We start from the raw sequence: 57,671 nt of genomic DNA on the forward strand, positions 1-57,671 counted from the left end.
AGATTATTTTATTATGGTGTGTGTTTTTAATTGTTTTTAGTAGTTAGTGAAGGTTGTTTTAGAATGAGATTTTAATTGCTTTTTAGTTTTTAATTTAAAGTATTGTTTATGTTGTTTAGAGTGGTTGGGGGGGGGTTATAGTATTTATACATAATATTAATAGAATAATTAGAAATTGCGATTTTGTATTAAAAGCTAGTTTTAAAACAATCATTGATATGATTAACAAAATATACCTAAGGAATGTTTTGATGAAAAGCTATTTTCAAGATTTAAGACTAGAATTTACCGAATATAACAAGATGAAATTATTACAAGATTTAATGGCTGGTGCTACGGTTGCTGCTGTTGCTCTGCCTTTAGCGCTTGCATTTGGTGTTAGTAGTGGGGCAAGTGCAGCTTCAGGACTCATTACTGCTATTTTAGCTGGGTTTGTAATATCGTTATTTGGTGGAGCTTATTATCAAATATCAGGTCCAACCGGTGCAATGGCTGCTATTTTAATTGCCATAACTACTCAATATGGACTAACAGGTGTTTTTGTGGCTACTTTGATGGCTGGATTATTATTAATTTTTGCAGGATTATTTCATTTTGGTAGAGTGATTGCATTTATTCCTATGCCTGTAATTACAGGTTTTACTTCAGGAATTGCTGTTATTATTGCTTTAGGTCAAATTGATAATTTATTAGGTGTTAAAGCTAGTGGAATTACAACTTTAGAAAAAACAATAAATTATTTTAAAATGGATTTAGATATTAATTATATTTCAGTTTTTATATGTATTTTCGTAGTAGTTTTTATGTTGGCTTATCCTAAAAAATACCAAAAATACGCTCCTGCTTCATTAATTGCATTGATAGTCGCTACATTAATAAGTATAATTTTTTCATTAGATATTCAAAGAATAGGGGTAATTCCTACTAACATAATCTTAGATGATAGGTTTGCTTTTAGTGATTTTGATATTTTGCACTTAAAAGAATTGATAACTCCTGCAATAAGTATTGCTTTATTGGGTATGATAGAGAGCTTGTTATGTGGTGCAAGTGGTGGTAGAATGGTTGGTGTTAGACTTAAATGCGATAGAGAATTAATAGCTCAAGGCTTAGGCAATATTTTAGTTCCTTTTTGCGGTGGAGTTCCTGCGACTGCTGCTATTGCTAGAACTAGCGTGGCTATTAAGTCTGGTGCTGTTACTAGGCTTACTGGTATATTTCATTCTATAATTTTATTAGTATCTATGCTTGTTTTAGCACCGATTATGAGTTTAATTCCACTTAGTGCGTTAGCTGGAATTTTATTTGTAACTGCATTTAGAATGAATGAGTGGCATACTATTAAATATTTTTTTAAAAATAGATTTAAAGGTGCTTTAGTTCAGTTTTTTGCAACTATGTTAGCAACTATTATTTTTGATTTAACAATTGCAATTTTAATAGGCGTGATTTTATCTTTAATGCTTTTAATGGTTCAGATTTCAAACTTAAAAATTAAATTTGATTATTTTGATAGTGAGAAATTTACTGATTTAAATTCTCCTTTACCACAACATATAAAACAAGCTGAAGTAATTTATATAATGGGAGCTATTATATTTTCTAATACGGATAAAATTTTAGAATTAACTAGCAGAATAAATTATAAAACAGCGATTATATTTTCTATGCGTGGGACAACTTATATGGATATTTCAGGAGCAAGTGCCTTTCTTGAAGTAATAGAAGCCATTAAAAAGCGAAAAATTCCCGTATTTATTGCAGGAGTTTCACCTGATATTAAAGAAATTATGAAAAGAAGCGGTATTGTTGAAGCTATTGGAGTAGATAATTTTTATTGGAGCGTTGAAATGACTATTAAATAGCTATTAAAACTATTTAAAAGTATTTTTCAAAATTATATTTGGCGATATTATTTTTTTGATTTTATGAAGATTTTTGGTGCTTATATTTTGTATTGTGCTTAAAAAGAATTTAAATTATCTTCTACTCATTCTAGCAATTACGCCTAAGACTTCAGCCGTTGCCTTATATAATTCTACAGGGATTTCATCTCCTACTTCACAAATCTTATAAAGAGATCTTGCTAATTCTCTTTGCTCATATATTGGAATATCGTGTTTTTGTGCTATTTCACGGATTTTAAAAGCGATATTATCAACTCCTTTTGCTAATACCACAGGGGCTTTATGCTTTGTCTTATCATAAGCGATTGCGATTGAGTAATGAGTTGGGTTGGTAATTACCACATCAGCATTAGGGACATCTTGCATCATACGATTTCTTGCTGCTTGCATTTGAATTTGCCTGATTTTTGCCTTTACTTGCGGATCTCCTTCCATTTGCTTGTATTCATCTTTAATCTCTTGCTTACTCATTCTAAGCCCTTTAAAATACTGAAAACGAACTATAAAAATATCAAGTATTCCAAATACTAAAAATGAGCAAATAACGGCTGCAAAAAGGATTATGATTTTATCTCTTAACCACTCCATTTGCTTAATCAGTGGCAAAATTGCTAAATGACTAAGTCCTGGCAAAAAGCTATATATAAAATATCCAACAATGCCAAAAATAACGCTAACTTTTAGAATGATTTTTACTAATTCTATTAGCTTTTTCATTGAAATTATATTTTTAATGCCCTTGATTGGATTGATTTTGCCAAAATTAGGCATTATGGGTTTGAGTGTGAAATTAAAGCCTATTTGCATAACATTTGCAATAATTCCAGCAATAGCAATTGCAATAGCAAGTGGTAAGATCATTAAAGCAAGTTCAAGTAGAGTTTTGATACCTATTTTATAAAGCAATTTATTATCAATTTCACTACCTATTAAACTCTGATAATAAATGTATAAAGCCGTAATTCTTTCGTGCAAAAAATAAACCCAAAATAAAGCAAAGCCAAAACCAACGCAAAGAGTTATAAGTGCTGCTACGTCTTGACTTTTAGCGACATTTCCTTCTTTTCTGGCGTCTTCTATCTTTTTATCTGTGGGTTCTTCTGTCTTTTCTGCATCATCAGCCATAATTACTCACCAAGTCTTATAGAAAAATCAACCCAAGTAGCCTTATAAATATTTGAGCCTGAACTTACTACATCAACTCCGCTTTTAGCATATTCAACTATGGTGTTTTCGTTAATATCCCCACTAGCTTCTAAGATAACTTTAATGCCTAAACTATCTCTTAATTTTACTATATTAGCACACTCACTAGGGCTCATATTATCAAGTAAAATTGCATTTACATTAGCTTCTAAAGCAGCCTTTACTTGCTCAATTGTATCGCATTCAATTTCAATTGGAGTGTAATATGGGATTTTGCTTTTTAGCTCTTTTATAAAAGATTTTAAATCCTTTACTCCAAGCAAATGAGTATCTTTTAGCATAATACAATCATCTAAACCTAAACGATGATTTTGCCCACCACCACAACGAATTGCGTATTTTTCAAACACTCTTAATCCAGGTCTTGTCTTTCTAGTATCAAGCAAAGCTACATTATAATCTTTTATTAAAGCTTTCATTGAAGCAACTTTTGTAGCAATCCCTGATGCGTGTTGAATAAAATTAAGTATGGTTCGCTCACTCATTAATAAAGTAGTTTTTAAGGTTTTAAATTTTGCTAAAATATCGCCTTTTTTAAAGCTCTGTCCATCTTTTATAAATAATTCATATTCAATATTTTGCATTTTACAAATCTCTTTAAAATAAGGCTCGCCAGCAAAAACCCCATCACTTTTAGCCTTAAGATTTGCTTTTATTATTTCATTATTTTCAAGTTGTGAGAATAAATCTCCCCTACCTACATCATCATTTAATTCTTTTTTAATAAGTTCAATTTCGCTATTAATTAACATTATTTGCCTCCATTAAGTTTAAAAACTCTAAAAATGTATTGCTTAAAGCTACAACTTCACTAAAAGGTACACTTTCATTTGCTGCGTGGATTTTATCATTTACCACGCCTAATTCACAGACTAAAACGCCGTATTTTGCAAATAATCTAGCATCACTAGTGCCGCCTTTTGCGTTTAAGCTAGTATTGAAAATACCTTGATTTTCTAAGGCTTTTTTAAGAGTTTTTACAAGTATTGAATTAGCGTCTGTATAAAATGGCTCTGAACTTTGTTTGATTTCTAATTCATAATCTAAATTCTTTAAATTTTCTCTTAAAAAATCTTCTAAATCTTGCTTACTTGTAAGTGGAGAATTTCTAACATTTAGCATAATTTTAAACTCACTAGGAGTTACATTTGATGCACCAATTCCTGCACTTAAATTAGTAATTACTATTTTACTTGGTTCAAAAAACTCATTGCCTTTATCTAAATCAAATCCTGAAATTTTAGCTAAAAATGAAGCCCCTAAATGAACGGGATTTTTGCATTTTGATGGATAGGCTGCATGACCTTGAGTTCCTAATATTCTTATGTTTGCGTGAATGCTACCCCTACGACCAACTTTTATGCTATCACCGAAGTTTTTTTCGCAAGTTGGCTCGGCAACTATGCACATATTAGGCAAATCATTTCTTTTGTCTAATTCTTCTAAAACCTTGATAACTCCATCTTTACCATCGCCTTCTTCATCGCTTGTTAAAACAATGCTGATTTTTCTTATATTTTTAATATTGTTTTTGCTAAATTCTTTAATTGCATATAAAAATGCTGCAACGCCACTTTTCATATCTTGAGTGCCACGCGCTATTATTAAATCATCTTTTATAGTTGGTAAAAATGGCTCACTTTCCCAGCCATTTCCGCTAGGGACTACATCAATATGTCCGCAAAAACAAATATGCAAACCAACTTTGTTAAATTCTTTGCTTAGAATTTGATTTGTAGTATTATTTATAGCTAGGATTTCATTATCAAAATTAGATAAAAACTCACTTGTAATTTTATAACAATTCTTAGCATCAGGAGTAACACTAGCTTCTTTTAAAAGGTCTATAAATAATTTTTTAAGCATTTTTTTCCTTTAAATGATAAAAGTCTAAATCAATTTCTTCTTGTGTAAAAGTTGGACTTGGTTTTCCTAAATAAAATCCTTGAAATTCATCAACACCAATTTCAATACATTTTTTAAATATCTCTTCTGTGCTTACAAATTCTGCAACGGTTTTAATGCCTAGAGATTTTGAGAATAAAACTATAGTTTTGACTATTTTTTCACTTTTTTCATCTTTTGTAATTTTTTCTATAATACTTCCATCTATTTTAATATAATCAGGCATTAATTCTAATAAATACGAAAAATTACTAAATCCACTACCAAAATCATCTAATGCGATTTTGCAGCCTAATTCTTTCACTCTTTTTAAGAAGTCTTTTATTTTTTCATTTTGTGAAATATTCTCATCTTCTAATACTTCAATAATTAAGCGATTAGCAACCCCTGTTCTTCTTAAAAGATTTATGAATTTATTATTTTTAGCACTATCAATCATATCTCTTCCGCCAAGATTTACACATAAAACAATATCTTGATTTTCAACTAGAGTTTGAACAACTTTTTCTATCACAAAATTTTCAATAATTTCGTATTGTTTCATTTTAATTGAAACTGCTAAAAAAGCACCTGGAGTTATTACATCAGTTCCTTCAGGAGTTTTTTTGACAATTCTTACTAAAGATTCAAATTTAGTAATATTTTTATCTTTATCAAAAATAGGTTGGAAAAAAGGTAAGATTTCATCTTTTGCTATTGCGCTTTGAATTGATTTTGCTGTGCTTAGTTGATGGAAATATTCTTTTTCTTCATCTATAAATTTAGAATAACAAACGAAATTCTTATTATCTCTTTTTGCTCTTTTTAGTGCAATAAATGCTTTTTTAAGGGTGTTTTCATTTTCTAAACAAAGTCCCATTGTAAGCGTTAAAACTATGCTAGCTATTTGGTGATTATACTCTATTGTTAAATCTTTATTTTTAAGCTCTTGCATAAGCTCTGTTACTAATTCTTCATATCGTTGCTCATCTTCAATACTATCTTCTAAAAGTGCAAATAAATCCCCATCAAGCTTATAGACTTCTAAGTGGTTTTCATCAGCAAAATCGCTCATAATTAAGGCAATATGTTTTAATAAATCATCAGCCGTATTAGCGTCAAAATAATCATTAATTTTTTTAAACTCATCAATATCAACTAATAATAATTTTGGATTTTTCATAAGAACGATTGATTTTTCCAAGCTTCTTTTATTTTTTAGTTGAGTTAGTGGGTCTATACTTGCTTCAATTTCAAGTTTTTCTATTCTTTTAGTGTATGTGCTAATACTTCTTTGATATTGTGCTGAGATATGATTTTTTTGTTTATATAAGTTATAAATTAAAATAAAAAAACAAATATTTAAAAGCACAGGTATGTAAAATTGGTAAAATCTAGAATTTGTAAGATAAAATTGGTTATTAAAGCCATAATAAGCCCCATTAATTAATTCATAATATCTTATGTCAAATTGATTTTTATCTACTTTTATAGCTTCGTAAAAACTATTATTTTTTACTAATTCTTTAATTTCTAATTCACTTAATTTAGGACTATTATCATTTTTTGAGATAATTTTATTGTCTTGAACGATAAATTCGCTTAACATTTGAGAAGATTTTAATTCTTCTTTATTTATTAATGAATGAAAATAGCTTTCTGTAAATAATCTAACATAATTTCTAGAATCCATAAAAAGATAAAAATTAAGTAGAACAAAAACACCAATTAATAAATATAAAATATTTTTTATTTTTTTAAAATCCTTGTTTTCCATTTTTCAACCTACAATCTTATAATTTTAGCCCCAAATCCACCAGCATTTGCAGGTGCATCACAAAAGCTTTTTATACTCCTATTAGTTTTTAAATATTCTTTTACAGCATAAGCTAAGCGACCTGTTCCAATGCCGTGATATACGATAATCTCATCAAATCCAATTATTAGTGCGTCTGAAATAAATTTATCTAATAATTCAATAGCTTCTTCGCTTCTTAATCCATGCAAATCTAATTTAGTGCTAGCATTGCTTACACTTTTTTCATAAGTTACTTTGCTAGAATTTGATTTAGGAGTTTCGCCACTTCTTTTTAACATTGAAATATCAAGTTTTAATTGTAGCATATCAGTTTGCACGGTTGCTATATTTTTATTTAAAGCTATGATTTTGCCTTTAATTTTTTCGTATTTTACAAAATCTCCTATTTTAAATTCTTCTCTTTTAACGCTTTCTGGTTTTATTTGCTGCTTTAATACATTTGCTGCATTAATTTGTCTTTGTTTATCTTTTAAATCAGAAAAATCAAGAGTTTTTTTAGCCGCATTTATTGCTTTAAAATATTCATTTTCTAGTTCATTTTTGCGTTTTTTGTATTCTTCAATTAATTTATTTTCTTTATCTTTTAGGCTTTCTAAGAGATTGTTTAATTTATTTTCTTTTTTTTCGTTGTTTGCAATTAGCATTTTAAGTTTTGCATCAAGTTCTAGGTTTTTATTTAGCATTTCATTTATATTTTGCTCAGCTTCGCTAGAGCTTTTTCTAGCAAGTTCAACCAAACTAGCACTTATTCCATATCTTAAAGCTGTTTCGTATGCGTATGATTTGCCTACAATTCCCGCTAAAAACTCATATTTAGGACGCTCATTTTTAATATCATATAAAGCTGCTAATAATTCTACTTTATCTTCTTTAGCAAGTAACATTGCTAAGCGTTTGTGATGGGTTGTGATTATTAGTTTTCCGTGTTTTTTCAGCTCACAAATTAGGGTAAAAAATAATGAACTCGCTTCTTCAAAATCAGTTCCTAGCTCAATCTCATCAACCCCTAATAAGAAATTTTTCTTACCATTCATTTTAGCAAATGCTAACATTCTTCCTGCAAAAGTAGAAATATCATTTTTAGCCATTTGCGGGTCTTCAATAATGCTTATATATTCTTTGAAAGTACTTATGTGAGATTTGTTTGCATTAATTCTCATAGGAACTAGATATTTTGTCATAAAACTAGCAGCTAAAATGCTTTTAAGTAGCATTGATTTTCCACCCGCATTTACACCTGTTATTAATAAAACTTGCTCTTTAAACTCTACGCTAATAGGTTTTGGATTATTTAAAGCGGGGTGGCAAAACTCACTTAAGATAATTTTATCATCATTACTTGGAGTTATGAAGTTTAAATCCTTCTTTTTGGCAAAATTAACCCTTGCAATATAGCTATCTATTAAATCAAATTCTTTATTTATAAACTTTAAAAATAATAAATGCTTAGATAAAATTTCACTAAATTGTTTTGCGTATTCAAATCTTTTAGCATCGGCTTCATTTTCTAATCTTTTTATGCCTTGTTTGTAGTTTAAAATACTGCTAGGTTCTACATAAAATCCACCACCACTACTTCTTGCAACAATACTAGCATCAAGCACTTTAGCAAATCCGCCCCTAACCAATAAGCATTCAGTATTTGATATAAAATGTATTTGAGTATCTATTAAATAGCTTTCAAGTGATTTTGAGTTTAATAGGCTTCTTAGATTTTGATTTATGCTTTGGTTTAATTCTTTGATTTTGATTTTTATACTTTGTAAAAGCTCATCTTTTTCTTCATCAAATACATCGTCTTTAAAATATTTTAATATATTTTCAATTTCATTAGGAATTATGATTTTTTCAAGGTATTTTTTAAAAGAATTTGAAAACGGAATTTGAAATAAGTATTTAAAATAATTTAAAATCTTTACAAATTCTTCTATCTCATCAAGGTGTAAAATGCCTTTTTTGCTAAGATGATTTAGTGCTTTGCTTAAATCTTTTACGCTTTTTAATTCTTTTAATTCATATTCGCATAATTCATTAATTCTTGCTAGGTGTAAATTAGTATCCCCTTCAATAAATAAAGGTTTATTTCTAGCAAATAAAGCAAATAATTCATCTAAATATTCAACTAAATCAAGGTTTTTAATAATTTGTAGCATCAAAAAACTCTTTTATCGTATTTAGCATAATTTTAGGTTCATTAATTTTATTTACTTCATTTCTAAATTCACTCGCATTTGCTAAGCCTTTTGAATATTCGTGCAAGTGTTTTCTAAACAATGAACAAGCATAATCTTTGTATAAATCACACATAAATTCAAAATGCGTAAGTATGATTTCGCTTTTATTAATTTCATTAAATTTACCCTTAATTTGAGAAAAAATCCAAGGATTTCCAACAGCATTTCTTCCTATCATAAGCCCATCAGCATTGGTTTGTTCTAATACCATTTGATGATTTTCATAAGATATATCGCCGTTTGCAATTATTTTGGTTTTTGCTAAAGATTTTGCTAGTTTTATAGCGTTATAATCTACCTTAGCACTATACATTCCTGCTCTAGTTCTTCCGTGAATACTTATAAAATCTAGCTCTAATTCGTTTAAAGCATTTATTATTTTTTCTATTTCGCACTCATTAAAACCAAGTCTTATTTTAACACTTGTTGTGCCTACTTTATTATTGGTTTTTATAATATCTAGGAGTGATTTTAGATTATCTAAATCTTTAAGTAGTGCTGAACCTGCATTTTGCTTAATAACTTTATTTACAGGACAGCCACAATTAAAATCAATCCCGTGAATGTTTTCTTCTTTATTTATAATCTCAACTGCTTTTTTTATAATTTCTTTATTTGAGCCTGCAATTTGAGCTATGAAAGGTCTTTCGCTTTTATCTTTTTCTAGCATAGTTAAAGATTTTTCACTCTCATAAACAAGAGCGTTTGAACTAATCATTTCGCTAATTGTTACATCACAATCAAATCTTTTAACAAGTCTTCTAAAGGCAAGATCGCTAAGACCTGCCATTGGTGCTAGAAATAAGGGCTTAGAATTAGCAAATAAGTTTATCAACATCGTAAGTTTTACCTTGTTCTTTTAAAAATACAATTAATTTAAAATCTTCTAAATCAGCTTCGCTACCATAAATTTCTTCTATTAATTCATCAAATAATGCAAGTTTTGCAAGTATATATAAATACGCTCTAAATGCGTTATCTTTTTCATTTTTTAGTTTTAAAAAGATTGCTTTTAGGCTATTTGGCTCAATTTTTGCAAATAATTCTTTTGCAAAATCTAAATATTCTCCTTCTTCAAAATTATCATTAAAAATTAAAACTTCTAATTCAGCATTGCTAAGACTTAAATCATCATTAGCAAATCTATTTAAAAGGATTTTAATATCTTCTTTGCTTTTTTGAATTTTTAGTGTTTTAATATTTGCATAAATGCCGTTTAAAATTAGATTATTGTAAGCACTTAGGCTGATTTCATCTTGAATTTCTTCTTGATTTTTTAGTAAGTTATAAGCGTAATTTAAATCATTTTTAGCTTTATTTGCTTCGTTTTTTAAATAAATTGTATTGTCTTTAGATAGTTTAAATGGTTTTAAATCACAGATTTCTCCATTTTCAACCATTGCTTTTATAGCTATTGCATTATTTAATTTATCAGCACTTGTTCCTGCTTGATTGTAATAAAGTGATTTTACTAATTCACTAGCGTCTTGAATTTCTTTTGTTTTAAACTTGTAAATATTTTTTCTATCTAAAACTAAATCTTCTAAAAACATTTCAAATTTTTTACCATCTTTAATAAGTCTTTTTGTTGAAAAATGAAAAGAAATAAATGAAAAATAAAAATAAAGTAATGCAAATATAACATATATAACAAGTGGCATACAAACCCAAGTAAAGTTATCAAATTCAAATGTTTTTTGAAAATTGAAAATTCCTAAATTAATTACTCTTGTAGAGTTAAATAAATCATTAAAAAATACAACAATAATAAGTCCAATTAACATTAAATATAAAATAGAATAAATTAAAAAATTTCTAATTTTCATAACAATCCTTTACTTATGATAAGGGTGATTTGAATTTATACAAAAACCCCTATAAATTTGTTCTAACAATACAATCCTTGCAATTTCGTGTGAAAATGTAAGTTTTGAAAAACTCAATACATAATCACATTCATTTAAAAACTCATCATTAAATCCAAAAGCTCCACCTACAAAAAAATTAATCTCATTTTTATCTTGCAATAACTTAGCAAACTCAATACTATCAATGCTCTTGCCCCTTTCACTTAAAGCTATACTAAAAGTTTTTTTATAAGGCATATAAGCTTTTGCATATTCTATTCTAGCTTCATTTGAGCCTAAATCTTGTGCTTTTGCGATTTGTTTTGAAAATACATTATTTAGATTAAGTTTTGAAAATTGATTTATTAATTTTATAAATCTATTTTCAAATTCGCTTAATTTTTCTAATTTTTTTTGAATAAAATAAATATTTATATTCATTTAAAATATCGTAAAAAATCACTTAAAAATTCACGCTGATTAGCTCTTGGAACAATAGAATCAATAAGTCCATGCTCTAATAAAAACTCAGCACTTTGAAATCCTTCAGGTAAGTCAGCTCCTATAGTTTGCTTAATAACTCTAGCACCAGCAAAGCCAATTTGTGCCATAGGTTCAGCAATTACAATATCTCCAAGCCAAGCAAAAGACGCTGATACTCCACCAAAAGTAGGGTTAGTTAGAATTGATATATAAGGAAGTCTTTCTCTAGCAAGTAATTTTAATGCAGCTGATGTTTTAGCCATTTGCATAAGTGAATATGTGCTCTCTTGCATTCTAGCACCACCACTTGCACTAATTATTATAAGTCCTTCTTTTTTTTGCATAGCGCGTTGAACTGCACGAACGATTTTTTCGCCTTCAACACTTCCTAGCGAACCACCCATAAAAGAAAAGTCAAACACACATAATTGAACGCCAATTCCACCGATTTTGCATTCTCCTGAAATTACCGCACTCGTTCTGCCTGTTTTTTCTTCGCTTTCGTTTAAGCGTTTTTTATAGCTTTTTGAATCTACGAATTTTAATGGGTCATTAGCTCTTAAAGTTTTATCATATTCAATAAAACTTCCTTCATCAACTAGCATTTCTATTCTTTCATTAGGGCTTATTTTCATATGTAAGCCACACTTAGGGCATACATTAAAGCAACTTGCAACTTCTTTATAATACATTAAAGCATGACAATTATCACATTTTACCCAGTGATTTGGTGCTTCATTTGGCTTTGATTGTGTTCTTCTAATTTTAAAAATATCTGCAAAACTCATTCTTATCTCCTAAAATTGACTTCCTATGCTAAATTCAAATGTATTTGTTTTATCCCCTGATTTTTTATCAATAGGTTTTGAGAATACAAACACTAATGGTCCCATTGGTGTGCTCCAATCAAGACTAATTCCTGCACTTTGTCTTTTAATCTCATTTAATTTTTTTTCGCCTATCATACCATAATCATAAAAAATTGAACCACGAAGTTTTAATTTATTAATTAATGGGAAATTGATTTCTACACTAGAATTAAGTGAAATCGCTCCACCTTTATCGTAAGGATAAGCAATAACTCCGTTTCCTAATTTATCTACTTTAGTATGAGTATTTGTATCATAATATCCAATACCCCTTGGAGTTATGCTATCACTTTCATATCCTCTAACACTTCTTAAACCACCAAGATATAATCTTGAGTTAATTGGTGTATCTTTATAATTAAATAATTTATTAAATGATGTTCTAAATCTAAAAATTAAATCGGTGTCAAAATCTTCTTTTAAACCTTTATAATATTTAAAATCAAAGGCAAATTTTTTATATTTTTGGTCTCCCCCAAGCCCTGCATAAGTAAATGCTGCTCTACTATAAATACCACTTCTTGGTAGGTAAAAATCATCAGTATTATCAAAATATAAATATGGAGTTATAGCTGATTTTCTTGATTTGCCTAATTTTTCACCACTTGCAATCATTTCAATAGTTGCTTTTCTTAAATCACTTTGCTCGTAATTATAAATAGCTCCAATTCCCCAAAATCTAGCTAATTCTCTACCAATGCTAAGTTCTAAACCATTATTGTATTCTTCATAAGTATCCCAATCTCTTTTGTAGCTATATATATCAAAGCCTGTTGAGTATTTAGAATCAAATATCCTAGGATTGTTTAAAAAGATTTTGCCAGTTACATCTTTATCTGATTTTTCTAAATTAATCCCACCATACATTCCGCTACCTAAGATATTCCTATCGCTAACAGATGCGTTAATTAAGAATCCATCAGATGTGCTATAACCAATACCACCAGTAATTGAGCCTGTTGATTTTTCTTTTACATCTACTAATAAATCAATATCTCCCGTAAAGCTTGGTTTTGGAGTGATATTTACTTCTTCAAAATAACCGGTTTTTCTAAGTGCTATAATGCTATCATTTAAATCTGTTTTGTTAAATTGCATTCCTTCGGTTAAGAATAATTCTCTTCTTACTACTTTATCTAAAGATTTATCATTGCCTTTAATTATTACTTTACCAATATTGTATTTATTTCCTAGATTAACTCTAAAATAAATTTTTACAACTCCATCAGCATCATTTTTAGCAATATCAGGATAAACCTCTGCTAAAGCATATCCTTTATCTTGGAATTTGGTTTTAATTAATTCTATATCAGAACGAATTTTTTCTGAATTAATATATTTTCCTTTTTTACTTCTTAAATCACTTAAGTTAAATTTCACTTCATTTTCTAGTGGGTTTTCTATTGTAATTTCTTCTATTTTATAGCGTTTGCCTTCGCTTATATAATAGGTTAATTCTGCTTTGTAAGTTTGCATATTAGCTTCTAAATAAGGATTTGATACATTAGCATCAAGATAGCCTTTTTTCATATATTCATCTTTAATTCTAGCAGGGTCGTTTGGTAGTTCGGTTGAGTATAATTTACCATCATTAAATCCCCAAAACCAACCTAATAGTTCTTTTTCTTTATTTGCTATTACAGGGTCAAAATCACTATAGTCTAATTTTTTAGCACCTATTAAATTAACTTTTTTAATTGTTATGATTTCGCCTCTATTTATATTGAAATTTAATACAACAGCATTATTTTCAAGCTCTTGAGTATCAACTTCAACTACGCTATCATAAAATCCACGAGATTGGTAGTATAGAATTATTTTTTCTTTTGCTTCTTCTATTTTTCTATCATTATAAGCTTCGCCTTTTTTAATACTTAAAAACGATTCTATTTGCTTTTTATCATTACTTGAAGTTCCTTTGATATTTACTTTTGCAATGAATTGTTTTTCTACAACATTAAATATTAGCTTTCCATTATTTTCATCAACATAAATATCATCAAAATATCCATAAGAAAAAAGGTTTTTAACCGCATCATTTATCTTATATATATTAACTTCATCATTAATTTTTAAATCCACAGCCTTTAAGGCTTGTTCTTTTGACAAGTGATATAAGCCTTTAAATTCAATATCACTTATTGTATTTGCATAAATCAAAGAACTAATAGCACTTACATATATAATTTTTTTCATATTTAACCTGATTTTTTGATTTTGAAGAAAGAATAATAATAAAAGAAAGTTAATATTAAGTTTGTAAAAAAAGCCCTAAAAATAGGGCTTTTCGGCTTAAATATAGCCTTGGTCTATCATAGCATCTGCAACTTTTTTAAAGCCTGCAATATTTGCTCCTGCTAATAAATTGTGTTCAAATCCAAATTCTTTAGCAGTATTTGCAGTTCTAGCGTAAATATCTTTCATAATCTTATGTAATTTTTCATCAACTTCGTTAAATGTCCAAGAAGTCATATTTGCATTTTGTTGCATTTCAAGCGCACTTGTAGCTACACCACCAGCATTTGCTGCTTTTGCCGGTGCATAATATATTTTGTTTTCTAAAATAAATTTTTGTGCATCAAGTGTGCAAGGCATATTAGCACCTTCAGCGATTAATTTACAGCCATTTTTATATAAGTTTTTCGCATCTATTAAGCTAAGTTCGTTTTGTGTTGCACAAGGGAAAGCATAATCACAAGGAATACTCCAAATTCCGTTTGTTCCTTTTTCATAATTTACTTTAGATACAAAAACTGCACCTTTTTTGCGGTTAGCATAATCGCTTACACGAAGTCTTAAGTTTTCTTTAATTTCTTTTAAAAGGTCTAAGTCAATTCCATCTTTATCATAAACATAGCCATCGCTATCGCTTACTGCAACAACTTTTGCTCCGTATTCATAAAGTTTTTCAATAGTATAAATAGCCACATTTCCACTACCTGAAACTACGCAAGTTTTTCCTTCAAAGCCTTCGCCTTTTTCTTTTAGTAATTCTTTTGAGAAATAAACCGTTCCATATCCTGTAGCTTCTTTTCTAACTAATGAACCACCCCAGCTAATTTTTTTACCTGTTAAAGTTCCATCAAATTTAGAAGTAATTTTTTTATAAGCTCCAAACATATATCCAAGCTCTCTAGCACCAACGCCAATATCTCCAGCAGGAACATCGGTTGAATAGCCTATGTGTTTGCTAAGTTCGCTCATAAATGCTTGGCAAAATCTCATTATTTCAGCATCGCTTTTGCCTTTAGGGTCAAAATTAGCCCCACCTTTACCGCCGCCTATATAAAGTCCTGTTAAAGAGTTTTTAAAGATTTGCTCAAATGCTAAGAATTTTAAAATGTCAAGATTTACCGTAGGGTGAAATCTTAAACCACCTTTATAAGGTCCAAGAGCACTAGAAAATTGAACTCTGTAGCCAAAATGTGTTTGAGCTTTACCGCTATCATCAATATATACAACTCTAAAAATAATTGTTCTTTCTGGCATTACTAGTCTTTGTAATACTGCGTGTTGTTCGTATTGCTTGTTGCTTTCTAGTAATGGTGTAACTGATTTTAAAACTTCAGTTGCACATTGTAAGAATATAGGTTGTCTAGATGAATAAGTTTTGATTAATTCAAGTGTTTCATTTACATAAGATTTTGCACTCATTTTTTCTCCTTTAAAAAATAAAAAAATATTATACAAAAAAAATTAAATTTATGATAAAAATTTTTGAAGAAAAATGTATGAAAAAAATTAATAAAAATTTGTGATTAATTTTTAGGAATTTAAAATGATTTAAATTCCTAGAAGTTTTAAACTATTGGTATGAATAATTGATAATTATCGTCTAGTATTTCGTAAAGTTTTGAAAAATCATTAGATAAATATTTTAAAGTATTCGTTTTGATTATATGCTTTTCAAATCCTAAACAATGTATTATATATGGATTAAATTTTAGCTCTAATAATGGGTTTTTGCTTTTGTATTCTACTAATTCTAAATTCTTATTAAAAAATTGTGATTGCATATTTATATGCTCTATTAAATCATCACTTACAGGATTTGCATTATCAAAATACATCATTTTTGCATTTAAATTAAGTATTAAAGAAATATCTAATAAAGTAGATGTCAAATTCTCCACTCTAAGAGAGCCTGAACCTATGCAAGCTATAGTATTTAGCTTTGCAAAATCTATTGTTCCTATTTTTAAAACAGGCATAGAACTATCATAAAAAGTTGCTATATTTTTTTTAAAAATTTCTTTACTTGTAATAAATAGTCCAGAATACATATTACAAAACTCTAAAACTACATTATTTACCGATATATCTTCATATTTAATATGGACTATTATTGTCTTTCTTTTAAGTTTCTTTAATTTTTCTAGGTCTTTATTTATTGTAGGATTTACTACATAAAAAATTAGTCTTGAACTATTAGATTTAGCGTGTAATAAAAGTGCTGTATTTATTAAATTATCTATATTTTCATCAATTTTCATATCAATTACAACGCAAATACTATCTCCATAAGGGCTAGGAAATTGTCCTACCTGACCTTTAATCCTTGAAAACATTAGATTTAAAATATTTGGATCACCTACTAAAACTAGCTCATCATTTGCTAGAATTTGAGTATCGGGTTTTGGTAAAATTATTTCATTATCTCTATAAATTAATGCGATTTTATAAAATTCTTGCGCAATTGCATTTATATGTTTGTTTGCATAAATTGAGCCAACAGGAACAAATACTTGCATAATCTCGCCAATTCCAAGCCCAATATCTCTTGCTATCATTGGCATATTTGGCAAAATATCTATCAAATGATTTGTAGTCATTTCTTCTTGATTAATAAGAGTGCAAAAGCTATCATTTTCGTATTCTTTATTGTTTGATAATACTACAATTCTTACTCTTTTATCAATAAATCTTATAGCATCATAAGCAAGCCTTGTATCTAAATCATTATCAAATAATAAATATACAAGTTCAAGATTATTATTTACATAATTTTTAAGTCTTGCAGCATTTGTAGGGTCAATTTTAATATGAGTAAAACTATGCTTAAAATTAATATCATCTTGGCAAACGATTATATATTCTTTTGTGCTATCCTTAAACTTTGCAAGTTCTTTTAAGAAGTGATTTGCAACACAAACCTTAGCTAAAACTAATATTTTTTTCATAACAACTCCATTTTATAAAGGAAAATTATAATGAAATTTGATTTATATTCAACAGATAATAATGCTAGGCTTGGTAAAGTAAGCACAGCTCACGGGGAATTTAATACTCCTTGTTTTATGCCAGTAGGAACTCAAGGCTGCGTAAAAGCTCTAGATGCAACCGATATGCAAAGTCTAGGAGCAAAAATAATCCTAGCAAATACTTATCATACTTATTTAAGACCAGGTGCTGATTTGATAGCTAGACACGGCGGGCTACATAATTTTACTAAATTTAATGGAAGCTTTCTAACTGATAGTGGTGGATTTCAAGCTTTTTCACTAAGTAAAAATACAAAACATAGTGATGATGGAATTACCTTTAAAAGCCACATTGATGGGAGCTTACATCATTTTACACCTGCAAGTGTTTTAAAAACGGAGTATTTATTAAATAGTGATATTTGTATGGTTTTAGATGATTTATGTGCTTTACCTGCTAGTGAAGAAAGAATTAAAGCAAGTCTTAAACGCACTATTTATTGGGCTAAACTCTCGCTTGAGATGAAAAAAGAATTTCAAAATACAGATGAAATTACCTTGCTTCAAAAATATTCAAAAGAGCTTTATAAAAGCGAGTTTAAAAAGCTTTATACAAATGAATTAAAAAGAGAGCAAAATATCTTTGCTATCGTTCAAGGTGGGACTAATCATACGCTAAGAAGTGAGTGTTTAAAAGGTATTTTAGATGCTGAAAATGAATACTATTTTGATGGACTTGCAATTGGTGGGCTAAGCGTTGGAGAGCCAAATGAATTAATGTATGAAACGGTAGAAAAACTAGCCCCACAAATGCCACAAAATCGCCCAAGATATTTAATGGGAGTTGGAACTCCGCTTGATTTGGTAGAAAATGTCGCTCGTGGGGTTGATATGTTTGATTGCGTTATGCCTACTAGAAATGCTAGAAATGGCACATTATTTACAAGTTTTGGCAAAATAAATATAAAGGCTAGTTTTATGAAAGATGATAATGAGCCAATTGATAAAAACTGCTCTTGTTATACTTGCAGAAACTACAGCCGTGCTTATGTTCATCATTTGTTTAAAGCTGGAGAGATTACATTTTTTCGCTTAGCAAGTCTTCATAATTTGCATTATTATTTAAATTTAATGAGTGAGATTAGAGAAAATATAGCTAATAAAACTTTTGCTAATTTTTATAAGAATTTTAAAGAGATTTATAAATAATATTAGTTTAAATACTAATATTATTTAAGCTAAACTTAGAAAGTCTTTATTGAGCTTTCTAATTTTTCCTTGAAAATTTACGCTAATTAAATTGCCTTCAATGGCAAGTATTTTTCCACTACCAAATAATTTATGATTTACTACATTTCCTACTTTAAATTCATTAGTAGAATTATTTATAGTAGTATTGCTAGTATTTTTATACATAATTTCATTTACAAAAATACTTGGATTTGTATAATCATATTGTAAATAGAATTTATGTTTTGCCCTTGTCATCGCTACATAAGCTAATCTTCGCTCTTCTTCAATATCAAAAATACCCATAAAAGTGCAAGGCATTTTGCCACCATCACAATCAATTAAAAATACATATTCAAATTCTAATCCTTTACTAGCGTGAATAGTCATAAGATTAATTGCGTTATTATTTTCTTTTATTATTTGTTCTTGTAAGATGATTTTATTTAAAAAATTAGTAAGCTTAGCAATATCGGCATTAAAGCCGCATTCTCTTTTGATAATATCAAAAAATACCGAGCAGTTTTCAGCTCTTGATTTTGGATTATCAAATAAATTATGAACTTCAAGAGAAGCTAATTTATTTAAAAATAAAGCGAATTTATCTTGAGTTGTAGTATAAAGCTCTATAAATTCTTTAATTTCAATATTTTTAAAACTATCTAAATTATCTTTTAAACTTTCAAATAAAGATGGTTTTTTAGATAAATTCTCTAATTTTTCTAAGGCTTTTTCACCAAATTTTCTTTTAGGCATATTGATGATTTTTTTAAAGGCCAAGTTATCGTTAAAATCCACATAAAGTCTTAGATAATTTATGAGTAATTTAATTTCCGCTCTTTCAAAAAACGGAACAGAACCAATAACTTTATAAGGTATATTCTCACTAATTAATCTAGGCTCAATGAAATTTCCGCTCATATTCATTCTATATAAAACACAGATTTCATTGTGTTTTACGCCTTTTTCTATAAGACTTTTAATCTCGTAAATTACTTCATAATAATTTTCTAATTTAGTAATATCTATATCAAATTCATTATTTGTAAATAGCTCTTTTCCATATCTTGTTTTATTGTTTGCTATTAAGCTATTTGCGTGATTTAATATGGTTTTTGTGCTTCTATAATTTTCTTCTAATTTAATGATTTTTGCGTCTTGAAAATCATCAGAAAATCCTAATATATTTTGTATTCTTGCGTGGCGAAATGAATAAATACTTTGATCATCATCTCCAACTACAACGATATTTTGATGAGCTTTACATAATAATTTTAATAATTTTAATTGAGCTAAATTAGTATCTTGATACTCATCTACCATTATGTATGAATATTGATTGCTAATTTTTGTAGCTGTTGTTGGATTGTTTTTTAAAATATCGTGTGGAAGAATTATTAAATCATCAAAATCTATTAAATTATTGTATTCTAAAGTTTTTTCATAATCTAAATATATTTCGTGATTTTCATTTTCTAATTCAAATTCTAAGGTATTTTTAACCCTATCTATATAAGCCATAGCTTCGTTGGTTTTATTTCTTAAAAACTCTTTTTCATCTTTTAAGATTTCTTTATCTTTTTTATCTTTACTTAAAAAATTTATATCAGTTTTTCTAATTTTTTCTAAAACAAATTCTTTAATCATAGCCTTTTTATCATCAGTATCAATTAGTCTATAATTTTTCCTTCTTCTTCCATCTAATAATTCTATATATTCGCTTAAAAACTCCATTCCAAAGCTATGAAATGTGCTTAAAATTGGTAAATTATTACTATAGCCTATTTCATTTAGCATTTTTATAGCTCTTTCTTTCATTGAAGCTGCGGCTTTATTTGTAAATGTAAGACTTAAAATTGATTCAGGGCTAATTCCAACTTCACTTATTAAATAGACTAATCTGCTAATCATTGTTTGGGTTTTGCCAGTTCCAGCACCAGCTAAGATTAACAAACTTCCATCTACAAATGTAGCGGCTTGTTTTTGAGCAGGATTTAGTCTATCTAAATAATTCATTCGCAAAATTCCTTAACCATTTTAGCAATTTCATTAATTCCTAATTGCCAAAACTCATCACTATTTAAATCAAGTCCAAAAAGTCCTACCAATTCAGCCGGAGAGCGACTTCCACCACTTGCTAAAAATTCTGTATAAAGCTCTACGAAATTAGCACATTTTCCACTCTTATAAAGTCCAAATAATGCTAAAACTAATAATTGTGCGTAAGAATACGCGTAGCAGTAAAACGGCGAATGGATAAAATGTGGGATATAGCTAAACCAATATTTGTATTTTTTGCGTAGTTTTACGCTACTACCAAACATTTTTTGCCCTTCAGCTAACCATAAGTCGCAAAACTCATCAACACTTAATTCACCTTCGTGATTATGTAGAGCGATTTCATAATTTGTAAAATTAATTTGTCTAAAAAATGTTGCGAATATATCTTCAATTTTACTTGCTAAAAGTGCTTTTTTATCCTTAGGGCTAAGTGTATCTTTAATAGCGTCATAAACTAGCATTTCAGCAAAAACACTAGCAGTTTCAGCTGTAGTTAGCGGAGTATTTGCATTAAAATACCCTAGATTTTCTCCTGCTAGACTTTGATGGATTAAATGCCCTAATTCGTGTGCTAAAGTGAATAAATCTCTTCTATTATTTGTATGATTTAGCATTACAAATGGTTGAGGATTTATGCCATAGCTAAATGCTCCACTACGCTTATTTTTAGCAGGGTATACATCAAGAGCTTTATTATTAAGTGCTTTTTGCATAAGTTCAGCAAATTTTGGGCTAAATTTATTAAAAGTATCTTTTACAACTTTACAAGATTTCTCAAAATCCCAATCATTGCTAATATCATCATAAAGTGGAGCGTATCTATCATAGTCTTTTAATTCTTTAAGACCTAGAATTTCACGCTTTTTATTGTAATAATTTTCTATTAAATGATAATTATTTTCGGCTGCTTTTATTAGGCTTTTTACACTTTCATCTTCAATTTGATTACTCAAATTCCTTGCTTGCATAGGATTTTCATAGCCCCTTAGCTCGCATTCACTTAAGTGATTATTTTTAATCATATTAAAAATAAAGCATAGAGTTTTTATATTTTTCTTAAGTCCTTTTGTAAGTGCATCGGCTGCTCTTTTTCTTAAAGCTCTATCAGGGCTATAAAGTTTGCTTAATAGTTCTTCTTCGCTGATTTTTTTTAAGTCAAGTTTAAAGGTAATATTACTTAAGTATTCATCAAATAATCTTGAAAATGCTTCTTTACCATTTATATTCATTTTCATAAATACTTGCTCGTTGCTTTTGCTTAATTGATATTTTTTAGCTTTTAGCCAATTATTTAGCATATATGAATATTTTTTACAATTATTTGCAATTTCTTGTGCGTTTTCTAATTCGCAAAACTCAATTTCAAAAAACACCAATTTACTTTCAATATTAGTGCAAATTGTGCTTATTTCTTGTAAAAACGCTCCATTTGCACTATCTTTTGCAAAATGTAAATACGCATAAGCTCCAGCACGGCTTAACTCATTATAAATGCTTTCTAATTTTGAAATTATATTTTCAAATTCTTTTTCATTTTTTAAATTATTTTCGTATTTTAAAGCAAAATCGTTTGCTTGATTTTCTAAATCTTTTAAAATTTTATATAATTCTTCTTTATTTTTATAAATTATGCTTAAATCCCATTCCATTTTATACCCTACTTAAATCTATTTTAGTATCAGAACAAATTGCAGAAAATAGCACATCAGTAGAGCTATTTAAAGCTGTTTCAACACTATCTTGAATAACTCCAATTATAAAGCCAACCCCAACTACTTGCATAGCAATATCATCATTTATCCCAAATAATGAACACGCTAAAGGAACAAGTAAAAGTGAGCCACCAGCAACCCCACTAGCTCCACAAGCAGCAAATGCAGCTAAAAAGCTAAGTAGTATAGCGTTTGTAAAAGTAATATTAAGTCCTAATGTATGAACTGCAGCAAGTGCTAAAACAGAAATAGTAACAGCAGCTCCAGCCATATTAATTGTAGCACCTAGTGGAATTGATACTCCATATAATTCTTTATCAACATTAATTTTTGAACATAGTGCCATATTTACAGGAATATTTGCAGCTGAACTTCTTGTAAAAAACGCATAAATTGCAGAGTGTTTTATACAAACCCAAACTAATGGATAAGGATTTTTCTTAGTAACTACAAATACTATTAATGGATTGATTATAAATGTTACAAATAGCATAGTCCCAACTAATACTAATAGTAATAAAACATAATCAGCTAAAGTTTCTACACCAGTTTTAGCAACACTTGTGCTTACTAGACCAAAAATACCAATAGGAGCTAGACGAACTATGAAAGCAACAATTTTAATAGTGCCTTCATTAATATCTATAAATACTTTTTTTACTTCTTTTGAGCAAGTTTTAAGTGCAATTCCAGCAGCTATAGCCCAAGTTAAAATTCCAATATAATTTCCATTAGCTAATGCACTTACTGGATTTTCTATCATTTTAAATAATAAATCTTTAAATACCATAGCAACACTACTTGGCGGGGTTAAATCAATATTATTTGGTATTTCTAATATAAGTTTTGTAGGAAATAAAAAGCTAGCAACAACACCACAAACAGAAGCTAAGAAAGTTCCTATTAAATATAAAATTATTACTTGTTTTATTTTTTTAGTTCCATTTCCATATTCTCTAGTAGAGATTGCACTAAGAACTAAAATAAATACTAATATCGGAGCAATTGCTTTTAGAGCACCTATAAAAAAATCTCCTAATAAAGAAGTATAATCAGTAAAACTAGGAATACAAATTCCAACAAAAACACCTACAACAATACCAATCATAATTTTTATAATTAAATTAGTACTTTTATATCTTTTAATCATTGAACTTAAGACGCTCATAATATCTCCTTAAAAAGGCAAAAATATAGCAAATCTCTCTTACAAAACATTAACTATAAAGGCTAAAATTAGGCAAAATTTAATTATTAAAGGATAATAAATGTATTTATTTACAAGTGAAGTAGTAAGTGCAGGACACCCTGATAAATGTGCTGATATCATTGCTGATAGCATTGTTGATTTGCATATAAATTATGATAAAAATGCTCGCGTTGCTAGTGAGGTTTTTGTCGCTGGAAAGAATGTAATAATTGGTGGAGAGATTAAATCTAATTTAAAGGTTAGTGAAAGTGAATATGAAGAAGTAGTTAAAAACGCTTTAATTAAAATAGGTTATAAAGAAAATTCTCATTTTAGCAAGGCTGAATGCTTACACCCAAGTGATGTTAAAGTGCAAGTGTTATTAAACGAGCAAAGTAATGATATTAATCAAGGCGTAGATCAAGAAAGTGGAGAAATAGGAGCAGGTGATCAAGGTATGATGTTTGGCTTTGCAAGTAGCGAAGCACCTGAATTTATGCCTGCTGCGATTTTTTATGCGAGAATGATTTGTAATAAAGTATATGAATATGCTCTAAATAATCCACACGAATTTGGAGTAGATATTAAAACTCAAGTTACAATTGATTATGAGAGCAAGGAAAATTATGAAAATTGTAAGCCTAAAAAAATCCATACAATAGTAGTTTCAGCTCCTAGTGTAAGTAGTTTAAGTCTTGATGAAGTTCGCTCAAAAATTATGAATTTAATTTGTAATTCGGGCTTACCAAAAGAGCTATTTAATAAAGATGATTGCATTATTTATATTAATCCAACAGGAAGATATGTAAATCACTCAAGCCTTCACGATAGTGGCTTAACAGGAAGAAAATTAATAGTAGATAGTTTTGGTGGATATAGCCCAATAGGAGGAGGTGCACAAAGCTCAAAAGATTACACAAAAGTTGATAGAAGTGGGCTTTATGCAGCTAGATATGTAGCAAAAAATATAGTTGCAAGTGGCTTAGCTAAAAAATGTATAGTGCAAATTAGCTATGCAATAGGAATTGCAAAACCAATTAGCGTAAATGTTGATTGTATGGGGACAAATGCAAGTGTTGATGATAATATTTTAAGTGCATTTGTTGAAAGAAATTTTGCATTAACTCCTAGATGGATTAAAGAAAAATTTAGATTAGATGAGCCTAGTAAAGCTGGATTTTCTTATGCTGATGTTGCGACTTATGGGCAAGTTGGAGTTGCAAGTTATCCTTGGGAGCAGCTTGATAGCGTTGAGTTATTTAAGAGTTTATTAAAATGAAAATAGGAATTATTGGACTTGGAGCCGTTGGTTCGGCTGCAAGTTTTATGTTAAGTAGTCAAAATATAGCAAACGAGCTTTATTTATACGATATTAAAGATGGCTTAGCAAATGCAAGTAAGATTGATTTAGAAGATAGTCTTGAAAATACCAATTCAAATTCTAAAATTTTTGCTGTTAGCAAAGTAGAAGAATTAGTAAAATGTGACCTTATTGTCTTAGCATATACAACTTGCATTGAGCCTGATAGAACGCTTGAACTTAAGGCTAATTATGAACCTTTAAAAGAAATTATTAATGCCTTAAAGGGCTTTAATGGTATATATTTAATAGCTACAAATCCAAATGATAGCATTGTTTATTACGCTCAAAAATTAAGCGGCTTAGATACTTTTAAAGTAATTGGCACAGGCACAACGCTTGATAGTGCAAGGCTTAAGATTGAAATTGCCAATAAATTAGGGATTTCTTATAAAAATATAAATGCTTTTATGCTAGCAGAGCACGGAGATACGCAGTTTTTTTATAAGAGCAATGCCTTTGTGGGTGGTAAAAATATTAATGAGTTTAACCTTAATTTAGATGAGATTGAAAACAGAGTTCGCTTTAAGGGTGGAGAGATTTTTAAAGTAAAAGGTAAAACAGAATTTGGAATAGGAAGTGTGATTGCAAGAATTATTAAAGCTATTAAAGATGATGAGAATTTAATCACACCTATTAGTTTTACTCAAGATAATTTAGCTTATTCAAGATTGGTTGTAGTAGGTAAGGGTGGTATTAAAAAAGTTCTTGAATTAGACTTAAATAAAGATGAAAAAGAAAAACTTGAAATCTCAAAAAATTATATTTTAAAGACTATTAATTCTATTAAATAATTAGTGAAGAGTTAAATCTCTTCATTGTTTATATATACATTAAAACTTTTTGGCTTGCTAATCTTTTTAATAGCTTCTTGCATAATGAAATTATTTGTATTTTTTGTTATATATAAAGTTTTATTTTTATAAGAAAAATCACAAATTTCGTTTTCTTTAGCCTTATTTAAAGCATTACAAAATGCTAGAATAAAATTAAGCCAAGATATGGTATTTTCATCTGGCAATAGTTTTTTTAATTTTAAATTCTCATAATTTATTTTTTTGCCGTGTTGTTCTATTATAGTTGCTATTAGTGCTTTATCTTCGTGTTTTATACAAAAATTTAGACCACTTAAAACACAATAAGCACTATGTTTATGGTTTGAATAATAACTAAGCAATAAACCTGTTTCAATGAGTTTTGCTGCATATGTTAAGTGTTTTAGATATTTTTTATCAACATAATGAATTTCATTTAAAGTATTAAATAATCTTGTAACATTACTAACCAGTGAGCCTGATTTGTATTTAATTAGTCTATCTTCAAGACTTTTTAAGCTCGGATTAAAATTGGCTGGAAACCCTTTGTGGTGTTTAAATAAGTCTTTTAAAAATATTCCTTCTCTAACTCCAGCACCACTTGTAATTATTTGCTTAATTTTTAATTTTTTAATTATTTTATAAAAGACTAAAGCACCCATTTTAATGGTATCGTGTCTTTCTTTTTTAATTCCTAGCGAGCTAAGTTCTGAATTTTTGCAATTGATAATTTTTTCTATAAATTCACTTTCTTCATCTACTTGATAAGAAAAAGCATGAACCTGACTTAAAGGATAATTATTTTTTTCCATAATAGCATTGCTAATAGCTCTTAATGAGCCACCTATTGTAATTAAGATAGAAGCTTTAAAATCATCAGGGATTTGCTCTAAATAATTATCTATATATTTTTCTAATTTATTAAATTTGTCTTTAAATAAGTCTTTTAATCTCACCGTTCCAAGGTCAAGCGAGAAAGTTTTAATTACTTTTGTATTTTCACACAAACACAATTCAGCACTACCACCACCAATATCTAAACAAATTGATTTTTCATCTAATTTAGGTAGTAAATTAATAGCTCCAAAACCACTTAAATATGCTTCTTCCATTCCACTTAAAGTTTTGATATTGAGTTTTAAATCTTTTTTTAATAGGTTAATTAAATCAGCTTTATTTTTTGCATCTCTTAGAGCTGATGTTCCTATGCAAAATATTTTATTACACTTAAAATTAAGCGCTTGAGTTTTAAAATATTTTATTATTTCGTAAGCTTTTTTGATTTGTTTTTCTACTAATACATTATCCTGTTCATAAGCACCTTGTGCCAAACGAAATTTAACTTTTTGTTCGTTTAATATATAAAAACCATATCTTGAAGTTTTTTCATATATTGCCATTCTAATTCCGTTTGAACCTAAATCAATAATTGCAGTTTTTTTTGCCATATTTCTTCTCTTAATTTTTTTTGATTTTCATAGAAAAAATAGCCCTTGTTCCTTGCATATCTTTTCTATTTTCTAATGATACTTCAGCTTTTAGTGCGGTTGCAGCTGATTTTGATAAATAAAGTCCTAATCCAACGCCTTCTTTATCTCCAAATCTTTTAAATGGTGCAAAATAATCTTTATCTTCACTAATTCCACAACCCATATCATCTACATATAGATAAAAAGTCATATTATTGATGAAAGTTGTAATTGTTATTGTTGTATTTGGTTGAGAAAATTTAAATGCGTTTTGAATAAAATTTTGTAAAATTTGTGAGAATAAGGTTTTTTGTATTTTTATTTTTAATTCATTTGGGTTTAGATTGAGTTCTATTTTTTGTCCTGTTTTTGAGCCTAATAGGCTAAAATTTTTGCTTTCTTGTCTAATAAAATCAATTAAATCTATTTCATTTGGTTCTTCAAATTGCGCACCTTCTAATCTGCCAATTTTAAGAATTTCATTTATGATTTTATTGATATTATCTATGCTATCATTAGAGTTTTTAATGGTTTGAATATAATATTCACTATCTCTTGATTTAATTAGCGTTACATCGTTTTTAGCTTTTATAACTGCTAAAGGAGTTTTTAATTCGTGAGCAATTCCTATAAATAGTTCTTTTTGAGACATATTATAGTTTTGAATTCTAGTAATTAAGTGATTAATACTACTTATGATTTCTTTAAACTCTAATGGATAGTTTTTATAATCTAATCTATTTGTAAAGTTATCATCAAACCTACTAACTTTAACGCTTAATTCTTTTAGGTGCATTGATAATATTCTTGATAAGAATAATGAATAAAAAATAATCAAACTAATAGCAATAATAATTATTAAAAATAAAGATATAAAAATAGTATCAAGAATTTTAATTGATTGACTTATATCTTTTTTTAATATTATATAATCCCCAAATTCATTGTAAGGATATGTTAAAATCAAGACTTTTTTATCATTTTCATTGATTATTTGAAAGTTTGGTTTCATAGTTTTTTTATCTAAATGAATTATTTTATAGTCTTTAAAAATAATAAAGTTTGAACTATTATTCACTTCAATAATACTAATAGCATTTTTGATTAAATTATCAAATTCATTTTGCATTATATTAATTTTTAGAATTTGATACGACAGAACTGAAAAAATAACAACTAGCACCGTAATAGTAGATGCTAGTTGCAAGAAAAATTTATTTCTTATGCTTTTTTGGGAAAGCAAAATCTATAGCCTCTTCTTCTTATTGTTTCAATAGTTGAGATACCTAAAGGCTTATCCATTTTTTGCCTAATTTGATTGATTGCAACTTCAATTACATTAGGAGTTACAAGTTCAGGTTCTTCCCAAATTGCATCTAATAATTGTTCTTTTGATACTATTTGATCAGAGTGTCTTGCAAGATGGGTTAATACTTCAAAAGGTTTACCTTTTAATTCAATTTCTTTACCTTTATAAGTAATTTTTTCTTCATCTGGGTCTATTTCTAAATTATCAATTTTAATTGTATTTGACCCACCAAATCTAAGTCTTGCTTCAATTCTAGCTAATAATACATTAAAATCAAAAGGTTTTTTAATGTAATCATCAGCACCTGCTTTTAAAGCGCTTATTTCACTTTCTTTATCATCTTTTGCAGATAAAATTATGATTGAAGTTCTTGAAGATTTATGTTTTACAACATGTATTAAGTCAGTGCCATCACCATCAGGAAGCATCCAATCTGTCAATACTAAATCGTAGTTTCTAATACCGATATAATATTCAGCATCTTTACAATTTTCGCACGCATCTATTTGATAGCCATATTCAGTTAAACCTTCGGCTAGTGTCTTGTTTAAAGATATTTCATCTTCCACTACTAAAATACGCATTTTTTTTCCTTAAAGTAAAATTAAGGTTATGCTAACACAATTTAAGCAAATATTCAAGTTTTTTTAAAGTTATTTTAATATTTTTTTTTGTATTTAGCACTAAGTTTTGTGTTTTTCATAATCTCTAATTTAATAATCTCAATTTTTATTTTTTTTAGTTGTGGAAATTTGATTTTTATTTTTTTTGCTAGTTTTTTATTAGCTTTTTCTAAGGTAAAGAATTTTTTTGATTTTAAATATTTTTTTGATAATTTAGTTACTTTAGCATAGTCTAAAAAACTATCAGCTTTTGCATTTATTTTTAGGCTTATTGTTTGCTTTTCTAATCTTTCAAATTCCAATAAGCCTATTATACATTTAAATTTTGTTTTTATTTTTATATGACTTTGCATTCGTCTTTAAAAATCAATCTAATAATATTTGGTATATGTTTATAGAACACAAAAAATAATATTAAATATATTGGTGCGTGAGAATTAATACTAATATTAGGGTATAAAAATTCTGCACTAATTACTCCAATACTAAATCCTATTAATGATGCTAAGCTAGATATTTTAAATACTTTTCCGATTATTAGCCAAAAAATAAGACCTATAATTACAGAATAAGGAACTAATAGTATTAAAGCTCCAGCCCCACTAGCTACGCCTTTACCGCCATTAAAGCTTAAAAATATGCTATAGCAATGTCCTATAACACTAAGAACTGCCATAGCCCAAATTGTTGCTTCACTTATATCTAAAAACATAGCAATACAAATTGGAAGCATAGCTTTTAAAAAATCACTTAACATAGTAGCTATTGCTAATTTTTTAGCTAATTTTGGATTAACTTGTTTTACAACTCTTAATACATTTGTAGCTCCTATGCTTTTTGAACCTTGAGATTTAATATCAACATTCGCAAATTTTTTAGCATATATTAATCCAAAAGGAATTGAGCCTATTAAATAGGCTATTAGCATACAAATTAAATTATTATTTGTAAACAAATCAATTATGAATGTAATAAAATTCATATCTTAATCTCTTTTATATAGGCTTAATTGATTTTTAAGCTCTACTAAAGTTTCTTCTACTCTTCTGCTTGCAAATTCTTGAATTTTTTTAGCATCTTCTTGGTCTGGTAAAATCTCTAAACAATATCTGTAAGCATTTTGATACACAATTAAAACAACTAATTTAAATTTTAAATTAAACTCAACTGCTTCATTTGAATGAGGCATATGTAAACAAATATAAGATGATAAAATATCACCTCTTTTAAATCCTACATCTTCATTAGAAACAACACCAATTCCACCCTCTGAAATATCAAATAATTTTCCATTAGCAACCCTTCCATCTTCATGAGTTAGTGCTATTTTAGTAAATTCATTAGGATGCACTCTAGGATATGCTCTTTTTAATGCGTGCATATATGGTTGGCTTTCAAAATTATTTAAAGTTACCGTGCAATTTACAATATTAACAGATAAAATATTTGCTTTAATATTTTTTTGCAAATATTGATTTTGAACTATATAAGCGCAATCTTCTTCTTTCATAGCTAAAATTTGCATTAAATCAACTTTTACAACTATACTCGCATCTTCAACTTGTAAAATTTCTCCGTAAGTTCTAACAGGAACACCATTATAAAGATTTAAAAATTCTAATTTTTCTCCTACAGAATACATTTTTTTAAATGTATCTATAAAATTCTCGTGTATAAAAAATCCACCAGAACTACTTGCTGAAAATACATTAATTGAACTTTGTGCAGTCGTAGAATCGTGACAAATTGTGCAAAAAATTGAACCATATCTTTCTAATGCAAAGGCGAGATTAACAACTAATTTATTGTTTAATCCATTATTCATAATATGCTTAGAAAAATCTATATAAGTTTTTAATAAAAATTCAAAAAAGCAAGCTCTATCAAAGTCTTTTGTCTTGGCTAATTCCTTACCTCTTTCTATACTAAAATCTTTTGTTAGTAACATAGAAAATAATTCTTCGTAAGCATCTTCACAATTTTTTGATAAAATTTTGCCTTCGCTTCTATAATAAGCTTGTATGTTATTAATAAATTTGTGTGTATATTTTTCAAAATAATTAATACTAGAATTAACTAGTTCGTCTCTTCCTTCAAAACTCATGTTTTTGTTTCCTTTTAAACTAAAAATAGCATTAGTGTAGCAAAAAAAATAAATTTTTAAATAAAAATTAATGATTTTTTGATAGTATTCGCTTTTTACAACTCATTTAAGCTTATTTAAATCTTTAAATTTCTAATATTTAAAGTGCTTGATGGGACTTACTAAATTACAAAGGATGAATTATGTATGCTATTTTTAAACATAGCGGTAAGCAGTACAAAGTAAGTGTTGGCGACGAATTAAAGTTAGATCGCTTTGAAGCAGAGAAAAAGTCTATCGTAGAAGTTACAGATGTTTTAGCTGTTAACGATAAAGAATTAAAAATCGGTACCCCTTTTGTTAGTGGAGCGAAAGTTGTTCTTGAAGTTATCAACGAAGGAAAAGATAAAAAAGTTGTAATTTTTAAGAAAAGAAGAAGAAAAGACTCTAAATTAAAAAGAGGTTTTAGAAGACAATTTACTCGCGTAGTAGTAAAAGAAATTAAAGCGTAAGGAGAAATACAATGGCACACAAGAAAGGTCAAGGTTCAACTCAAAATAATAGAGATTCTATAGGTAGACGTTTAGGTGTTAAAAAATTTGGTGGAGAATTTGTAAGAGCTGGAAATATTATTATTCGCCAAAGAGGAACAGCAACTCACGCAGGAGCAAATGTTGGTATGGGAAGAGATCATACTATTTTTGCTTTAGTTGATGGTTTTGTTAAATTTGAAAGAAAAGACAAAAACCGCAAAAAAGTTTCTGTATATCCTGCAGTATAATTTAAATTAAAAGGAGCTTAGGTAATGTTTGTTGATAGTATAAAAATTAGGCTGAGCTCTGGTAACGGCGGAGCGGGTGCTAGCTCATTTCGCCGTGAAAAACATGTACCACTAGGTGGTCCTGATGGCGGCGATGGCGGTCGTGGTGGCGATGTAGTGGTTATTTGTGATAATAATCTTCATACTTTAGCACATTTTAAAGGCAAAACACATTTAAAAGCTAGTAATGGTGATTGTGGATTACCTAGAAATAAAAGTGGTAAAAAAGGTGAGAATTTAGAAATAAAGGTTCCAATAGGTACTCAAATTATTGATATTAATACCAATGAAATCTTACATGACTTTACGAGTTTAGGAGAGCAAATAGTCTTATTAAATGGTGGTTTAGGTGGCCTTGGAAATAGACATTTTAAAAGTTCTGTTAATCAAAGACCTACATACGCTCAACCTGGCAAAAAAGGAGAAAGTCTAGAAGTAAGACTTGAATTAAAATTAATTGCTGATGTTGGATTAGTTGGATATCCTAATGTTGGAAAATCTACTTTAATTAGTATAGTAAGTAATGCTAAGCCAGAAATTGCTGATTATGAATTTACAACTCTTACTCCAAAATTAGGTGTTGTAGATATTAATGATTACTCGTTTGTAATGGCTGATATACCAGGAATTATAGAAGGTGCTAGCGAAGGAAAAGGTTTAGGATATGAGTTCTTAAAACACATATCAAGGTCAAAATGCTTATTATTTATGCTAGATAGTTTTAAAGAAATGAGCATTAAAGAACAATTTATTAATTTATACAAAGAACTTGAAGCTTATGGCTTGAATGATTTTAAATTTGCAGTTGCAATCACAAGATGTGATGTGGCTAAAGAGAATTTAATTCAAGAATTAGAACTTTTAAATGAGTATTTAAAAAGATATGATAATTTAGTTTTTGTTACAAAAATATCTTCAGTTACTAATGATGGTATTAAAGAGTTAAAATTATCTTTATCAAAAATGTTATTTGAATAACATATCTTAATTTTTAGGTATATCATGAAAAAAAATATAGTATTTATGGGCACGCCCGAATTTTCGGCATTTATTTTAGAAGAGCTTAGTAAATTTCATAATGTAAGTCTAGTTTTAACCCAAACAGATAAAGAAGTTGGAAGAAAAAAAATATTAACTCCAAGTCCAGTAAAAGAGATTGCGTTAAAACTAAACTTAGAATTAGCACAACCAAAAAGCTTAAGAAATAATGAAGAGATTAGAAATTTAATTAACAATAAAAAACCAGATTTTATAATAGTTGCAGCTTATGGAAAAATACTGCCAAAAGAGATTTTAGACATAGCACCTTGTATTAATACTCACGCTAGTTTACTTCCTTATTATAGAGGAGCTTCACCTATACAAAGTGCTATTTTAAATGGTGATATTGTAAGTGGAGTTACACTTATGAATATGGATATAGGTCTTGATACTGGAGATATTTTATATCAACAAGAATTAAATATTAAGGATTTAAATTCTCCACAAGTATTTGAAAAAATGTCTAAATTATCAGCAAAAATGCTTTTGGAATTTTTAGAAAATCCAAATTATTTTCAACCTATTAAACAAGATGATTCAAAGGCAACTCATACAAAAATTATTAAAAAACAAGATGGTTTAATTGAGCTAAATAATGCTAAAGAAATATACCAAAAATATTTAGCATTTTATGATTGGCCTAATATATTTTTAGAAAATGGTTTAAAGCTAAATGAACTTGAATTGAATGAATGTGAAAGTGATAATAAAGAAGGGCTTATAAAAGAAATAGGTAAAAATTATTTAATTTTAACTTGTAAAAAAGGCAGCTTAAAAGTTTATAAATTGCAAGATGCAGGTAAAAAGTCTTTAGATGCTAATGTATATGTAAATGGTAAAAGGTTAAAACAAGGAGATAGCATTGTATAATCTAGCTTTTTGTAATTGTATAAGTTCAACTCAAGTTGAGCTTATAAATGCTATTAGAAATGGTTTTAAAGAACACGCATTTGCATTGGCTACGCTTAAACAAACTAACGGAATTGGCTCTTGTAATAGAAATTGGGTTAGCGATAATACCGATTCATTTGGCAATATAAATTCTCAGATTCATAATCAGTATTTTAAAGATATAGATTTTATATTTTTTGATGAATATAATAAATTTAATTTAGATATAAAAAATAATTTATATTTATCTTTTTTTAATGATAATTTACCAGATGATTTACCTATTCAATCAGCTAGTATATATTATTCTATGATAATGAAAATAGTCTTAAAAGAATTTGGTTCAAAAGTTTTTATCAAATGGCCTAATGATTTTTATTTAGATAATAAAAAAATTGGAGGGCTAATCACTGCAAAAATAAAAGATAAATTAGTTTGTGGTATTGGTATAAACATAACTACAGCACCAGTAGATGCTAATATTTTAGATATAGATATTTCATATTCAACATTACTTAAAACTTTTTTTGATAGAATAAATCTTAATATTTCTTGGAAAGAAATTTTTGATTATTATAAGAGTGATTTTGAATTAAGTAGATCGTTTTATTTTAAAAATGATGATAATACTTATTCATTAAATGATGTAAAATTATATGAAGATGGTTCTATTTTAGTAGATAACAAAAGGATATATAGTTTAAGATGAGTGAAATTATAACAATAGCTAATCAAAAGGGTGGGGTAGGTAAAACAACAACGGCAGTGAATTTAGCAGCTTCTCTTGCGGTAGCTGAAAAAAGTGTTTTACTAATAGATATGGATCCACAAGGTAATGCTACCACAGGCTACGGATTTAAAAGAAGTGATTTTGAATTTAATATATATCATGTATTAAGTGGTAAAAAAACATTAGATGAGATTATTTTAAAGACAAGTTTGAATAAACTAGACCTTGCTCCATCAAATATTGTTCTTACTAATTTTGAGCAAGAATTAGGAACAGGTGTAAATAATAAACAAATTTTAAGAAAAGCTTTAAAAGATGTTGTAAATAGATATGATTATATAATAATAGATTCGCCACCTGCATTAGGAAATATCACAATTAATGCACTTGCAGCAAGCACTGATGTAATAATCCCGATTCAATGTGAATATTTAGCATTAGAAGGTTTGGCACATATTTTAAGGACAATTCATAATATAAGAGAAGCAATAAATCCTAAGTTAAGAATAAGGGGAATTTTACCTACTATGTATAGCCCACAGAATAATCTTTCAAAGGATACGGTTGCCGAACTTAAAAAGCATTTAAGTGGCAAGTTATTTAGAAAAGATGGAGAGATAGTAATAATTCCAAGAAATGTAAAACTAGCAGAAAGTCCAAGTTTTGGAAAACCTATAATATTGTATGATATAAAATCTCCAGGTTGTGTTGCTTATCAAAGCTTAGCACATTCTTTAATAGGATAGAAAATGGCAAAAAAATCTTTAGGTTCAGATTTTAGTAGTATTTTAGATGATATATCTTTAGCTTATGATGATGAGTTAAGTGGAGTTTTTAGAAGTGATTTAGATACTATAAGAGATATTAGTATAGATGATATAACTCCAAATCCATATCAGCCAAGAAAAAGTTTTAATGAAGATAGTATAAATGAACTTGCTAATTCCATTAAAAATCACGGATTATTACAACCAATTGTTGTAATAGATGCTGATGAGCTTTGTGAAAAGGCAATGGAAAATGGAGAAAATTTAGAAAAAGTAACTAAATATTTTTTAATTGCTGGCGAGAGAAGATTAAGGGCTATTAAAGCTTTAGGTGAAACAAAAATTAAAGCAATTATTGCAAATATAGATTCAAGTAAAACAAGAGAATTAGCTTTACTTGAAAATATTCAAAGAGAAGATTTAAATCCCATTGAACTTGCTTTAGCTTATAAAGAGTTAATGAGAGTTAGAAAAATTACTCAAGAAGAATTAGCGCATAGTATTCAAAAAAGTAGAGCAAATATAGCAAATACTTTAAGATTACTTACTCTTAGTGAAGATACTCAAAAATTAATTATTGATGGCAAATTAAGTGCAGGTCATGCTAAAGTAATAGCAGGTCAAAAAGAAGATGAAAAGATTTTAGTAAATACAATTATTGGTCAAAAATTAAATGTTAGAGATTGTGAAAAACTAGCAAATAAACTCAAGGGTAAAAATACAAATAACATAATTGATGATAGTTTGTTAAAAAAATTAAAAGAATTTAAAATAGATTTTAAAATACAAAATGGCAAACTTATATTTAATTTAAATCAAGAAAATACTAAAAATTTTGTTGAAAATGCTATAAAAAACTTATAATTTAAATATTATTTGATTTTTTTATGTTAATATAAAGTTTTATCAAAATAAGGAGAATGTATGTTTGATGACTTAGATCTTAAAATGATGTTATTAACAGCTATGTTGTTTTTAATATTGCTTTGGATTTTAGATTACATCTTATACAAACCATTGCTAACCTTTATGAAAAATAGAGATGATGGTATAAAAGAAGATGAAGCTAGAATTCAGCAAAATAACACAGACGCTAGTAATAATGAAACATTAATTGCTAAGATTTATGCTGATGCAAGAGCTAAAGCTCAAGCCATCAAAAGCGAGCAAGTTGCCGTAGCAAAAGAGCAAGCAAGCAAAGCTATAGCAGAAAAAAAGGCTAGTCTTGATTTAGACTATCAGAAATTTTTAACTGAACTTGAAGCAAAAAAAATTCAGTTTAAAAATGAGTTGAAAGCTGATTTGTTTCAGTGTGAAAATGCTTTAAGAGCAAGTATAGAAAAAATTTAAGGTTGCTTTATGAACAGATTAATATGGATTTTATTACCTACTTATTTGTTGGCTAGTGATACAGATATTTTCTATAGAACTATAAATTTTGTAATTTTTGCTGTTATGATGTATTTATTACTTGCTAAGACAATTAAAAAGATATATTGTGATAGAATTGATAATATTAAAAATAGATTAGTATCAATAGAAAAAAGCTTAGATGAGGCTAAAAAAAATAAAGAAGAAGCAATTAAAAAAATAGAGATAGCTAATAATGAGGCTGATAAGCTAATAGAATTAGCTAAAGAACAAGCTATAAAATTAAATGAAAATATTTTAAAAGATGCTAATAATGAGATAGAAAATATGAAAAAATCTTATGAAGAGCAAAAAATATTTGAAGAGAAAAAGGCTAAAGAAGAAGTTGTCAATGAACTTATAGAAGAGCTTTTAAATACTAATGTTAATTTAAAACAATCTGATTTATTAGATATTGTTTCAAGGAAAGTTAGCTAATGGAAAAGTATGTAAATATAATAATGCAAAGAAAAGATAGGGAAGAATTTATATCTTGTTTTGAGATTTTAAAAGAAGCCTTTAAAGATAAAAAAACATTAGTGATAATAAATGCAGTTGGCATTAGCTTAGATAAAAAGATAGAGTTTTTAGTGAGTTTATCTAATACAAACAAAAAAGAAATTATTAATTTTTTAAAGGTATTAGGAGTAAATAATAAACTTGATAAAGTTCCAGTTGTTTATGATGGATTAGTTAAAAAATTAGCTTTAGAAAATAATATTTATTATGCTGATATTTATTCTAAAGAAAAAATTAGTGATAATGATATATTAAAGCACGAAAAAGAATTATCAAATTATTTTAAAAAAGAAATAAAACTAAAAAATATAATTCATGATAAAAATGAAATAAAGATTTATATTGAAGACTTAGGATATGAAATAATAGTATCAGAAACTTCATTAAAAGATAAAATCAAACAGCATATAATGAAAGCAATTTAAGAGGAGTAACAGTGAGTTTTAACGCAAATGAAATTAGCTCAATTATTAAAGAAAGAATTGAGAATTTTAATTTAAATTTAGAAATTGAAGAAACTGGTAAAGTTATTTCAATAGCTGATGGTGTTGCTAATGTTTTTGGATTAAAAAATGTTATGGCAGGAGAAATGGTTGAATTTGAAAATGGCGAAAAAGGTATGGCATTAAACCTTGAAGAAAATAGTGTTGGTGTTGTAGTTTTAGGAAGTTTTTCAAATATTAAAGAAGGTAGCTCTGTTAAAAGATTAAAACAATTATTAAAAGTTCCAGTTGGTGAAGAATTAATTGGTCGTGTTGTTAATGCTTTAGGAGAGCCAATCGACGCAAAAGGTGTTATAAATACTACAAAAACTGCATTTGTTGAAGAAAAAGCTAAAGGTATTATGGCTAGAAAAAGCGTTCATGAACCATTACAAACAGGTATTAAAGCAATTGATGCCCTTGTTCCAATTGGTCGCGGTCAAAGAGAGTTGATTATTGGAGATAGACAAACAGGTAAAACAACCGTAGCAGTAGATACTATAATTAATCAAAAAGGTCAAAATGTTGTATGTATTTATGTAGCTATTGGACAAAAACAAAGCACTGTTGCGCAAGTTGTTAAAAAACTTGAAGAACATGGGGCTATGGATTATACAATAGTAGTAAGTGCAACTGCGAGTGATTCAGCGGCTCTTCAATACCTTGCTCCTTATACAGGCGTTACAATGGGTGAGTACTTTAGAGACAATAGCAAACATGCTTTAATAGTATATGATGATTTAAGTAAGCACGCAGTAGCTTATCGTGAAATGAGCTTGATTTTACGCCGTCCTCCAGGTCGTGAAGCTTATCCAGGCGATGTATTCTATCTACATTCAAGATTATTAGAAAGAGCTTCAAAATTAAGTGATGCTTTAGGTGCAGGTTCGTTAACAGCTTTACCTATTATTGAAACTCAAGCAGGAGATGTTTCAGCATATATTCCAACTAATGTTATTTCAATTACAGATGGACAAATATTCTTAGAAACAGATTTATTTAACTCAGGTATTCGTCCTGCTATTAACGTAGGTTTATCAGTATCTAGGGTAGGTGGTTCTGCTCAAATTAAAGCTACAAAACAAGTATCAGGAACATTAAGATTAGACCTTGCGCAATATCGTGAATTACAAGCATTTGCACAATTTGCAAGTGATTTAGATGAGAGTTCAAGAAAACAATTAGAGCGTGGTCAAAGAATGGTTGAAGTATTAAAACAACCTCCATATAGCCCATTAGCTATTGAAAAGCAAATAGTTCTAATTTATGCAGGTACTAGAGGATTTTTAGATGATATTGCTGTAGATAAGATTACTAAATTTGAAAATGATTTATATGCTTATATTGAAACAAAGTCTCCTGAGATTTTTGAGCAAATTAGAGTTAAAAAAGCTTTAGATAGTGATTTAGAAGATAAAATTAAAAATTTATTAAATGAGTTTAAAGCAACACAAGCGTAGGTTTTGTAATGGCGAATTTAAAAGAGATAAAAAGAAAAATAAAGAGCGTTCATAATACTCAAAAGACTACTAATGCTATGAAATTAGTGTCTACTGCTAAATTAAAAAAAGCAGAAGAGCTTGCTAAGAAGTCTAAAGTATATGCAAGTAAATTGCAAGAGGTTATGCAAGAAATTTCGTTTAAGCTAAATCAATTTGATATGGCTAAAGATAGTAGATTTTTTGGTAAGCATGAGATTAAGATTGTGGATGTTGTATTTATTACTTCGGACAAAGGTTTGTGCGGTGGTTTTAATATAAAAACTTTAAAAGAAGTTAGTAAAATTATTAAAGAAAATAAAGAAAAAGGTATTAAAACTAGATTAAGAGCTATAGGAAAAGTTGGTATTGAGTTTTTTAATTTTCAAAAAATTGAAATACTAGATAAATATACAGGCGTTAGTTCTTCACCTGATTATGAAAAAGCTAGAGAAATTATTAATTTAGCTATTAGTGATTATGAAAAAGCATTAACTGATAAGATAATATTAGTTCATAATGGCTATAAAAATATGATTTCTCAAGAATTATCAGTGTGTAATTTATTACCTGTAGATTCAAGTAATTCTGAAATTACTAATTCAAATTCTTTATTAGAAATTGAACCTGAAGAAAAGGAAGTTTTAGAAGAATTACTAAAAAGATATATAGAATATAGTATGTTTTATTCATTGATAGATAGTTTAGCAGCTGAACATAGTGCTAGAATGCAAGCAATGGATAACGCAACTAATAATGCTAAAGCAAGGGTTAAAGAACTTAATTTAGCTTATAATAAAGCAAGACAAGAAAGCATAACTACTGAATTAATTGAAATTATCAGTGGTGTTGAATCAATGAAAGAATAGGAGAATATATGCAAGGATTTATATCTCAGGTATTAGGACCTGTTGTAGATGTTGAATTTAGCGATTATTTACCACAAATCAATGAAGCTATTGAAGTAAATTATGAGGTTGAAGGTAAGCAAATTCGTTTAATATTAGAAGTAGCAGCACATTTAGGTGATGGCCGTGTAAGAACTATTGCTATGGATATGACTGATGGTTTAGTAAGAGGAACTAAAGCTGTTAGCTTAGGTGCTCCAATTAGTGTTCCTGTTGGGGAAAAAGTTTTAGGAAGAATTTTCAATGTGGTTGGAGATTTAATTGATGAAGGTGCTCCAGAAAATTATGAAACAAAATGGGCTATTCATAGAGAACCACCTAAATTTGAAGACCAAAGCACAAAAAGTGAAATATTTGAAACTGGTATTAAAGTAGTTGATTTACTTGCTCCTTATGCAAAAGGTGGTAAAGTAGGATTATTTGGTGGTGCTGGTGTTGGTAAAACAGTTATTATTATGGAATTAATTCACAATGTTGCGTTTAAACATAGTGGTTATTCAGTATTTGCTGGTGTTGGTGAGAGAACTCGTGAAGGAAATGACCTTTATAATGAAATGAAAGAAAGCAATGTTTTAGATAAAGTTGCTTTATGCTATGGTCAAATGAATGAACCACCAGGGGCAAGAAATCGTATTGCTTTAACAGGTCTTACAATGGCTGAATATTTTAGAGATGAAATGGGACTTGATGTTTTAATGTTTATTGATAATATCTTTAGATTTTCTCAATCAGGTTCAGAAATGTCAGCTTTACTTGGTCGTATTCCTTCAGCTGTTGGTTATCAGCCAACTTTAGCAAGTGAAATGGGTAAATTCCAAGAAAGAATTACATCAACTAAAAAAGGTTCAATTACTTCAGTTCAAGCTGTTTATGTTCCTGCTGATGACTTAACAGACCCAGCGCCTGCAACCGTTTTTGCTCACCTAGATGCTACAACGGTTTTAAATAGAAGTATTGCTGAAAAAGGAATTTATCCTGCGGTTGATCCACTTGATTCAACTTCAAGAATGCTTGACCCGCAAATTATTGGTGAAGAGCATTATAAGGTAGCTCGTGGAGTTCAAAGTGTGCTTCAAAAATATAAAGATTTACAAGATATCATAGCTATTTTAGGTATGGATGAACTTAGCGAAGAAGATAAATTAGTTGTTGAAAGAGCTAGAAAAATTGAGAAATTCCTATCACAACCATTCTTCGTAGCTGAAGTTTTCACAGGTAGTCCTGGAAAATATATAAGCCTTGAAGAAACTATAGCTGGATTTAAAGGTATATTAGAAGGTAAATATGATGACTTACCTGAAAACGCATTTTATATGGTAGGAAATATTGAAGAGGCTATTAAGAAAGCAGAAAAATTAAAGGCTTAATATGGATAAATTAACTTTAGAAATAGTTACTCCACACGGAGAAATCTTTAATTCAGAAGTTAAATCAGTGTTAGTGCCAGGAAGTGAAGGTGAGTTTGGTGTTTTGCCAAACCACGCTTCTGTAATTTCTTTGCTTCAAGCTGGTGTAATTAGTGTGGAAAATTATGATGGTTCAAAGGAGCTTATAGCTATTGATTCAGGCCATGTAAAAGTTGATGAAAATAGTGTTGTTATTTTGGCTCAAGGTGCTGTTTATCTAGGTGGTAATGATAATTCAATAAGCAAAAAAAAGTTAGAAGAAGCTAAAGAATTATTAAAATCAGCAGGTGCAAATTCAGCAACCCTTGCCGCAACTTTAGGAAGACTGGATTCTAAATGAATTTGATTTCGGATTTTGACTTAGCTACTTTATTAGCAGTTGGGATTTTGGGTTTTTATTCTATTATTGCTTTAGCGATTTTTTTATATCGCTTAAGCAATATTTCTAAATTTTATCAAGAAGAATTAAGAACTTTAGATAGGTTATTAAAAAATCAAGATTTATCTTTTGAGGCTTATTTTAAACCTTGTGAAGGTTCTATGAAAAAATTAGAGATTTATTATAATGAAGCTTCTAAAAATCTTAGCGAAGGCCTTACTTGGCTTAGTATTATCGCTACTACTTCGCCTTTTATAGGATTGTTTGGAACCGTTGTTTCAATATACTTTACTTTAATATCTTTAAATGGAAATGGTGATATTACTCAAATCGCTTCTCCAATTGGTCATGCTTTAATAGCTACTGCTAGTGGGATTATTTCTGCTATTTTAGCTTATACATTTCATTTAATTGTGAAACGAAAAGTATTTGAATGTTTAAATATTTTAGAGAGTCAAATAAAGATTATTAGCAATGAAAAATGATTTTTTACACGAAGACCCAGAGTTAAACATAACTCCTTTAGTTGATGTTATGTTAGTGTTATTGGTAATTTTAATGCTAGTAATTCCTAATTTAAAATATGATGAAAATATTAATTTACCAAATGGCTCAAAATCAAGTGTTAGCAAAGCAAAAAAAGATGATATTTTCGTAAGCATTACAAAAGATGAAGTAGTTTTAAATAAGAAAAAATATCCTTATATTGCTTTTTTTGATAATTTTAGTTTAATTAAAAATCAATTTGATAAAGATAAAATAGTTTATATATCTGGAGATAAAGATATAAGTTACGATAAGCTAATGCAAGTATTATCAACTTTTTCAAAAGCAGGATTTGTAAAAATTTCACTTCAAACAAAATGAGTAAATCAAAAGCTTTTTTATTATCTTGTTTAATATATGTGCTTACTATATTAATATTTATTTTGCTAATAAATATTTTTGCTAAAAATGAAGAAGTTATTAAATATGGCAATAGTGAAGTGGATATATTGTTCGTAGAAGATAATGTTGAAACTCCAGCTGAGGTTAAACAAGACTATACTAAAGAAGTAGCAAAAAAAATAAATAAAAGTCCAGAAAATACAAGCAATGATAATGCTACAAAAGATAATCAAAATAAAGTAATTGAACAAAATGAAAAAGTAGAACAACAAACTGATAGTAAAGATAGTGATAGCGATTTAAGTAGTTTGTTTGGGGATTTAAAAGTTAGCAAAAGTGAAAGAAAAAATCCAAAAAAGGAAACTAAGCAAGAAGAAAATAAATTAAATCAATCACAATTAGATGCTTTAAAAAAAATACAATCACAATTAGCTAATACAACAATTAAGTCAAATAATAATTCAGAGACTACACAAACATCTGCTAAGGTTTCTGGAATTTATGATGAATATTTTGGTAGAGTGAATGCGTATTTGAAAAATGTTTGGAGTTTAGTAACTGCTAATAGTTCAGATATTAATGATAAGGAAATTTTTGAAGTAGCTTTTACAATATCAAAAAATGGTATAATAAAAATCAAAGATAATGGTTTTAATGAAAGTTCTGCTTTAAGACAAAAGGCAAGAATTTTTATACAAACTATTAATCAACAAAACAAAAATTTAGGAATTCCACCAAATCAACAAGATTATAGTGGTAGTTTAAGGCTTTCGGTTATATTAAGTATCAAGGAGATAAAATGAAAAAGATATTTTTATTATGTTTTAGTTTAGTATGCTTAACTGCTGATATTATTATGGATGTGGTTAGCGAGCAAGAGGTGTTGCCTAAGATTAGAATAACTACAAGTAGTTTGGTTAATTTTGATTTTGATAAGGTAATTAAAAATGATGTTTTAGTAAGTTCTAAATTTGAAATTACTAATGAAAATAATGCAAATTATGAATTAAATTATAATTTAAATCCTGTAGGAAATAATTATGAGTTAAGCATAACTCTTAAGGGTATGAATAATGAAATTAAGTATAACAATACTTTTACTTATCCAAAAAGTGCTTATGTGTTTTTATCTCACAAAGCAATTTCACAAATGTTTAAGGACTTAAAATTAGCAGATTTAGATTGGATGAATAAAAAGATTTTAATTACTAGAAAAATAGCTGCTAAGCAAAGTCAAATTCTTATTGCAGATTACACTTTAAATTATCAAAAAATTATTATGCAAGGTGGGTTAAATTTATTTGCAAAATGGGCAAATAGCAATCAAAATGAATTTTATTATACAGATTATAATAAAGATATTTTGAGTATATATAAATATAATTTATTGAATAATCAAAAAACTTTAATTACTCAAGGTTCTGGTATGTTAGCACTTAGTGATATTAGTAAAGATGGAACTAAAGCATTAATTACTAAAACAACGGAAGATCAACCAGAAATATTTTTATTAGATTTAAATACTAAAAATACAAAAAGACTTACTATGTATAAAGGAATAGATGTTAGTGCAAGATTTGTAGGTAGTGATAGTTTTGCTTTTGTTAGCGATAGAAGTTCTTATCCTAATTTATATTTACAAGGTCTTGATAAAACTAACGCAACTCAATTAGTTTATCATGGTAAAAACAATTCTGCCTTTAGTGTTTATAATAATTATATAGTTTATTCAAGTCGTGAAAAATCAGGAGATTTTAACTTATATGTTATGGCAACTGATTCGCAATATGTAAGACAATTGACATTAAATGGTAGAAATATTTTCCCTAATTTTAGTAGCGATGGTAAGACAATTATGTTTATAAAATTATTAGGAATGCAAAGTTCTTTAGGAATTTTAAGACTTGATGAGAATAAAGTGTATCATTTCCCACTAAAAGTTGGTAAAATTTCAACTTTGGATTGGTAATTAAATAAATTTTTAGTTTTGGAAATTATAATTTCAATTACTTTTTATGAAAGGAAAAAAATGAAAAAATTAGCTTATGCAGTTGCTTTAGCAGCTTTAGTTGTTGGTTGTAGTCAAAAGGCTACAGTTGAGGCTCCAAAAAAAGTGGAGGTTGCTCCAGATATGAATGTAGATGTTAAGGAAGATATTAATACTAAACTAGAAAGAATTAATAATTCTTTAGGTAAAGTATATTTTGACTTTGATAAATACGATATTCGTTCAGATATGTATGGCGTAGTATCAAATAACGCAAGTTTATTAAATCAAGATGGTAAAGATTTAAATATTGTTGTTGAAGGTAACTGCGACGAGTGGGGTAGTGAAGAATATAACCAAGCTTTAGGTTTAAAAAGAGCTAAAGCTGTTAAAGATGGTTTAGAATCTCAAGGAGTTAGCAGCTCAAGAATTACAATTAAAAGCTATGGCGAAAACAACCTAGTATGTAATGATAAAACAAAAGAATGCGATGCTCAAAATCGTAGAGCAGAAACAAAAGTTCAGTTTTAATTTATGCTAAAACAAATACTTTTTATAGGGGCTTTAGCCCCTATTATTTACGCAGAAACTTCAGCCTTTAATGCAGGTAATATAAATATTAAAGAGCCTTATGGGCTAACAGAAAATGAAAAAGTTTTATTAGAGAACAAAAAAAAGGTTGAAACTCTTAGTAAAGATTATACTGGTGTTGATTTTAAAACAAATAAGGCTTTAGAAAGAATTGAAGGTATTCAAAGTGTAGTTGATGATTTGAATAACAAAACTTATAATTTTGAAGGTAAATTATTAGAAGTAGAAAAGTTTTCAAAAGAAAAACTTGATATTTATGATAAAGATATTTCTGAAATAAAACAAGAATTAAAAAATCAAAAAAACAGCATTAATCAGTTAAAAAAGGCTTTAAGTGAATTAACAAATTTAGTTAGTAGCTTGGGCGAGAATAAAGCTGTAAAATCTACAACTCAGCAAGTAGTAGCAAATGAGGTTGCAGCTAAAAATGAAACTCCAGCTCAAAAAATGGCAAATGCTATAAGTTTATATAATAGTAAAGATTATGAAAATTCCGCAAAAATTTTTGAAGAATTAGCAAATGCAAAACATAAACCTGCACAATGTAATTTTTATTTAGGACAAATTGCATACGCACAAAAAGACTATAAAAATGCTATATATTATTACAAAACAAGTTCAGATTTATATAATAATCAAGGGGTAAAAGCTCCTAATATGCCTTTAATTTTATTAAATACCGCAAATTCGTTGAAGGCAATTAATGAAACAGAAAAAGCAAATAATTTTTATGCAGCACTTAAAAAACAATTTCCAGATTCAAGTGAAGCTAAAAGTATAAATTAATAGAAAGGATTAAAAATGGCTATAAAAAAAGACAGCGTAGTATCACTTAATTTTATATTGCGTGATGCAAAAACTAATGAAGTATTAGAAAATAATACTGATTTTCATCCTATTTCATTTTTATTAGGTAGAAATCAAGTATTAGAGGCTTTAGAAGATGAAATTGCTAAACTAAATGAGGGTGATGAAAGTGATATTTTAATCACTAAAGATAAAGCTTGGCAAGAATATGATGAGAATTTGGTTCAAGAATTACCAAAAGAACAATTCGCAGGCATTGATTTAAATGTTGGCTTAGAATTATTCGGAGAAAACGAAGATGGCTCAACAGTTAGAGTTGTTGTTAAAGAAATCAAAGATAGTAGCGTAGTAATTGATTATAATCATCCTTACGCAGGAAGAGATTTATTATTTACCGTAAATATTAAAGAAGTAAGAGATGCTACTCCTGAAGAATTAGAAAGTGGTGCAGTAGCACAAGCTGGTGGATGTGGATGTGGAAATCACGGACATAGTGGTTGCAAAGGCGATGGAAGTTGCGGTCATCATCATGATGATGAAGATGATCATCACCATCATCACCACGGCGGCGGTTGTTGCAGAGGTTAAGAGCTAAGGTTTAGCTAAAATTGTTAAGGCGATTTATTTCGCCTTATACTAATATTTATTATATACTCAAAGTATTCAGTTTTTTAAAATTAATCATTTTTATAATTTTAAAATACATTTATTGCTATCAAATTCATAAATTACAAGCAATCTTGAATATATAATCGTAAGTTATAAATATACAAAACTTATTATTTTCAACTTGATTTTTAATTCAATCATAAAAAAGTGCTAAAATTGTGATATTAAAAATATAGATTGTATTAGTATTGCAAGTTAAACTTCGTTTATTATTTTAATAATGGAATTTATATTTTTATAATATTATACAAAAAGTAAAAAAGATTTATAATAGCTGTAATTAAAAGATTTTAATACTTGTATTATAAGATTTGATAATAAAATAAATTAAAAAGGAAAAATATGAATTACGCATTTTTATACCCAGGTCAAGGTTCTCAAAGTGCTTTTATGGGTCAAGAATTATTTGATAATTTTGAGTTTGTAAGAAAAACTTATGATGAAGTTAGTAGTTTTTGTGGTATTGATTTTAAAGAATTAATTTTTAGTAAAAATGATAGATTAGATATAAGTGAATTTACACAACCTGCAATATTACTAAATAGCATTATGTATTATAAAGTATTTGAGAAATTATTAGAAGAAAATGGAATTTCTTTAAGAAAAAAAGATGATATAAAGCCTTTTATTAGTTATGAAAACACTCCATCTTTAGGGCATTCTTTAGGAGAATTTTCGGCTTTATGTGCAAATAATGCACTTGAATTAAAAAATGCTTTAAAGCTAGTAAATATGCGTGGAAAATATATGCAAGAATGTGCAAGTAGCGAAAATCCTGCTTCTATGATGGTTATTTTAGGTTTAGATGATAATTTAGTAGAAGAAATTTGTGCTAAAGCAAATAAGGAAAATAAGCAAATCTATGCTGCAAATTACAATTGCGATGGTCAAATAGTTGTAGCTGGGCTTAAAAAAGATTTAGAAAATAGCATAGATGATTTTAAAAATGTTGGAGCAAAAAGAGCAATGCTACTTAATATGAGCGTAGCAAGTCATTGTCCTTTAATGCAAAGTGCAGCTAATAAATTAGAAAAAGAATTATTATTTAATGATGATTTCATACCAGTAATATCAAATGCTTTTATAAAGTCTTATAGCACTAAAAATGAAGCCATTTTAGCTATAAAAGAGCAACTTATTAAGCCTGTTTTATATAAACAAAGCATAAAAAGTATAGAAAATAGCGTTGATGGTTTTATAGAATTTGGAAGCAGTGTTTTATGCGGACTTAATAAAAAAATAACAAACAAACCAAGTATTAGTATAAAAAGCCTAGAAGATATTGAAAATTTTATAAAAACATTTAAGGAAAACCTATGAAAATAGCAATTTTAGGTGCTATGCGTGAAGAAATTGAGCCAATTTTAAATGAGTATTCTTATAAAGAGAGTAAATATGCAAATAATACTTATTATTTCATTGATTACGCAGGTCATGAACTAATTATTGCTTATTCAAAAATAGGCAAAGTAAATTCAGCTCTAAGTGCTAGTGTAATGATAGAAAAATATAAGGCTGATTGTTTGCTTTTTACAGGCGTTGCAGGGTCGCTTAATCCTAATTTAAAAATAGGGGATTTATTAATTGCAGAAGAATTAGTGCAGCACGATATAGATATAACAGCATTCGGACACAAACCTGGCTATGTTCCTGAAACTAGCGTTTTTATAAAAACAAGTGAAAAATTAAATAATATTGCTAAAAAAGTAGCAAAAGAGCTTGATTTAAATGTAGTTAGCGGCATTATTGCGACATCTGATCAATTTATTTGCGATGAAACTAAGAAAAATTGGATTAAAGATACTTTTAATGCTGATGCGGTTGAGATGGAAGGAGCAAGCGTTGCTTTAGTTTGCGAAAGTCTTAATGTGCCTTGTTTTATATTAAGAGCAATTAGCGATGATGCAGGTGGAAATGCTGATGTTAGTTTTGATGAGTTTTTAGAACTAGCTGCTAAAAATAGTGCTAGATTTGTCTTAAAAATGTGCGAACATTTGTTTAAAAATGAGCTTAGCAAAAGACTTATTAAAGAAGTAGCAAGAGCTTGTGATAAGTTTAATTTGATTGAAGAAGGCGATAAGGTTTTAGTAGGACTTAGCGGTGGAAAAGATAGCTTAAGCTTACTAATGCTACTTAAACATATGCAAAGAGCAGTCCCGTTTAAGTTTGAATTTGAAGCAGTAACGCTTAGTTATGGAATGGGTGAAGATTATAAATATTTAAGCAATTATTGCAAGATTTTAGGTATAAAACATACAATAATTGAAAGTAATATTTATGAGATTTCTAGTGAAAAAATCCGTCAAAATTCAAGCTTTTGCTCGTTTTTCTCTCGTATGAGAAGGGGATATTTATACACTTATGCTAAGGAAAATGGTTTTAATAAATTAGCTTTAGGACACCATTTAGATGATGCTATTGAGAGCTTTTTTATGAATTTTACTTATAATGGGGCTTTAAGAACACTTGCTGCGAAATTCACTTCAGCACAAGGAATTACCGTAATTCGTCCTTTGATATTTGTTCGTGAAAGAATGTTAAGAGAAAATGCTATTAAAAATGGTCTTAAAACAATAGGCGATGAAGCTTGTCCTGCTATGAGATTTGATGTAAAAATGCCACACGCAAGAGCAGAAACAAAAGAGCTTTTAGCAAGTCTTGAAGCACAAAATCCAAAATTATTTAAAAGCCTTGAAAATGCCTTTTTTAACATTCATTACGATACTTTTTTTGCAAACGAAGGTGCTAATTATTGCAAGGAATAATTTTAAATACCTTTAGCGTTAGGGATAAAGATTTAATAGTCTTTATCCTAAGTAGCGAGGAATTAGTAAAATGCTATAGATTTTACGGAGTTAGACACTCGCATTTAATAGTCGGAAATATTATTGATTATGAGCTAAGTATTCAGCCTTTATTTTTGCCAAAATTACATTCAACAATGCAATTAGCCTTGCCTTGGAATGATTATGAGATTATTAAGGCTTGGCAGAGTTTTTGTGTGCTTTTATATGAGCATTTAAAAGATAATCAAGAGTGCGGAAGTTTTTATTATGATTTAAGTTTAAGAATAATTAATAGATTAAAAACTCAACATTATAAAAGAGTATTTTTAGATGCTTATGCTTTGATGATTGAGTATGAAGGTAGGCTTTATTTTAGTGAAACTTGCACAGAATGCAATAAAGAATTAAATGATTTTTTTTCTTTAGGAGAAGGATTTTTAATGTATTGTAGGGGTTGTAAAGTGAGTGTAAGTATCAATAAAATTAAGATGAAAGATTATCTAAAAAATAAAAATTCAGCTATATTTGAAGATAGTGAAATAGATTTATTATACGAAGTATTTTCTAAAAAATTATAAAACTACAAAAGCTAAATTAAATTCTTTATTTTAAAAATCTTAAACAATACCACAATGAATTTGAATTTTAAATAAAATTTATTATCAATATAACTATCATTTATTTAAAACTTATAAATATTATGATAATTATTTTTGTTATTAACTAAAAATATTATAGAATATCATTTTTATTATCAATTAAGGAGATATTTTGAGAAAATCTTTAAAACTTTCTTTGGCTTTATGCTTATTTGGTGGTGTTGGCTTATTGGCTAATGAGAATGCTAATCTTGATACTATTGAAGTAAATGCTAGTTCAATTGGATATTCTAATGTTGATTCGCTAAAAATCTCAAACAAAAACGCAGGTGCAATAAGAGATGTTATGCGTGATATTCCAGGTGTTTATGTAGCAGGGACAAATCAGTTTAATCAAAAACTTTATATGCGTGGCGTAAATGATAGGGGTATTAATATTACTATTGATGGTGCAAGACAACGTGGAAATATTTTTCATCACTCGGCTGATTTAGTTTTAGATGTTGATTTATTAAAAGCTATTGATGTTGGCGTGGGTGTTTTAAGTGTTGCTAATAACTCAGGTGCTTTAGGTGGTTCGGTTGCGTTTAAGACTGCAAGTGCATTTGATTTATTAGAAGGTGATGAGAGTTTTGGTGGTAAGTTTAAGACAGGCTATTCAACTAATAATAAAGAATGGCAAAAAAGCATAATGGCTTATGGTAAAACTGATAATAATTTTGGTCTTTTAGCATATATTAATCATAAAAATTATGGCTTCGGAAAAGATGGAAATGGCAATGATATTGGTGGTAAGGGTCATGATTTAAGCTATTTATTTAAAGTAAATTATGAAAAAGATGAGCATAAAGCAGGTCTTAGCTATGAGCATACTGAATATGATGGTGATTTTCCATTTAGAGGTGAGTTTGGTGGCTCGGTGGCATTTGATACAGGCACACTAAAAGCAGGAGAAAGAGCTCAACCTATTTTGCCTCAAATTATGCAAAGAGATACCTATACATTTAATTACAATTACAATCCAAATGAATTAATTGATAGCGAATTTAGAGTTTATCATACAGAGCATAGGCTTATAAAAGATGAAGTTCCAAATTATGCAGAGTTTAAAAAATCAGGTGGTAAAGCATTTTTATCAAATGATGGAGTAAAAACCACAGGTGCTTATTTAAACAATAAATCAAGATTTGAAAATACTAGCTTTAATCAAGAAGTATTTTATGGACTTGAGTGGTATCAAACTACAAGCTTTAGAAAAAATCATTCAAGTTTAAAAGATGCAACAAATGGAGCAATTTCTGTAACTCCTACAAACAATCATCCTAAAGAAGTAGCAAACAACCTATCAGTATTTTTACAAGATACTATTCAAATTGGTGGATTTAGCATAATTCCTGGAGTTAGATTTGATAGATTTACTATAGATAATTTTGGCAAGAAAACTCAAGGATTTAATAATTTTAGCCCTGCATTAGCACTTGATTATAAGGCAGAAAACGGCATTAATTTATTTGCTGGGTATTCAAAAGTATTTAGAGGACCTGATCCGATTGAAGCTTTAAGACTTAGCGAAAATACATTTAATACAAATTATATTGATGAGAATTTAGAGCCTGAAACAGGTGATGCTTATGAAGCTGGATTTGGGTATAAAAATAACTTTAATGAACATAATGTTAATTTTGTAGCTAAATATTTTTATACTGATTATAAGAATTTAATTAAAGAAAATGTAAGCGTAACAACTACTCAAAACGGACAAACAATTAAGAATAATTACAATCGTATGAATATGGGTAAATCTAATGTTCGTGGGGTTGAATTATATGCTTCTTATGCTTATGAGAATTTAAAATTTAGTGCAAGTTATACTCATCAAACAACAAAACATAAAGACAAAAGTAAAGTTGGTGGCGTAATGGCATATAGTGATAGTGGGGATAAATATACATTTAATGCTGAATATTTTGCTAGTCCAATTGATACATTATTTGGTTATAACCTAATAGCTTTTGCTGGTAAGACTTTAGAAGATGGAACTAAAAAAGCAGGTTATGGAGTAAGCGAAATATATGCAAGTTATATGCCTACTCAAAATCTTGAAATAAACTTAAGCGTTGGCAATCTATTTGATAAAACTTATGTTTCACATTCTCAAAGAAGATTTGGGGTTGAGACTGCAAACGACTATGAAGCAGGAAGAAATATAAAACTAGGCTTTAGTTACAAATTCTAAACTAAAAAAGGCTTTTTAGCCTTTTTTAGAATATCAATTATTAGGAGAAAATGTGGAATTTTTAAAAGAATATTTAGATTATTTTGTGTTTGCGATATTATTTTTTATGAGCTTTTTAGTTTTGGCATTTAGTATTGAAAGGCTAATATTTTTTAAGAATATTGATATTAAAAATTATAAATGTAAAGATGAATTAGAAATAGCACTTAGTAAAAATCTCACCTGTCTTTACATCGTTTATCAAAACGCTCCTTATATAGGTTTGCTTGGCACGGTAATAGGCATAATGATTACATTTTATGATATGGCAAATGCAGCTACTATGGACGCAAAAAGTATTATGCTAGGGCTATCACTTGCTCTTAAAGCAACAGCACTTGGACTTGTTGTAGCAATCCCAACTCTTATGATATACAACGCATTTATTAGAAAAGTTGATGTTGTATTATCAAGATTTAAGGAAAATAATGAGAGTAAATAAAGAAGGCTTAAATCTAGTTCCATTTATTGATATTATGCTAGTTTTACTTTGCATTGTTTTAAGTGTTAGCACCTTTATAGCAGAAGAAAAAATCGCTATAAACTTACCAAAATCAGAAAATAGCGTAAGCATTGATGATAAGCAAAAAGTATTTATAAGTATTAATGAAACTGGCGAGATATTTTATAATGAGAGTTTGCTTAGCGTAGATGAATTAAAGACAAAATTATCAAGTATTAGTAAAGATGAAATTGTAATTTTACGCTCTGATGAGAACGCTAGTTATAAACATTTTGTAAAAATAGTGGATATTTTAAAAGAGTTAAAGCATGAAAATTTTGCTATTGCAACAGAAAAATAAAATCGCATTTTTCATCTCCTTTTTAGTTCATGCGGTTTTGTTGGCGTGTTTTTTTAGAATTGATGTAAAGACAAGTGAGATTAAAAATGATAAAGCTTTAGCAGTGCTTTTTTATGCTCCTAGCATACCTCAAAATGCTGTTAAAGAAGAAATAATTGAAGAAGTAAAAGAAATAAAAGAAGAAATAATCAAAGAAGAGATAAAAGAAGAAAAATTTGCTTTAAAACCTAAAAAAAAGCACCATAAAAAACCAAAACCAAAGCAAGAAGTAAAAGAAATTAAAAAAACTCAAGATGAGCCAATCACACCTAAAAACGAACCTTTAGCAAGCAAGATAAATGAAGCTAAACCAACTACTATAATTAGTAATAATACTCCTGCAGGTGGGAATAATCAAGATGAATTAATCTCTCATATTCAATCAGTTTTAAATAAAACTGCTAAGAGTAATTATCCTATGAGTTCAAGAAAAAGGCGTGAGCAAGGAGTAGTGGTTGTAGGATTTACCTATGATTATGGTAAGGCAAAAAATATAAAAATACTTAAGCCATCAAAATATGAAAATCTAAACAAAGCAGGAATTAAAAGCGTTGAGATAGCGAAATTTAAGCGTTATGAAAGAGTTTTAGATATTAGTGTGCCGCTTAAGTTTAGCTTACATTAAAAATTAGTGCTTAATTGCACTAATTTAAAAATTATAATTTAGATTAAAAGTATATAGCCTTGAATTAGCGTATTTATAACATAATTCGTTATTACAATTAAATACGCTGATTTTATTTTTGCTATTTAAAATATTTAAGATATTAAAACTTATTTTTAATTTAGTATTTTTAATATTTTTAGTATAGCCAAATCCTAAATTCCAATTCAAATATGACTTAAGTTTAGTATCGCTAAATATTTGCATATTTAAATTCTTATCGTATTGTGAGTATAAATCATTTTTCGCTGAATGATAAGTGATTTCATTAATCAAGTTAAAATTATCATAAAATAAATTATGAGTAAAATTAGCTATAAAAGGCTCATAAACAAATGGCAATTCACTTGATTTTATAGTTTTACCATTATAGATTATGTTTTTACCAGTTGTGCTTAAATAATTAGTCGCACTACCTTTTTTGTGTAAATAGCTAAGATTTAAATCAAAATAATTTTTAGTATTAAATATACTAATTTCATTGCTAGATAAATTAAGACTTATAATATCATTAGCTGTTTTTTTGCCATTATAATAAACTTTATAATTATTATCAGTATCGTTTATACTTTCTAAGCCTAATTCTTCTTGATTTGCTGAATAAATTTCATTATAAGTTTTGCGTTTAATGTATTTTAATAACATTTTAAAATATTTAAATTCTGCGTTGTAATATAGGCTAAACTCATTAGCATAAGGGCTTTTTAATCCTATAAAAACTCTATCTTTTTGCCATTTTGTATCTTGTATCCAAGGGCTATTATAATCAATTCTTGAATACTCTTCATATCCACTAAAATAATCATCATATAAAATATAAGCTAAAAGCCCTTTATCAAAATATTTATTAAATCCAAATCCTAAAAATTGATTATCATTTAAATAATACTCAAGTCCTGTTCTAGGGGCTATATTAAATCTTTTGCTAAGGCTATCATAATCATTTCTAAGACCTAATCTAAATCTAAAATTATGATATTTAATATCGCTTTGTATAAATTGAGCGTAGTTGTTTATTGATTTTTTAGCTTTTGCAAAATGTGTTTCATAATATGAAAAATATTGATTATTTATGCAACTAATATCATTTTCTTTACAAGCTAGAATATCAATTGGTTTTTCATATCTTGTATAAGGATTAATTCTATTTATTTTGCCTTGATTTTTACTAAGTTCAAAACCAAAATTAAAGCTATATTCTAAATCATTATTTTTAAATTCATTGGTTTTAGCATCTAATTTATATTGATATGATTTTTCAGTTTGTAAGGTATCTCCTAGCCCACCATAACTTTGCTTTATACCTGAAGGTAAGATGAATTGATACTGAACTTTTTTATCATAAATTCTTGAAGAATTTGATTTTAAAAATGATAAATGCTGATTAAGATTTATATTTTTTAATTCACTTTCAAGATTAAAAGCTAAGCTAAATCCACCATAATTTACTTTCATATTAGAATCAATTACGCCTTCTTGAAATTGATTTATTAAATAAGGATTATAAATAAAAGTTGAGCTAAGAATATGGTTATCATAATCTTTTTGAGTTTTTAGCAAAATTAAGTTATTTGTATCGCTAATTTTATTTATTGTATATATATCTTTTTGCTTTATTTTTGTATTTGAATAATTACTACTTGCAAAAAATAAAATTCCAAAAGTATCATTTAAATATGAGCTAAAATTAGCACTGAAATATCTTTTATAATAATTACTAAAATCTTGATAACCATATCCACTAGAATATTTTTGCCTTATTTTATCATCTATAAAAATATTATCTTGAAAGCTATATCCAAGACTAAATCCACCACTTGGGTTTTTTGATGGGCTTTTGATTTTTGCATCAATTACTCCACCTAAAAATCCACCATAACTAGCACTTACAAAACTATCATAAATGCTTAAATTATCTATAATTTCGCTATCTATATTAAGCGAATATGAACCAAGAGATGGGTTATACCAGACATTTTTATATAGCGTTTTTGACATAGCTGGTTGAATGGTGCTTGTTATGTTTATTCCATCTATAAACATTTGATTTTGATAGGTTTTAGCACCATTGATTGAAAAATCATCTGGCTTTAAAGAATTTGAATTATCGCTATCTTTAGTAGTAATTCTTATATTTGTATGATTTTTGATAAGTTCATCTAAAGTGTGATTTTGTTTTATTTGAGTATTAAGATAGGCTTTATTGTAAATAGTGTTAGAAAATTCTAAATAATCAATATTTTGCACTGCATTAATATTGATTTCATCTAAGGTATTTGCATAAATATATGTAGCTAAAAATATGCTTAGCCTAATTTTATTTTTGCAAAATTGCTTCATAGCCATCTTTTGCTAAACATTTTAAAAGTGATTTTTCATCATAAGTTTTATCACTTATTTTTAGAGTTTTAGAATTTAAATCTACTTTATAATTTTTGCTAACTTTACTAGCACAAAAACTAATAAAATCAACACAAACTTCACAAGCCATATCTTTTATAAAATAAACATTTGCATTAAGATTAAGTGCTAAAAGCATTATAAAAAATGCCTTCATTGTTGCACTGCTTTATAGCCGATTTCGTTGATTTTTTCTACTATTGCTTTAATATCTACATCTTTAGCAAAAGTAATAACTAAATCTTTAGAATTAAAATCAGCCTTGTAATCTTTAACTTCAGCAATACTTTTAGACGCTTCTATTATTTTTTTAGCACAACCATTGCAACCCATATTTTTTACATTTAATAAATAACTTACATCAGCAAAAGCTAAACTTGATAAAATTGACACAAATAATAATTTTTTCATACATTCTCCTTAAAAAATATTAATTATAAAAATCATTTCTTAAGAATAATTGAAAATAATTATAAATATTATATAAACAATTAAATTAGAATTTAAAATATTATTTTGATATTTTAATATTAGCTAATTTTTAAATATAATTAAAAATTATTTTTATATAAAGGTTTATATTGTTTAAAAAATATTTGTTATTTTTATTTAGTTTAACTTTTTTAAATGCTTTAATTATCAATGAAAATGAAGTGATTTCAAATCAGATAATTACAAATGAAGATATAGATAATGAAGGCGTCATAAATAGTGATAAAAATCAATTTTCTGGTGTTTTTAATAATAATTTTGGTGCTACTTTAAGTGGTAATTTTTCTACTTTTAACGAGGTGTATAATGGTGGATTTTTTGAAGGCTCATTTCATAATATTCAAATGTTTGTTAATAATGGATATTTCTTAAGCACCAATACTACTACAAATCAAGAGTTTTTTAATCTATATGATGGAATGATAGAAGCTAATCATAATAATTTTTTTAATATGCAAAATTATGGCTTAATTTATGGAGATGATAATATTTTTTATGATTTTATTAACTTTCAAGAAGGCTGGATTTTTGGAGATAAC

The 57,671-nt window shown here is 27.9% G+C and carries 57 protein-coding genes and 1 pseudogene (1 of these 58 running past the window's edge); 34 read left to right on the top strand and 24 right to left on the bottom strand.

Translation table 11 applies throughout. The features are described 5' to 3' along the window. Window positions 1–251: 251 nt before the first annotated feature. Window positions 252–1,865 (top strand): SulP family inorganic anion transporter, encoded by a 1,614-nt coding sequence (locus tag AVBRAN12640_RS03120; RefSeq protein WP_214117407.1) that lies wholly within the window; start codon window positions 252–254, stop codon window positions 1,863–1,865. A 114-nt stretch (window positions 1,866–1,979) separates the two neighbouring features. Here the strand turns inward: AVBRAN12640_RS03120 and flhB are convergent, their stop codons facing one another. The 12 genes from flhB to AVBRAN12640_RS03180 form a co-directional block, all read right to left on the bottom strand. Next, window positions 1,980–3,035, bottom strand: coding sequence for a flagellar biosynthesis protein FlhB (gene flhB, locus AVBRAN12640_RS03125; protein ID WP_336608412.1), 1,056 nt, complete (start codon window positions 3,033–3,035; stop codon window positions 1,980–1,982). Continuing rightward, window positions 3,035–3,865 (bottom strand): carboxylating nicotinate-nucleotide diphosphorylase, encoded by an 831-nt coding sequence (nadC, locus tag AVBRAN12640_RS03130; protein WP_336608410.1) that lies wholly within the window; start codon window positions 3,863–3,865, stop codon window positions 3,035–3,037. Before nadC ends, flhB begins: the two co-directional genes overlap by 1 nt. After that, the gene (gene dapE / locus AVBRAN12640_RS03135) at window positions 3,855–4,979 is read right to left on the bottom strand and encodes a succinyl-diaminopimelate desuccinylase (RefSeq protein ID WP_336608409.1); all 1,125 of its coding nucleotides are present in this window, start codon (window positions 4,977–4,979) and stop codon (window positions 3,855–3,857) included. Before dapE ends, nadC begins: the two co-directional genes overlap by 11 nt. Next, entirely contained in the window at window positions 4,972–6,774 is a 1,803-nt protein-coding gene (locus AVBRAN12640_RS03140) for an EAL domain-containing protein (RefSeq protein ID WP_336608408.1), read from the bottom strand. Before AVBRAN12640_RS03140 ends, dapE begins: the two co-directional genes overlap by 8 nt. Before the next feature lie 8 nt (window positions 6,775–6,782). Then, complete coding sequence (locus tag AVBRAN12640_RS03145) at window positions 6,783–8,969, bottom strand: endonuclease MutS2 (RefSeq protein WP_336608407.1); 2,187 nt, start codon at window positions 8,967–8,969, stop codon at window positions 6,783–6,785. Beyond that, entirely contained in the window at window positions 8,953–9,888 is a 936-nt protein-coding gene (locus AVBRAN12640_RS03150) for a tRNA dihydrouridine synthase (protein ID WP_214117402.1), read from the bottom strand. Before AVBRAN12640_RS03150 ends, AVBRAN12640_RS03145 begins: the two co-directional genes overlap by 17 nt. After that, the gene (locus tag AVBRAN12640_RS03155) at window positions 9,866–10,876 is read right to left on the bottom strand and encodes a hypothetical protein (RefSeq protein WP_336608406.1); all 1,011 of its coding nucleotides are present in this window, start codon (window positions 10,874–10,876) and stop codon (window positions 9,866–9,868) included. Before AVBRAN12640_RS03155 ends, AVBRAN12640_RS03150 begins: the two co-directional genes overlap by 23 nt. A gap of 9 nt (window positions 10,877–10,885) precedes the next feature. Further along, the gene (locus AVBRAN12640_RS03160) at window positions 10,886–11,338 is read right to left on the bottom strand and encodes a 23S rRNA (pseudouridine(1915)-N(3))-methyltransferase RlmH (protein WP_214117400.1); all 453 of its coding nucleotides are present in this window, start codon (window positions 11,336–11,338) and stop codon (window positions 10,886–10,888) included. Beyond that, window positions 11,335–12,168: an acetyl-CoA carboxylase, carboxyltransferase subunit beta gene (gene accD / locus AVBRAN12640_RS03165; protein WP_214117399.1), complete on the bottom strand. Its 834-nt coding sequence runs from the start codon at window positions 12,166–12,168 to the stop codon at window positions 11,335–11,337. The genes AVBRAN12640_RS03160 and accD overlap by 4 nt, the downstream gene beginning before the upstream one ends. Before the next feature lie 9 nt (window positions 12,169–12,177). Further along, window positions 12,178–14,445 (bottom strand): outer membrane protein assembly factor BamA, encoded by a 2,268-nt coding sequence (gene bamA / locus AVBRAN12640_RS03170; protein WP_214120063.1) that lies wholly within the window; start codon window positions 14,443–14,445, stop codon window positions 12,178–12,180. Between the two features lie 96 nt (window positions 14,446–14,541). Next, complete coding sequence (gene gdhA / locus AVBRAN12640_RS03175) at window positions 14,542–15,903, bottom strand: NADP-specific glutamate dehydrogenase (protein WP_214117397.1); 1,362 nt, start codon at window positions 15,901–15,903, stop codon at window positions 14,542–14,544. A 146-nt stretch (window positions 15,904–16,049) separates the two neighbouring features. Continuing rightward, entirely contained in the window at window positions 16,050–17,429 is a 1,380-nt protein-coding gene (locus AVBRAN12640_RS03180; protein ID WP_214117396.1) for a TrkA C-terminal domain-containing protein, read from the bottom strand. Window positions 17,430–17,459: 30 nt separating this feature from the next. On the opposite strand from AVBRAN12640_RS03180, the gene AVBRAN12640_RS03185 reads away from it, so the two are divergent. Then, window positions 17,460–18,659, top strand: a complete 1,200-nt coding sequence (locus tag AVBRAN12640_RS03185; protein WP_214120062.1) for a tRNA guanosine(34) transglycosylase Tgt — start codon at window positions 17,460–17,462, stop codon at window positions 18,657–18,659. A gap of 24 nt (window positions 18,660–18,683) precedes the next feature. Here the strand turns inward: AVBRAN12640_RS03185 and AVBRAN12640_RS03190 are convergent, their stop codons facing one another. Genes AVBRAN12640_RS03190 through sstT form a run of 3 tightly spaced genes read right to left on the bottom strand, consistent with a single transcriptional unit; the run spans window position 18,684 to window position 23,621 of the window. After that, window positions 18,684–20,696, bottom strand: a complete 2,013-nt coding sequence (locus tag AVBRAN12640_RS03190) for an ATP-dependent helicase (protein ID WP_336608405.1) — start codon at window positions 20,694–20,696, stop codon at window positions 18,684–18,686. Beyond that, window positions 20,693–22,390, bottom strand: coding sequence for a M3 family oligoendopeptidase (locus tag AVBRAN12640_RS03195; protein ID WP_336608404.1), 1,698 nt, complete (start codon window positions 22,388–22,390; stop codon window positions 20,693–20,695). Before AVBRAN12640_RS03195 ends, AVBRAN12640_RS03190 begins: the two co-directional genes overlap by 4 nt. A gap of 1 nt (window position 22,391) precedes the next feature. Beyond that, window positions 22,392–23,621: a serine/threonine transporter SstT gene (gene sstT / locus AVBRAN12640_RS03200; protein WP_214149693.1), complete on the bottom strand. Its 1,230-nt coding sequence runs from the start codon at window positions 23,619–23,621 to the stop codon at window positions 22,392–22,394. A gap of 100 nt (window positions 23,622–23,721) precedes the next feature. On the opposite strand from sstT, the gene metK reads away from it, so the two are divergent. Next, window positions 23,722–24,921: a methionine adenosyltransferase gene (gene metK, locus AVBRAN12640_RS03205; RefSeq protein WP_336607929.1), complete on the top strand. Its 1,200-nt coding sequence runs from the start codon at window positions 23,722–23,724 to the stop codon at window positions 24,919–24,921. Beyond that, window positions 24,918–25,796 carry a lactate/malate family dehydrogenase gene (locus AVBRAN12640_RS03210; protein ID WP_336608403.1) on the top strand — a complete coding sequence of 293 codons (879 nt, stop codon included), beginning with the start codon at window positions 24,918–24,920 and terminating at the stop codon, window positions 25,794–25,796. The genes metK and AVBRAN12640_RS03210 overlap by 4 nt, the downstream gene beginning before the upstream one ends. Before the next feature lie 11 nt (window positions 25,797–25,807). Here AVBRAN12640_RS03210 and AVBRAN12640_RS03215 read toward each other — a convergent pair whose 3' ends face one another. From AVBRAN12640_RS03215 to AVBRAN12640_RS03240, 6 genes are all read right to left on the bottom strand, one after another. Beyond that, window positions 25,808–27,265 carry a Ppx/GppA phosphatase family protein gene (locus tag AVBRAN12640_RS03215; protein ID WP_336608402.1) on the bottom strand — a complete coding sequence of 486 codons (1,458 nt, stop codon included), beginning with the start codon at window positions 27,263–27,265 and terminating at the stop codon, window positions 25,808–25,810. A gap of 10 nt (window positions 27,266–27,275) precedes the next feature. Then, window positions 27,276–28,493, bottom strand: coding sequence for a sensor histidine kinase (locus tag AVBRAN12640_RS03220; protein WP_336609498.1), 1,218 nt, complete (start codon window positions 28,491–28,493; stop codon window positions 27,276–27,278). 14 nt (window positions 28,494–28,507) lie between these two features. Next, the gene (hsrA, locus tag AVBRAN12640_RS03225) at window positions 28,508–29,179 is read right to left on the bottom strand and encodes a response regulator transcription factor (protein ID WP_214117387.1); all 672 of its coding nucleotides are present in this window, start codon (window positions 29,177–29,179) and stop codon (window positions 28,508–28,510) included. Window positions 29,180–29,253: 74 nt separating this feature from the next. Next, on the bottom strand, window positions 29,254–29,571 hold the full coding sequence (locus tag AVBRAN12640_RS03230; protein WP_214117386.1) for a dihydroneopterin aldolase: 318 nt from the start codon (window positions 29,569–29,571) through the stop codon (window positions 29,254–29,256). Beyond that, the gene (gene plsY, locus AVBRAN12640_RS03235) at window positions 29,556–30,200 is read right to left on the bottom strand and encodes a glycerol-3-phosphate 1-O-acyltransferase PlsY (RefSeq protein WP_214120244.1); all 645 of its coding nucleotides are present in this window, start codon (window positions 30,198–30,200) and stop codon (window positions 29,556–29,558) included. Before plsY ends, AVBRAN12640_RS03230 begins: the two co-directional genes overlap by 16 nt. Window positions 30,201–30,203: 3 nt before the next feature. Then, entirely contained in the window at window positions 30,204–31,322 is a 1,119-nt protein-coding gene (locus AVBRAN12640_RS03240; RefSeq protein ID WP_214120243.1) for a PilZ domain-containing protein, read from the bottom strand. Between the two features lie 182 nt (window positions 31,323–31,504). On the opposite strand from AVBRAN12640_RS03240, the gene rplU reads away from it, so the two are divergent. The 29 genes and pseudogenes from rplU (at window position 31,505) to AVBRAN12640_RS03385 (ending at window position 54,201) form a co-directional block, all read left to right on the top strand. Continuing rightward, complete coding sequence (gene rplU / locus AVBRAN12640_RS03245; RefSeq protein WP_214117383.1) at window positions 31,505–31,813, top strand: 50S ribosomal protein L21; 309 nt, start codon at window positions 31,505–31,507, stop codon at window positions 31,811–31,813. An 11-nt stretch (window positions 31,814–31,824) separates the two neighbouring features. Next, window positions 31,825–32,082 (top strand): 50S ribosomal protein L27, encoded by a 258-nt coding sequence (rpmA, locus tag AVBRAN12640_RS03250; RefSeq protein ID WP_214117382.1) that lies wholly within the window; start codon window positions 31,825–31,827, stop codon window positions 32,080–32,082. Between the two features lie 24 nt (window positions 32,083–32,106). Next, complete coding sequence (gene obgE, locus AVBRAN12640_RS03255) at window positions 32,107–33,099, top strand: GTPase ObgE (RefSeq protein WP_214149696.1); 993 nt, start codon at window positions 32,107–32,109, stop codon at window positions 33,097–33,099. 24 nt (window positions 33,100–33,123) lie between these two features. Further along, window positions 33,124–34,032: a methionyl-tRNA formyltransferase gene (gene fmt, locus AVBRAN12640_RS03260; protein WP_214149697.1), complete on the top strand. Its 909-nt coding sequence runs from the start codon at window positions 33,124–33,126 to the stop codon at window positions 34,030–34,032. Beyond that, on the top strand, window positions 34,025–34,762 hold the full coding sequence (locus tag AVBRAN12640_RS03265) for a biotin--[acetyl-CoA-carboxylase] ligase (protein WP_214149698.1): 738 nt from the start codon (window positions 34,025–34,027) through the stop codon (window positions 34,760–34,762). Before fmt ends, AVBRAN12640_RS03265 begins: the two co-directional genes overlap by 8 nt. Beyond that, entirely contained in the window at window positions 34,759–35,529 is a 771-nt protein-coding gene (locus AVBRAN12640_RS03270; protein WP_214117378.1) for a ParA family protein, read from the top strand. Before AVBRAN12640_RS03265 ends, AVBRAN12640_RS03270 begins: the two co-directional genes overlap by 4 nt. 3 nt (window positions 35,530–35,532) lie before the next feature. Beyond that, complete coding sequence (locus tag AVBRAN12640_RS03275; protein WP_214117377.1) at window positions 35,533–36,414, top strand: ParB/RepB/Spo0J family partition protein; 882 nt, start codon at window positions 35,533–35,535, stop codon at window positions 36,412–36,414. Window positions 36,415–36,474: 60 nt separating this feature from the next. Next, window positions 36,475–36,900, top strand: a complete 426-nt coding sequence (locus AVBRAN12640_RS03280) for a F0F1 ATP synthase subunit B family protein (RefSeq protein ID WP_214117376.1) — start codon at window positions 36,475–36,477, stop codon at window positions 36,898–36,900. Between the two features lie 9 nt (window positions 36,901–36,909). Beyond that, entirely contained in the window at window positions 36,910–37,398 is a 489-nt protein-coding gene (locus AVBRAN12640_RS03285) for a F0F1 ATP synthase subunit B family protein (RefSeq protein WP_214117375.1), read from the top strand. Next, the gene (locus AVBRAN12640_RS03290; RefSeq protein ID WP_214117374.1) at window positions 37,398–37,904 is read left to right on the top strand and encodes a F0F1 ATP synthase subunit delta; all 507 of its coding nucleotides are present in this window, start codon (window positions 37,398–37,400) and stop codon (window positions 37,902–37,904) included. Before AVBRAN12640_RS03285 ends, AVBRAN12640_RS03290 begins: the two co-directional genes overlap by 1 nt. A gap of 11 nt (window positions 37,905–37,915) precedes the next feature. Then, the gene (gene atpA, locus AVBRAN12640_RS03295; RefSeq protein ID WP_214117373.1) at window positions 37,916–39,421 is read left to right on the top strand and encodes a F0F1 ATP synthase subunit alpha; all 1,506 of its coding nucleotides are present in this window, start codon (window positions 37,916–37,918) and stop codon (window positions 39,419–39,421) included. An 8-nt stretch (window positions 39,422–39,429) separates the two neighbouring features. Then, window positions 39,430–40,308, top strand: coding sequence for an ATP synthase F1 subunit gamma (atpG, locus tag AVBRAN12640_RS03300; protein ID WP_214117372.1), 879 nt, complete (start codon window positions 39,430–39,432; stop codon window positions 40,306–40,308). Between the two features lie 8 nt (window positions 40,309–40,316). Then, the gene (gene atpD, locus AVBRAN12640_RS03305; RefSeq protein WP_214117371.1) at window positions 40,317–41,714 is read left to right on the top strand and encodes a F0F1 ATP synthase subunit beta; all 1,398 of its coding nucleotides are present in this window, start codon (window positions 40,317–40,319) and stop codon (window positions 41,712–41,714) included. A 1-nt stretch (window position 41,715) separates the two neighbouring features. Next, window positions 41,716–42,093 carry an ATP synthase F1 subunit epsilon gene (gene atpC / locus AVBRAN12640_RS03310; protein WP_214117370.1) on the top strand — a complete coding sequence of 126 codons (378 nt, stop codon included), beginning with the start codon at window positions 41,716–41,718 and terminating at the stop codon, window positions 42,091–42,093. Then, the gene (locus tag AVBRAN12640_RS03315; RefSeq protein ID WP_336608401.1) at window positions 42,090–42,617 is read left to right on the top strand and encodes a MotA/TolQ/ExbB proton channel family protein; all 528 of its coding nucleotides are present in this window, start codon (window positions 42,090–42,092) and stop codon (window positions 42,615–42,617) included. Before atpC ends, AVBRAN12640_RS03315 begins: the two co-directional genes overlap by 4 nt. Continuing rightward, a complete protein-coding gene (locus tag AVBRAN12640_RS03320) occupies window positions 42,607–42,999 on the top strand; it encodes a biopolymer transporter ExbD (RefSeq protein WP_214117368.1) in 393 nt (130 codons plus the stop codon). Before AVBRAN12640_RS03315 ends, AVBRAN12640_RS03320 begins: the two co-directional genes overlap by 11 nt. Further along, window positions 42,996–43,823, top strand: coding sequence for a hypothetical protein (locus AVBRAN12640_RS03325; protein ID WP_214117367.1), 828 nt, complete (start codon window positions 42,996–42,998; stop codon window positions 43,821–43,823). The genes AVBRAN12640_RS03320 and AVBRAN12640_RS03325 overlap by 4 nt, the downstream gene beginning before the upstream one ends. Beyond that, window positions 43,820–44,989, top strand: coding sequence for a PD40 domain-containing protein (locus tag AVBRAN12640_RS03330; RefSeq protein ID WP_214117366.1), 1,170 nt, complete (start codon window positions 43,820–43,822; stop codon window positions 44,987–44,989). The genes AVBRAN12640_RS03325 and AVBRAN12640_RS03330 overlap by 4 nt, the downstream gene beginning before the upstream one ends. A gap of 60 nt (window positions 44,990–45,049) precedes the next feature. Beyond that, window positions 45,050–45,538: an OmpA family protein gene (locus AVBRAN12640_RS03335; protein ID WP_336608400.1), complete on the top strand. Its 489-nt coding sequence runs from the start codon at window positions 45,050–45,052 to the stop codon at window positions 45,536–45,538. Between the two features lie 3 nt (window positions 45,539–45,541). Further along, window positions 45,542–46,384, top strand: coding sequence for a tetratricopeptide repeat protein (locus AVBRAN12640_RS03340; protein WP_214117364.1), 843 nt, complete (start codon window positions 45,542–45,544; stop codon window positions 46,382–46,384). A 15-nt stretch (window positions 46,385–46,399) separates the two neighbouring features. Further along, a complete protein-coding gene (locus AVBRAN12640_RS03345) occupies window positions 46,400–46,993 on the top strand; it encodes an FKBP-type peptidyl-prolyl cis-trans isomerase (RefSeq protein WP_214117363.1) in 594 nt (197 codons plus the stop codon). Window positions 46,994–47,416: 423 nt separating this feature from the next. Next, window positions 47,417–48,394 carry an ACP S-malonyltransferase gene (locus AVBRAN12640_RS03350; RefSeq protein ID WP_336608399.1) on the top strand — a complete coding sequence of 326 codons (978 nt, stop codon included), beginning with the start codon at window positions 47,417–47,419 and terminating at the stop codon, window positions 48,392–48,394. Beyond that, window positions 48,391–49,071 (top strand): annotated as a pseudogene (locus AVBRAN12640_RS03355) (5'-methylthioadenosine/adenosylhomocysteine nucleosidase); the annotation flags it as partial. The gene AVBRAN12640_RS03350 and the pseudogene AVBRAN12640_RS03355, both read left to right, overlap by 4 nt. Next, complete coding sequence (locus AVBRAN12640_RS03360; RefSeq protein ID WP_214117410.1) at window positions 49,057–49,839, top strand: ATP-binding protein; 783 nt, start codon at window positions 49,057–49,059, stop codon at window positions 49,837–49,839. The pseudogene AVBRAN12640_RS03355 and the gene AVBRAN12640_RS03360, both read left to right, overlap by 15 nt. Further along, window positions 49,827–50,438 carry a recombination protein RecO gene (recO, locus tag AVBRAN12640_RS03365; protein WP_214117361.1) on the top strand — a complete coding sequence of 204 codons (612 nt, stop codon included), beginning with the start codon at window positions 49,827–49,829 and terminating at the stop codon, window positions 50,436–50,438. The genes AVBRAN12640_RS03360 and recO overlap by 13 nt, the downstream gene beginning before the upstream one ends. Window positions 50,439–50,631: 193 nt before the next feature. After that, window positions 50,632–52,695, top strand: coding sequence for a TonB-dependent receptor domain-containing protein (locus tag AVBRAN12640_RS03370; protein WP_336608398.1), 2,064 nt, complete (start codon window positions 50,632–50,634; stop codon window positions 52,693–52,695). A gap of 52 nt (window positions 52,696–52,747) precedes the next feature. Then, a complete protein-coding gene (exbB, locus tag AVBRAN12640_RS03375) occupies window positions 52,748–53,176 on the top strand; it encodes a TonB-system energizer ExbB (RefSeq protein ID WP_239802994.1) in 429 nt (142 codons plus the stop codon). Continuing rightward, on the top strand, window positions 53,163–53,537 hold the full coding sequence (exbD, locus tag AVBRAN12640_RS03380) for a TonB system transport protein ExbD (protein WP_214117358.1): 375 nt from the start codon (window positions 53,163–53,165) through the stop codon (window positions 53,535–53,537). The genes exbB and exbD overlap by 14 nt, the downstream gene beginning before the upstream one ends. Next, the gene (locus AVBRAN12640_RS03385; RefSeq protein WP_336608397.1) at window positions 53,506–54,201 is read left to right on the top strand and encodes a TonB family protein; all 696 of its coding nucleotides are present in this window, start codon (window positions 53,506–53,508) and stop codon (window positions 54,199–54,201) included. Before exbD ends, AVBRAN12640_RS03385 begins: the two co-directional genes overlap by 32 nt. A 24-nt stretch (window positions 54,202–54,225) precedes the next feature. Here AVBRAN12640_RS03385 and AVBRAN12640_RS03390 read toward each other — a convergent pair whose 3' ends face one another. The 3 genes from AVBRAN12640_RS03390 to AVBRAN12640_RS03400 are packed head-to-tail and all read right to left on the bottom strand — an operon-like array spanning window position 54,226 to window position 57,051. Beyond that, window positions 54,226–56,580: a TonB-dependent receptor plug domain-containing protein gene (locus tag AVBRAN12640_RS03390; RefSeq protein WP_336608396.1), complete on the bottom strand. Its 2,355-nt coding sequence runs from the start codon at window positions 56,578–56,580 to the stop codon at window positions 54,226–54,228. Then, window positions 56,558–56,797: a hypothetical protein gene (locus tag AVBRAN12640_RS03395; RefSeq protein ID WP_214117355.1), complete on the bottom strand. Its 240-nt coding sequence runs from the start codon at window positions 56,795–56,797 to the stop codon at window positions 56,558–56,560. Before AVBRAN12640_RS03395 ends, AVBRAN12640_RS03390 begins: the two co-directional genes overlap by 23 nt. Further along, window positions 56,794–57,051, bottom strand: a complete 258-nt coding sequence (locus AVBRAN12640_RS03400; RefSeq protein ID WP_214117354.1) for a heavy-metal-associated domain-containing protein — start codon at window positions 57,049–57,051, stop codon at window positions 56,794–56,796. Before AVBRAN12640_RS03400 ends, AVBRAN12640_RS03395 begins: the two co-directional genes overlap by 4 nt. Before the next feature lie 170 nt (window positions 57,052–57,221). On the opposite strand from AVBRAN12640_RS03400, the gene AVBRAN12640_RS03405 reads away from it, so the two are divergent. Continuing rightward, window positions 57,222–57,671: the 5' portion of a hypothetical protein gene (locus AVBRAN12640_RS03405; RefSeq protein ID WP_336608395.1), read on the top strand. Its footprint extends 1,974 nt past the window's final position; 450 of the gene's 2,424 nt are visible here — the first part of the coding sequence; its start codon is at window positions 57,222–57,224; the stop codon falls past the right edge of the window.

This window comes from Campylobacter sp. RM12640, from assembly GCF_020137595.1.
In the GTDB taxonomy this organism is placed as follows: Bacteria; Campylobacterota; Campylobacteria; order Campylobacterales; family Campylobacteraceae; genus Campylobacter_E.

Bases quoted from the DNA above. Each gene is read 5' to 3' on its own strand.
- fmt (WP_214149697.1), top strand. From the start codon at position 33,124: ATGAAAAAAAATATAGTATTTATGGGCACGCCCGAATTTTCGGCATTT.
- AVBRAN12640_RS03385 (WP_336608397.1), top strand. From the start codon at position 53,506: ATGAAAATTTTGCTATTGCAACAGAAAAATAAAATCGCATTTTTCATC.
- hsrA (WP_214117387.1), bottom strand. From the start codon at position 29,179: ATGCGTATTTTAGTAGTGGAAGATGAAATATCTTTAAACAAGACACTA.
- exbD (WP_214117358.1), top strand. From the start codon at position 53,163: ATGAGAGTAAATAAAGAAGGCTTAAATCTAGTTCCATTTATTGATATT.
- AVBRAN12640_RS03215 (WP_336608402.1), bottom strand. From the start codon at position 27,265: ATGGCAAAAAAAACTGCAATTATTGATTTAGGTTCAAACGGAATTAGA.
- AVBRAN12640_RS03330 (WP_214117366.1), top strand. From the start codon at position 43,820: ATGAAAAAGATATTTTTATTATGTTTTAGTTTAGTATGCTTAACTGCT.
- AVBRAN12640_RS03275 (WP_214117377.1), top strand. From the start codon at position 35,533: ATGGCAAAAAAATCTTTAGGTTCAGATTTTAGTAGTATTTTAGATGAT.
- atpC (WP_214117370.1), top strand. From the start codon at position 41,716: ATGGATAAATTAACTTTAGAAATAGTTACTCCACACGGAGAAATCTTT.
- AVBRAN12640_RS03270 (WP_214117378.1), top strand. From the start codon at position 34,759: ATGAGTGAAATTATAACAATAGCTAATCAAAAGGGTGGGGTAGGTAAA.
- AVBRAN12640_RS03190 (WP_336608405.1), bottom strand. From the start codon at position 20,696: ATGAATTATTTAGATAGACTAAATCCTGCTCAAAAACAAGCCGCTACA.
- AVBRAN12640_RS03350 (WP_336608399.1), top strand. From the start codon at position 47,417: ATGAATTACGCATTTTTATACCCAGGTCAAGGTTCTCAAAGTGCTTTT.
- plsY (WP_214120244.1), bottom strand. From the start codon at position 30,200: ATGAATTTTATTACATTCATAATTGATTTGTTTACAAATAATAATTTA.
- AVBRAN12640_RS03280 (WP_214117376.1), top strand. From the start codon at position 36,475: ATGTTTGATGACTTAGATCTTAAAATGATGTTATTAACAGCTATGTTG.
- AVBRAN12640_RS03390 (WP_336608396.1), bottom strand. From the start codon at position 56,580: ATGAAGCAATTTTGCAAAAATAAAATTAGGCTAAGCATATTTTTAGCT.
- AVBRAN12640_RS03290 (WP_214117374.1), top strand. From the start codon at position 37,398: ATGGAAAAGTATGTAAATATAATAATGCAAAGAAAAGATAGGGAAGAA.
- AVBRAN12640_RS03185 (WP_214120062.1), top strand. From the start codon at position 17,460: ATGAAATTTGATTTATATTCAACAGATAATAATGCTAGGCTTGGTAAA.
- AVBRAN12640_RS03240 (WP_214120243.1), bottom strand. From the start codon at position 31,322: ATGAGTTTTGAAGGAAGAGACGAACTAGTTAATTCTAGTATTAATTAT.
- AVBRAN12640_RS03360 (WP_214117410.1), top strand. From the start codon at position 49,057: ATGTGCGAACATTTGTTTAAAAATGAGCTTAGCAAAAGACTTATTAAA.
- AVBRAN12640_RS03400 (WP_214117354.1), bottom strand. From the start codon at position 57,051: ATGAAAAAATTATTATTTGTGTCAATTTTATCAAGTTTAGCTTTTGCT.
- AVBRAN12640_RS03145 (WP_336608407.1), bottom strand. From the start codon at position 8,969: ATGCTACAAATTATTAAAAACCTTGATTTAGTTGAATATTTAGATGAA.
- rplU (WP_214117383.1), top strand. From the start codon at position 31,505: ATGTATGCTATTTTTAAACATAGCGGTAAGCAGTACAAAGTAAGTGTT.
- AVBRAN12640_RS03395 (WP_214117355.1), bottom strand. From the start codon at position 56,797: ATGAAGGCATTTTTTATAATGCTTTTAGCACTTAATCTTAATGCAAAT.
- AVBRAN12640_RS03340 (WP_214117364.1), top strand. From the start codon at position 45,542: ATGCTAAAACAAATACTTTTTATAGGGGCTTTAGCCCCTATTATTTAC.
- AVBRAN12640_RS03150 (WP_214117402.1), bottom strand. From the start codon at position 9,888: ATGTTGATAAACTTATTTGCTAATTCTAAGCCCTTATTTCTAGCACCA.
- AVBRAN12640_RS03335 (WP_336608400.1), top strand. From the start codon at position 45,050: ATGAAAAAATTAGCTTATGCAGTTGCTTTAGCAGCTTTAGTTGTTGGT.
- AVBRAN12640_RS03315 (WP_336608401.1), top strand. From the start codon at position 42,090: ATGAATTTGATTTCGGATTTTGACTTAGCTACTTTATTAGCAGTTGGG.
- AVBRAN12640_RS03180 (WP_214117396.1), bottom strand. From the start codon at position 17,429: ATGAAAAAAATATTAGTTTTAGCTAAGGTTTGTGTTGCAAATCACTTC.
- AVBRAN12640_RS03140 (WP_336608408.1), bottom strand. From the start codon at position 6,774: ATGGAAAACAAGGATTTTAAAAAAATAAAAAATATTTTATATTTATTA.
- AVBRAN12640_RS03155 (WP_336608406.1), bottom strand. From the start codon at position 10,876: ATGAAAATTAGAAATTTTTTAATTTATTCTATTTTATATTTAATGTTA.
- gdhA (WP_214117397.1), bottom strand. From the start codon at position 15,903: ATGAGTGCAAAATCTTATGTAAATGAAACACTTGAATTAATCAAAACT.
- nadC (WP_336608410.1), bottom strand. From the start codon at position 3,865: ATGTTAATTAATAGCGAAATTGAACTTATTAAAAAAGAATTAAATGAT.
- AVBRAN12640_RS03230 (WP_214117386.1), bottom strand. From the start codon at position 29,571: ATGCAAAGTCATATAAAAATAAAAACAAAATTTAAATGTATAATAGGC.
- AVBRAN12640_RS03210 (WP_336608403.1), top strand. From the start codon at position 24,918: ATGAAAATAGGAATTATTGGACTTGGAGCCGTTGGTTCGGCTGCAAGT.
- AVBRAN12640_RS03195 (WP_336608404.1), bottom strand. From the start codon at position 22,390: ATGGAATGGGATTTAAGCATAATTTATAAAAATAAAGAAGAATTATAT.
- AVBRAN12640_RS03285 (WP_214117375.1), top strand. From the start codon at position 36,910: ATGAACAGATTAATATGGATTTTATTACCTACTTATTTGTTGGCTAGT.
- AVBRAN12640_RS03345 (WP_214117363.1), top strand. From the start codon at position 46,400: ATGGCTATAAAAAAAGACAGCGTAGTATCACTTAATTTTATATTGCGT.
- AVBRAN12640_RS03320 (WP_214117368.1), top strand. From the start codon at position 42,607: ATGAAAAATGATTTTTTACACGAAGACCCAGAGTTAAACATAACTCCT.
- atpG (WP_214117372.1), top strand. From the start codon at position 39,430: ATGGCGAATTTAAAAGAGATAAAAAGAAAAATAAAGAGCGTTCATAAT.
- dapE (WP_336608409.1), bottom strand. From the start codon at position 4,979: ATGCTTAAAAAATTATTTATAGACCTTTTAAAAGAAGCTAGTGTTACT.
- sstT (WP_214149693.1), bottom strand. From the start codon at position 23,621: ATGAGCGTCTTAAGTTCAATGATTAAAAGATATAAAAGTACTAATTTA.
- obgE (WP_214149696.1), top strand. From the start codon at position 32,107: ATGTTTGTTGATAGTATAAAAATTAGGCTGAGCTCTGGTAACGGCGGA.
- metK (WP_336607929.1), top strand. From the start codon at position 23,722: ATGTATTTATTTACAAGTGAAGTAGTAAGTGCAGGACACCCTGATAAA.
- rpmA (WP_214117382.1), top strand. From the start codon at position 31,825: ATGGCACACAAGAAAGGTCAAGGTTCAACTCAAAATAATAGAGATTCT.
- AVBRAN12640_RS03325 (WP_214117367.1), top strand. From the start codon at position 42,996: ATGAGTAAATCAAAAGCTTTTTTATTATCTTGTTTAATATATGTGCTT.
- AVBRAN12640_RS03160 (WP_214117400.1), bottom strand. From the start codon at position 11,338: ATGAATATAAATATTTATTTTATTCAAAAAAAATTAGAAAAATTAAGC.
- accD (WP_214117399.1), bottom strand. From the start codon at position 12,168: ATGAGTTTTGCAGATATTTTTAAAATTAGAAGAACACAATCAAAGCCA.
- AVBRAN12640_RS03120 (WP_214117407.1), top strand. From the start codon at position 252: ATGAAAAGCTATTTTCAAGATTTAAGACTAGAATTTACCGAATATAAC.
- atpD (WP_214117371.1), top strand. From the start codon at position 40,317: ATGCAAGGATTTATATCTCAGGTATTAGGACCTGTTGTAGATGTTGAA.
- bamA (WP_214120063.1), bottom strand. From the start codon at position 14,445: ATGAAAAAAATTATATATGTAAGTGCTATTAGTTCTTTGATTTATGCA.